The 57671-nt window shown below is 52.8% G+C and carries 53 protein-coding genes, 1 rRNA gene and 3 riboswitches (1 of these 57 running past the window's edge); of the genes, 46 read left to right on the forward strand and 8 right to left on the reverse strand.

Going from position 1 to position 57671, the window contains the following annotated elements:
- The 26 genes from rrf to clpB all read left to right on the forward strand — a co-directional run.
- A 5S ribosomal RNA gene (rrf, locus tag KNP92_RS12470) occupies positions 1 to 97 on the forward strand; the annotation flags it as partial.
- Positions 98 to 175: 78 nt separating this feature from the next.
- Positions 176 to 367 (forward strand): NETI motif-containing protein, encoded by a 192-nt coding sequence (locus KNP92_RS12475; RefSeq protein ID WP_034809046.1) that lies wholly within the window; start codon positions 176 to 178, stop codon positions 365 to 367.
- A 139-nt stretch (positions 368 to 506) separates the two neighbouring features.
- Positions 507 to 608, forward strand: a riboswitch (purine riboswitch).
- A gap of 91 nt (positions 609 to 699) precedes the next feature.
- The gene (gene purE, locus KNP92_RS12480; RefSeq protein WP_214841407.1) at positions 700 to 1164 is read left to right on the forward strand and encodes a 5-(carboxyamino)imidazole ribonucleotide mutase; all 465 of its coding nucleotides are present in this window, start codon (positions 700 to 702) and stop codon (positions 1162 to 1164) included.
- Entirely contained in the window at positions 1164 to 2258 is a 1095-nt protein-coding gene (purK, locus tag KNP92_RS12485; protein WP_214840968.1) for a 5-(carboxyamino)imidazole ribonucleotide synthase, read from the forward strand. Before purE ends, purK begins: the two co-directional genes overlap by 1 nt.
- Positions 2255 to 3547, forward strand: a complete 1293-nt coding sequence (gene purB / locus KNP92_RS12490) for an adenylosuccinate lyase (protein ID WP_214840970.1) — start codon at positions 2255 to 2257, stop codon at positions 3545 to 3547. The genes purK and purB overlap by 4 nt, the downstream gene beginning before the upstream one ends.
- Positions 3548 to 3596: 49 nt before the next feature.
- A complete protein-coding gene (gene purC / locus KNP92_RS12495) occupies positions 3597 to 4301 on the forward strand; it encodes a phosphoribosylaminoimidazolesuccinocarboxamide synthase (RefSeq protein WP_214840972.1) in 705 nt (234 codons plus the stop codon).
- A complete protein-coding gene (gene purS / locus KNP92_RS12500) occupies positions 4298 to 4540 on the forward strand; it encodes a phosphoribosylformylglycinamidine synthase subunit PurS (protein WP_214840974.1) in 243 nt (80 codons plus the stop codon). Before purC ends, purS begins: the two co-directional genes overlap by 4 nt.
- The gene (purQ, locus tag KNP92_RS12505) at positions 4537 to 5217 is read left to right on the forward strand and encodes a phosphoribosylformylglycinamidine synthase subunit PurQ (protein ID WP_214840983.1); all 681 of its coding nucleotides are present in this window, start codon (positions 4537 to 4539) and stop codon (positions 5215 to 5217) included. The genes purS and purQ overlap by 4 nt, the downstream gene beginning before the upstream one ends.
- Positions 5201 to 7420, forward strand: coding sequence for a phosphoribosylformylglycinamidine synthase subunit PurL (gene purL, locus KNP92_RS12510; protein WP_214840985.1), 2220 nt, complete (start codon positions 5201 to 5203; stop codon positions 7418 to 7420). The genes purQ and purL overlap by 17 nt, the downstream gene beginning before the upstream one ends.
- Positions 7396 to 8805 carry an amidophosphoribosyltransferase gene (purF, locus tag KNP92_RS12515; RefSeq protein WP_214840987.1) on the forward strand — a complete coding sequence of 470 codons (1410 nt, stop codon included), beginning with the start codon at positions 7396 to 7398 and terminating at the stop codon, positions 8803 to 8805. Before purL ends, purF begins: the two co-directional genes overlap by 25 nt.
- 12 nt (positions 8806 to 8817) lie before the next feature.
- Entirely contained in the window at positions 8818 to 9852 is a 1035-nt protein-coding gene (gene purM / locus KNP92_RS12520; protein ID WP_211779974.1) for a phosphoribosylformylglycinamidine cyclo-ligase, read from the forward strand.
- Entirely contained in the window at positions 9849 to 10427 is a 579-nt protein-coding gene (gene purN, locus KNP92_RS12525; RefSeq protein ID WP_214840989.1) for a phosphoribosylglycinamide formyltransferase, read from the forward strand. Before purM ends, purN begins: the two co-directional genes overlap by 4 nt.
- Positions 10424 to 11944, forward strand: coding sequence for a bifunctional phosphoribosylaminoimidazolecarboxamide formyltransferase/IMP cyclohydrolase (gene purH, locus KNP92_RS12530; protein ID WP_214840991.1), 1521 nt, complete (start codon positions 10424 to 10426; stop codon positions 11942 to 11944). Before purN ends, purH begins: the two co-directional genes overlap by 4 nt.
- A gap of 13 nt (positions 11945 to 11957) precedes the next feature.
- Entirely contained in the window at positions 11958 to 13211 is a 1254-nt protein-coding gene (gene purD, locus KNP92_RS12535) for a phosphoribosylamine--glycine ligase (RefSeq protein ID WP_214840993.1), read from the forward strand.
- A gap of 99 nt (positions 13212 to 13310) precedes the next feature.
- Entirely contained in the window at positions 13311 to 15584 is a 2274-nt protein-coding gene (locus KNP92_RS12540) for a bifunctional diguanylate cyclase/phosphodiesterase (RefSeq protein ID WP_251136580.1), read from the forward strand.
- Between the two features lie 184 nt (positions 15585 to 15768).
- A complete protein-coding gene (locus KNP92_RS12545) occupies positions 15769 to 17511 on the forward strand; it encodes an adenine deaminase C-terminal domain-containing protein (RefSeq protein WP_214840997.1) in 1743 nt (580 codons plus the stop codon).
- A gap of 68 nt (positions 17512 to 17579) precedes the next feature.
- A complete protein-coding gene (locus KNP92_RS12550) occupies positions 17580 to 17888 on the forward strand; it encodes a YerC/YecD family TrpR-related protein (RefSeq protein ID WP_024371764.1) in 309 nt (102 codons plus the stop codon).
- Between the two features lie 50 nt (positions 17889 to 17938).
- Positions 17939 to 19306: a TrkH family potassium uptake protein gene (locus KNP92_RS12555; protein ID WP_251136581.1), complete on the forward strand. Its 1368-nt coding sequence runs from the start codon at positions 17939 to 17941 to the stop codon at positions 19304 to 19306.
- 12 nt (positions 19307 to 19318) lie between these two features.
- Positions 19319 to 19549 (forward strand): hypothetical protein, encoded by a 231-nt coding sequence (locus tag KNP92_RS12560; protein WP_214841001.1) that lies wholly within the window; start codon positions 19319 to 19321, stop codon positions 19547 to 19549.
- Positions 19550 to 19649: 100 nt separating this feature from the next.
- A complete protein-coding gene (gene pcrB / locus KNP92_RS12565; protein WP_214841003.1) occupies positions 19650 to 20330 on the forward strand; it encodes a heptaprenylglyceryl phosphate synthase in 681 nt (226 codons plus the stop codon).
- Positions 20331 to 20369: 39 nt separating this feature from the next.
- Positions 20370 to 22586 (forward strand): DNA helicase PcrA, encoded by a 2217-nt coding sequence (gene pcrA / locus KNP92_RS12570; RefSeq protein WP_214841011.1) that lies wholly within the window; start codon positions 20370 to 20372, stop codon positions 22584 to 22586.
- Between the two features lie 9 nt (positions 22587 to 22595).
- Positions 22596 to 24590 (forward strand): NAD-dependent DNA ligase LigA, encoded by a 1995-nt coding sequence (gene ligA, locus KNP92_RS12575; RefSeq protein WP_214841014.1) that lies wholly within the window; start codon positions 22596 to 22598, stop codon positions 24588 to 24590.
- A gap of 266 nt (positions 24591 to 24856) precedes the next feature.
- Entirely contained in the window at positions 24857 to 26746 is a 1890-nt protein-coding gene (locus KNP92_RS12580) for a DUF7507 domain-containing protein (protein ID WP_214841016.1), read from the forward strand.
- 141 nt (positions 26747 to 26887) lie between these two features.
- Positions 26888 to 28066: a CamS family sex pheromone protein gene (locus KNP92_RS12585; RefSeq protein WP_214841017.1), complete on the forward strand. Its 1179-nt coding sequence runs from the start codon at positions 26888 to 26890 to the stop codon at positions 28064 to 28066.
- 136 nt (positions 28067 to 28202) lie between these two features.
- Positions 28203 to 29069, forward strand: coding sequence for a DnaJ C-terminal domain-containing protein (locus KNP92_RS12590; RefSeq protein WP_214841019.1), 867 nt, complete (start codon positions 28203 to 28205; stop codon positions 29067 to 29069).
- An 18-nt stretch (positions 29070 to 29087) separates the two neighbouring features.
- On the forward strand, positions 29088 to 31679 hold the full coding sequence (gene clpB / locus KNP92_RS12595; protein ID WP_214841021.1) for an ATP-dependent chaperone ClpB: 2592 nt from the start codon (positions 29088 to 29090) through the stop codon (positions 31677 to 31679).
- 38 nt (positions 31680 to 31717) lie between these two features.
- Here clpB and KNP92_RS12600 read toward each other — a convergent pair whose 3' ends face one another.
- The 3 genes from KNP92_RS12600 to hemG form a co-directional block, all read right to left on the reverse strand.
- Complete coding sequence (locus KNP92_RS12600; RefSeq protein ID WP_214841023.1) at positions 31718 to 32035, reverse strand: hypothetical protein; 318 nt, start codon at positions 32033 to 32035, stop codon at positions 31718 to 31720.
- 87 nt (positions 32036 to 32122) lie between these two features.
- Entirely contained in the window at positions 32123 to 33190 is a 1068-nt protein-coding gene (locus KNP92_RS12605) for a TIGR04053 family radical SAM/SPASM domain-containing protein (RefSeq protein WP_214841025.1), read from the reverse strand.
- On the reverse strand, positions 33187 to 34551 hold the full coding sequence (gene hemG / locus KNP92_RS12610; protein ID WP_214841034.1) for a protoporphyrinogen oxidase: 1365 nt from the start codon (positions 34549 to 34551) through the stop codon (positions 33187 to 33189). The genes KNP92_RS12605 and hemG overlap by 4 nt, the downstream gene beginning before the upstream one ends.
- 112 nt (positions 34552 to 34663) lie before the next feature.
- Between hemG and KNP92_RS12615 the strand changes: the two genes are divergently transcribed.
- Positions 34664 to 34828, forward strand: a complete 165-nt coding sequence (locus KNP92_RS12615) for a hypothetical protein (RefSeq protein WP_211779961.1) — start codon at positions 34664 to 34666, stop codon at positions 34826 to 34828.
- A gap of 56 nt (positions 34829 to 34884) precedes the next feature.
- Complete coding sequence (gene glsA / locus KNP92_RS12620) at positions 34885 to 35829, forward strand: glutaminase A (protein WP_376778130.1); 945 nt, start codon at positions 34885 to 34887, stop codon at positions 35827 to 35829.
- On the opposite strand, the gene KNP92_RS12625 is transcribed toward glsA, so the two are convergent.
- On the reverse strand, positions 35826 to 36599 hold the full coding sequence (locus KNP92_RS12625) for a CHAD domain-containing protein (RefSeq protein WP_214841045.1): 774 nt from the start codon (positions 36597 to 36599) through the stop codon (positions 35826 to 35828). The genes glsA and KNP92_RS12625 overlap by 4 nt on opposite strands.
- Positions 36600 to 36637: 38 nt before the next feature.
- Here KNP92_RS12625 and KNP92_RS12630 point away from each other — a divergent pair, with 38 nt between their 5' ends.
- From KNP92_RS12630 to KNP92_RS12645, 4 genes are all read left to right on the forward strand, one after another.
- Positions 36638 to 38005 carry an MATE family efflux transporter gene (locus tag KNP92_RS12630; RefSeq protein WP_214841048.1) on the forward strand — a complete coding sequence of 456 codons (1368 nt, stop codon included), beginning with the start codon at positions 36638 to 36640 and terminating at the stop codon, positions 38003 to 38005.
- 136 nt (positions 38006 to 38141) lie between these two features.
- Complete coding sequence (nagA, locus tag KNP92_RS12635) at positions 38142 to 39290, forward strand: N-acetylglucosamine-6-phosphate deacetylase (RefSeq protein ID WP_376778132.1); 1149 nt, start codon at positions 38142 to 38144, stop codon at positions 39288 to 39290.
- Positions 39287 to 40051 carry a glucosamine-6-phosphate deaminase gene (gene nagB, locus KNP92_RS12640; protein WP_214841050.1) on the forward strand — a complete coding sequence of 255 codons (765 nt, stop codon included), beginning with the start codon at positions 39287 to 39289 and terminating at the stop codon, positions 40049 to 40051. The genes nagA and nagB overlap by 4 nt, the downstream gene beginning before the upstream one ends.
- Before the next feature lie 143 nt (positions 40052 to 40194).
- Positions 40195 to 41298, forward strand: coding sequence for an LCP family protein (locus tag KNP92_RS12645; protein WP_214841052.1), 1104 nt, complete (start codon positions 40195 to 40197; stop codon positions 41296 to 41298).
- 39 nt (positions 41299 to 41337) lie between these two features.
- Here KNP92_RS12645 and KNP92_RS12650 read toward each other — a convergent pair whose 3' ends face one another.
- On the reverse strand, positions 41338 to 42066 hold the full coding sequence (locus tag KNP92_RS12650) for a GntR family transcriptional regulator (protein WP_214841054.1): 729 nt from the start codon (positions 42064 to 42066) through the stop codon (positions 41338 to 41340).
- A gap of 93 nt (positions 42067 to 42159) precedes the next feature.
- Between KNP92_RS12650 and KNP92_RS12655 the strand changes: the two genes are divergently transcribed.
- The 10 genes from KNP92_RS12655 (at position 42160) to lysA (ending at position 51983) form a co-directional block, all read left to right on the forward strand.
- A complete protein-coding gene (locus KNP92_RS12655; RefSeq protein ID WP_214841056.1) occupies positions 42160 to 43320 on the forward strand; it encodes an alanine--tRNA ligase-related protein in 1161 nt (386 codons plus the stop codon).
- The gene (locus tag KNP92_RS12660; protein ID WP_214841058.1) at positions 43314 to 43742 is read left to right on the forward strand and encodes a GNAT family N-acetyltransferase; all 429 of its coding nucleotides are present in this window, start codon (positions 43314 to 43316) and stop codon (positions 43740 to 43742) included. The genes KNP92_RS12655 and KNP92_RS12660 overlap by 7 nt, the downstream gene beginning before the upstream one ends.
- Positions 43743 to 43819: 77 nt before the next feature.
- Positions 43820 to 44000, forward strand: a riboswitch (Lysine riboswitch).
- Positions 44001 to 44114: 114 nt separating this feature from the next.
- A complete protein-coding gene (locus KNP92_RS12665) occupies positions 44115 to 45314 on the forward strand; it encodes an aspartate kinase (RefSeq protein WP_034814424.1) in 1200 nt (399 codons plus the stop codon).
- Between the two features lie 12 nt (positions 45315 to 45326).
- The gene (locus tag KNP92_RS12670; RefSeq protein ID WP_214841065.1) at positions 45327 to 46322 is read left to right on the forward strand and encodes an aspartate-semialdehyde dehydrogenase; all 996 of its coding nucleotides are present in this window, start codon (positions 45327 to 45329) and stop codon (positions 46320 to 46322) included.
- 12 nt (positions 46323 to 46334) lie between these two features.
- Entirely contained in the window at positions 46335 to 47216 is an 882-nt protein-coding gene (gene dapA, locus KNP92_RS12675; RefSeq protein ID WP_034809962.1) for a 4-hydroxy-tetrahydrodipicolinate synthase, read from the forward strand.
- Positions 47213 to 47962, forward strand: a complete 750-nt coding sequence (gene dapB / locus KNP92_RS12680) for a 4-hydroxy-tetrahydrodipicolinate reductase (protein WP_034809959.1) — start codon at positions 47213 to 47215, stop codon at positions 47960 to 47962. The genes dapA and dapB overlap by 4 nt, the downstream gene beginning before the upstream one ends.
- Complete coding sequence (dapD, locus tag KNP92_RS12685; RefSeq protein ID WP_214841067.1) at positions 47940 to 48647, forward strand: 2,3,4,5-tetrahydropyridine-2,6-dicarboxylate N-acetyltransferase; 708 nt, start codon at positions 47940 to 47942, stop codon at positions 48645 to 48647. Before dapB ends, dapD begins: the two co-directional genes overlap by 23 nt.
- Positions 48648 to 48693: 46 nt before the next feature.
- On the forward strand, positions 48694 to 49620 hold the full coding sequence (locus KNP92_RS12690) for a branched-chain amino acid transaminase (RefSeq protein ID WP_214841069.1): 927 nt from the start codon (positions 48694 to 48696) through the stop codon (positions 49618 to 49620).
- Between the two features lie 12 nt (positions 49621 to 49632).
- Complete coding sequence (alr, locus tag KNP92_RS12695; RefSeq protein ID WP_214841071.1) at positions 49633 to 50721, forward strand: alanine racemase; 1089 nt, start codon at positions 49633 to 49635, stop codon at positions 50719 to 50721.
- Positions 50691 to 51983: a diaminopimelate decarboxylase gene (gene lysA / locus KNP92_RS12700; RefSeq protein ID WP_251136582.1), complete on the forward strand. Its 1293-nt coding sequence runs from the start codon at positions 50691 to 50693 to the stop codon at positions 51981 to 51983. The genes alr and lysA overlap by 31 nt, the downstream gene beginning before the upstream one ends.
- 67 nt (positions 51984 to 52050) lie before the next feature.
- Here the strand turns inward: lysA and KNP92_RS12705 are convergent, their stop codons facing one another.
- Positions 52051 to 52665, reverse strand: coding sequence for a hypothetical protein (locus KNP92_RS12705; RefSeq protein WP_214841073.1), 615 nt, complete (start codon positions 52663 to 52665; stop codon positions 52051 to 52053).
- A 185-nt stretch (positions 52666 to 52850) separates the two neighbouring features.
- Here KNP92_RS12705 and KNP92_RS12710 point away from each other — a divergent pair, with 185 nt between their 5' ends.
- A complete protein-coding gene (locus KNP92_RS12710) occupies positions 52851 to 53402 on the forward strand; it encodes a nitroreductase family protein (protein WP_251136583.1) in 552 nt (183 codons plus the stop codon).
- 113 nt (positions 53403 to 53515) lie between these two features.
- On the opposite strand, the gene KNP92_RS12715 is transcribed toward KNP92_RS12710, so the two are convergent.
- Both KNP92_RS12715 and KNP92_RS12720 read right to left on the reverse strand, forming a co-directional pair.
- Positions 53516 to 53671 (reverse strand): hypothetical protein, encoded by a 156-nt coding sequence (locus KNP92_RS12715; protein WP_251136584.1) that lies wholly within the window; start codon positions 53669 to 53671, stop codon positions 53516 to 53518.
- A gap of 133 nt (positions 53672 to 53804) precedes the next feature.
- The gene (locus tag KNP92_RS12720; RefSeq protein WP_214841082.1) at positions 53805 to 54341 is read right to left on the reverse strand and encodes a gamma carbonic anhydrase family protein; all 537 of its coding nucleotides are present in this window, start codon (positions 54339 to 54341) and stop codon (positions 53805 to 53807) included.
- A 120-nt stretch (positions 54342 to 54461) separates the two neighbouring features.
- Here KNP92_RS12720 and ade point away from each other — a divergent pair, with 120 nt between their 5' ends.
- From ade to KNP92_RS12735, 3 genes are all read left to right on the forward strand, one after another.
- Positions 54462 to 56171: an adenine deaminase gene (ade, locus tag KNP92_RS12725; RefSeq protein ID WP_214841084.1), complete on the forward strand. Its 1710-nt coding sequence runs from the start codon at positions 54462 to 54464 to the stop codon at positions 56169 to 56171.
- A gap of 117 nt (positions 56172 to 56288) precedes the next feature.
- Positions 56289 to 56567: a hypothetical protein gene (locus KNP92_RS12730; protein WP_034809944.1), complete on the forward strand. Its 279-nt coding sequence runs from the start codon at positions 56289 to 56291 to the stop codon at positions 56565 to 56567.
- A gap of 65 nt (positions 56568 to 56632) precedes the next feature.
- Positions 56633 to 56809: riboswitch (Lysine riboswitch) on the forward strand.
- 113 nt (positions 56810 to 56922) lie between these two features.
- On the forward strand, positions 56923 to 57671 hold the beginning of the coding sequence (locus KNP92_RS12735) for a Na+/H+ antiporter NhaC family protein (protein WP_214841086.1). It continues 844 nt past the right edge of the window; 749 of the gene's 1593 nt are visible here — the first part of the coding sequence; the start codon lies at positions 56923 to 56925; its stop codon lies beyond the right edge, outside the window.

Raw genomic sequence — 57671 nt, forward strand, 5'->3', positions numbered from 1 at the left:
CGGCCACACCCGTTCCCATGCCGAACACGGAAGTTAAGCGCTTCAGCGCCGAAAGTAGTTGGGGGTCTCCCCCTGTGAGGATAGGACGTCGCCAGGCAAACGGTGGTTCTGGAGCATTCGCTCAAGGGCCGCCGCTTTTTTATATCGTCATTCAAATGAAAGAGAGGAAGAACAGATGGCCAAAAAAATCAAAGTATACGTCGAGCCAAACGAGACGGTCGGTGAGTGTTTAGATCGCATCGCTCAAATGGGGTATCGCCCGGTACGTAGGATTGAGAAGCCTGTCTTTGAAAAAACGGGAACCAAAGACGAACCTGTACATTCCCATCAATCGATTTTATTTGAGTGCGTTGCTCTCAAACCATAATGCCTAACCGTCCTCTATGAGGGCGGTTTTTTTGTCTTCGTACAGCGGGTTAAAAGCGAACGATAAATATTCAGACAATTAAAATGTTCGCACTTTGTTGACATGTTTTCAAAGAACAAGGTACGATAGGCGTGTGAGTTAAGAAAATTAAATATCGCTCCATATAATCGCAAGGAAATGGCTTGCAAGTTTCTACCTGATCACCGATTCTGGTCAGACTATGGGGTATAGTCGACATTTTTTTGTCGTGGTCTATACCCTAAACTGATGAATCGGTTTGGGGATTTCTTTATTTTAAGGGGGACGTTGAAGTGAAGACAGTTGGTGTAATCATGGGTAGCTCATCTGATTGGGAGACGATGCAACATGCATGTGCCGTACTTGATGCATTACACATCGCATACGAAAAACAAGTTGTCTCAGCACACCGTACACCTGACTTAATGTTTGAATATGCTGAGAAAGCGAGAGACCGTGGCATTCAAATCATTATTGCCGGTGCAGGCGGGGCTGCCCATCTTCCAGGAATGGTGGCGGCGAAGACGACGTTGCCGGTCATCGGTGTACCGGTTCAATCGAAAGCGTTGAATGGACTCGATTCGCTACTGTCTATCGTTCAAATGCCGGCCGGCGTGCCGGTCGCAACCGTCGCAATCGGACAAGCCGGTGCAACCAATGCGGGTCTCCTCGCAGCGCAAATTCTTAGTCTTCATTCTACAGAGATTGTCGATCGTCTCACACAGTATCGCCAAGAGAAAAAAGAGATGGCGATGCAGGGAACGGAGGAACTGGTCTAATGAGAATCGGGATTTTAGGCGGTGGCCAACTTGGACGGATGATGTCACTCAGTGCAAGTGCAATGGGGTATGAAACACTCAGTCTTGATCCAGCAGAACGCGCGCCTGCTGCGCAAGTTGCCCCGAGTATCGTCGCGAACTTTGACGACGTCGAGGCAGCAAAAGAACTCGCAGCGCGAACCGATGTCATCACGTATGAGTTCGAGAACATCGACACCACTATGATTGAAGCGATTCGTGAGAAGTGCCCCCAAGGCATGGACGTCTTGAAAGCGACACAGCATCGTTTGCTTGAAAAACAGATGATTGAGTCGGCAGGGCTACGTGTCGCGCCGTACGTACCGATTCGCTCAGTGCGAGACGTGCTAGAGGCTCAAGCGTCACTTGGATTACCGTTTGTGATTAAGACGTGTCGATTTGGATACGATGGCAAAGGACAAACGGTCATTCGGACGAAAGAAGACGTGCAATCGTTTAATGAGCAGTTCCGCGAAGAGGAATACGTCGCTGAAGCATGGCTTCCATTTGAAAAAGAAATCTCGGTCATCGTGACACGAGGGGTCCATGAGACGACGACGTTCCCGATTAGCGAGAATGTTCATCAGGACAACATCTTACATCTATCGATTGTCCCGGCCCGTGTCTCCGAAGACATCGCCGAAGACGCCCGTCATCTCGCGTTACAGTTGGCTGACCAGATCGGATTGATTGGAACACTCGCAGTCGAACTGTTCGTCATGAAAGACGGGTCCCTTTACGTAAATGAACTTGCACCACGACCTCACAACTCAGGACATTATACGATCGACGCATGTGAGACGTCACAATTCGAGCAACATATCCGCTCCGTGACGGGCATGTCCCTCGGTCGAACGACGCTACACACTCCGGTTGTCATGGTTAACCTGCTGGGGGAACACATGCCTAAACTGAACCCACAGAGCTTACCATCGAATGTTAAACTACATCTGTATGGAAAAGATGAAGCAAAACCAGGACGGAAAATGGGACATTTAAATGTGCTCGCCCCTTCTGTTGATGAGGCGCTTCAAACCATCGAACAACTGGCAATTTGGAAGGAGACTGTTTTATGATTGCACGTTATACCCGCCCTGAGATGGCGGCCATTTGGACCGATGAGAATAAGTTTGACGCATGGCTCAAAGTCGAGCTTTACGCGTGTGAGGCGTGGAGCGAGTTAGGTGTCATCCCGAAAGAAGACGTCAAAGTACTGTGGGACGAAGCTTCATTTAACGTCGATCGCATCCTTGAAATCGAACAAGAGACGCGGCATGACGTGATCGCCTTCACTCGTGCCGTCTCGGAGACGCTCGGTGAAGAAAAGAAATGGGTCCATTATGGATTGACGTCGACGGATGTCGTTGATACGGCGCTCTCTTATTTGATTAAACAAGCGAACGATATTTTAGAGGCCGATTTGGATCGCTTCATCGATATTCTCGCTGAAAAGGCGAAAGCACATAAATACGATATCATGATGGGTCGTACACACGGTGTCCACGCTGAACCGACGACGTTCGGATTGAAACTCGCGCTCTGGTACGAGGAGATGAAACGGAACAAGAAGCGCTTCAAGGCTGCTCGTGAGACGATTGAGTTCGGTAAAATGAGTGGAGCTGTCGGCACGTTCGCAAACATCGACCCGTTCATTGAATCGTATGTATGCGACAAATTAGGCATTCAGGCTGCACCGATCTCGACTCAGACGTTGCAACGTGACCGTCATGCTGAATATATGGGCACGCTCGCTTTAATCGCCACATCAATCGAGAAGATGGCGACCGAGATTCGTGGGCTTCAAAAGACGGAAACGCGTGAAGTCGAAGAATTCTTTGCGAAAGGACAGAAAGGTTCGTCGGCGATGCCGCATAAACGTAACCCGATCGGCTCTGAGAACATGACAGGCCTTGCCCGCGTCATCCGTGGCCACATGGTGACAGCGTACGAGAACGTCCCACTTTGGCATGAGCGCGATATCTCTCATTCGTCAGCAGAGCGCATCATCTTACCGGATGCGACGAGCCTTTTAAACTATATGCTCAACCGTTTTGGCAACATCGTGAAGAATTTGACGGTATTCCCGGACAACATGCGCCGCAATATGGACCGGACGTTTGGCATCATCTTCTCACAACGGATTCTACTCGCTTTAATCGAGAAAGGTTGGTCACGTGAGGCGGCTTATGACGCCGTGCAACCGAAGGCGATGCAGGCGTGGGAAGAAGAGACGATGTTCCGTACTTTGATTGAACAGGATACAGAAATGGGCCAACTCTTCACGAGTGAAGAGCTCGATGACTTATTCGACCCGAGCCATCATGTACGCCGTGTCGATGTGATTTTTGAACGCTGTGGTTTGTAATCGTTGAGGGGCATCATGCCCCTCTCACTTTAAGGGGGAACGGATACAGATGGAAGCAATCTACGAAGGTAAGGCGAAAGCGTTATACGAGACAGAAGAGCCGGGTGTGCTCCGCGTTTACTATAAAGACGACGCAACAGCATTCAATGGGGAAAAGAAACAATCGATTGATGGAAAAGGTGTGCTAAATAACGCCATCACGACTCGCTTGTTCGAGCTGATGCACGACAATAAAATTCCGACGCACTTTATTCAAAAAGTATCGGACCGCGAACAACTCGTCCGTCGCGTCGACATCATTCCACTCGAAGTCGTCGTCCGGAACGTCGCTGCTGGCAGTCTCGCAAAACGACTAGGTTGGGAAGAAGGGACACCACTCCTCGCACCAATCGTTGAATTCTATTATAAAGATGACGCACTCGGAGATCCGCTTCTGACAGAAGATCATATCCGTTTACTACAAGTCGCTACACATAAAGAAGTCGAAACATTGCGACAACTTGGGCTTTGGGTAAATGATGTCTTAGTTGAATTTTTTGCTGACCACGGCATCGACTTAATCGATTTCAAGCTCGAGTTCGGTAAAGTCGACGGGACGATTATTCTCGCAGATGAGATTTCGCCGGACACTTGCCGCCTGTGGGACCAAGAGACGAAGCAGAAACTTGACAAAGATGTATTTCGTAGAGACCTCGGCTCACTGACTGAGACGTACGGCCAGCTGTTAACACGCATAGGGGGAATGAACCAATGAAAAAAGTAAACGTGTACGTGACATTACGTGAAAGTGTACTCGACCCACAAGGCGTCGCCGTCAAAGGTGGCCTAGATCATCTCGGTTTCACAGGTATTGAATCGGTTCGCATCGGCAAGATGATCGAACTTCAAGTCACGGATGAGACGACTGAAGCGATGGTCCAAGAGATGTGTGAGAAGTTACTCGTCAATACGGTCATTGAGAATTACGAGATTGAGATGGGGGTACTCGCATGAAGTTCGCGGTCATCGTCTTCCCAGGATCGAACTGTGACCTCGATATGTACCATGCGGTCAAAGACGTGATGGGTGAAGAAGCAGAGTACGTGTTCCATACGGAGACGTCACTAGACGGATACGACGGTGTGCTTCTCCCGGGAGGATTTTCATATGGGGATTACTTACGGTGCGGGGCCATTGCACAGTTTTCACCGATCATGAGTGAAGTGAAACGTTTCGCTGAAGAAGGAAGTCCAGTATTCGGTGTCTGCAATGGATTCCAAGTGCTCGTCGAGACAGGGTTATTGCCAGGTGCGTTAATGCGAAACCGTGATTTAAAGTTCATGTGTAAGACGGTCGAGCTGAAAGTCGAAAACAACGAGACGATGTTCACGAGCGACTACGGCAGCGGTGAGACGATTCGGATTCCGATCGCACATGGGGAAGGCAATTACTATTGTGACGACGAGACACTCGAGATGCTTCGGGCGAACGGACAAATCGTATTCACGTATACGGACAACCCGAACGGATCGGCAGCGGACATCGCCGGCATCACAAACGCACAAGGCAACGTGCTCGGTATGATGCCGCACCCGGAACGGGCGGTCGAGCGATTACTTGGCAGTGAAGACGGAAAACGATTATTCACTTCAATGGTGAAATGGGGGACTCGACATGCTAGTTACAACTGAACCGACAGCACAAGATATCCGTGAAGCACGCTTATACGCGACGATGGGACTTTCCGACGAAGAGTACGCACTCGTCGTCTCGCTACTCGGACGTGACCCGAATTACACGGAAATCGGCTTGTTCTCGGTCATGTGGTCAGAACACTGTTCGTACAAAAACTCGAAGCCTGTACTCCGTAAATTCCCGACAACTGGGAAGCACGTCCTCCAAGGACCGGGAGAAGGAGCTGGAATCGTCGACATCGGTGACGGGCAAGCGGTCGCTTTCAAGATTGAAAGCCACAACCATCCGTCAGCGATCGAGCCGTACCAAGGCGCGGCGACCGGAGTCGGCGGTATCATCCGCGACATCTTCTCAATGGGTGCGCGTCCTGTGGCACTCCTCAACTCGCTCCGCTTCGGAGATTTGAACGAATCACGTGTGAAACATCTATTCGGCCACGTCGTCTCCGGGATTGCCGGATATGGCAACTGTGTCGGCATTCCAACAGTCGGTGGAGAAGTCGCGTTTGACCCGGCATACGCCGGTAATCCGCTCGTCAATGCGATGTGCGTCGGGCTCATCCGCCACGAAGACATTCAAAAAGGAATTGCGGAAGGCGTCGGCAACTCGGTCATGTACGTCGGGGCGACGACCGGCCGCGACGGGATTCACGGTGCGACATTCGCCTCGGAAGAACTCGGTGAGGATGCGGACGAGAAGCGTCCTGCCGTTCAAGTCGGAGATCCGTTTATGGAGAAACTGTTAATCGAAGCGTGCCTTGAAGTCATTAAGCATCCGGCTCTCGTCGGTATCCAAGATATGGGCGCAGCAGGCCTCACTTCGTCTTCTGCTGAGATGGCGTCAAAAGCCGGAATGGGCATCGAGATGAATCTCGACCTCGTCCCACAACGGGAGTCAGGGATGACCCCGTACGAAATGATGTTGTCGGAGTCACAAGAACGGATGCTCCTCGTCGTCAAGGCAGGACATGAAGACGAGATCGAAGCAATCGTCACGAAGTGGGGACTTCATGCGATCAAAATCGGAGAAGTCATCGAAGACAAAGTACTCCGCCTTGTGCATCACGGCGAGATTGCGGCAGAAGTGCCAGTCGATGCGCTCGCTGAAGACGCGCCAGTCTATCATAAGCCGTCAAAAGTGCCGGCCTATTACGAAACGTTCCAAGCGATGGCACCGGTCCAACCGGTCGTCGCGGACGTGCTCGCGACATGGAAAGATGTCCTCGCCATGCCGACGATCGCTTCGAAACGTTGGGTGTACGAGCAGTATGATCACATGGTCCAGACGTCAACTGTCGTCGCGCCAGGAAGTGACGCTGCCGTTATCCGGATTCGCGATACAGAAAAATCACTTGCGATGACAACGGATTGTAATGCGAAATACGTGTACCTTGACCCACGTGTCGGTGGTGCGATTGCGGTCGCTGAAGCAGCGCGCAACATTATCGCGAGCGGAGCTGAACCGCTCGCGCTCACGGATTGCTTGAACTTCGGTAGCCCAGACAAACCAGAAGGGTTCTGGCAACTCGATCAAGCGGTTGAAGGAATGGCTGAAGCGTGTCGAACGCTTGATACACCGGTCATCGGAGGAAACGTCTCGCTTTACAATGAGTCGAATGGAACAGCTATTTATCCGACACCCGTCGTTGGCATGGTCGGTTTGATTGAAAAGCGTGAACATATCACGACTTCGTTCGCCAAGACAGCAGGCGACGTCGTCTTCTTGCTCGGTGAGACGAAGCCAGAGTTTGGTGGAAGTGCGCTTCAAATGCTTCAAGACGGCAAAGTAAGCGGGCATGCACCGTCACTTGACTTAGCGACGGAACGCACGAATCAACAAGCGCTTCTTTCCACGATTCGTCAAGGACTCGTCACAGCAGCCCATGACGTGTCAGAAGGCGGGCTCGCCGCTGCCCTGCCTGAACTCGTATTCGGGACTGGGTTTGGTTTAGACGTGAGCGTCGAGACGGATCTCGTGACGACACTCTTTAGTGAGTCACAGTCACGCTTCCTCGTCACAGTCGCGGCCGATCAAGCGGACGTATTCGAGTCGTTGACGAACGCCGCGCGTCTCGGACATGTGACCGAGACACCACAATTGATCATACGGGCAAGCGATCGTCTCATTGAGCTGGAGGTCACCGAGCTGGAACGTGTATGGGAAGGAGCTATTCCATGTTATATGACATCCGAGGCATGAACGAGGAGTGCGGTGTGTTTGGGGTATATGGACACATCGACGCATCTCATCTCGCCTACTATGGCCTGCATAGCCTGCAACACCGGGGCCAAGAAGGGACCGGTATCGTCACGTCGGACGGGAAGCAGTTGAATGCGAAGCGGGGGCTCGGCCTTGTCGCCGAAGTATTCGATGAACCGACACTCGACGCTCTCACCGGCCATCATGCCATCGGTCACGTCCGTTATTCGACGGCAGGTGGGAACACGCTTGAAAACGTTCAACCGCTTCACTTTAAATCACTCAGTGGCGACTTGGCGATGGCGCATAACGGGAACCTCGTCAACGCCATCGAGCTAAAACATATGCTCGAAGCAGAAGGGGCGATCTTTCAAACGACGTCGGACACCGAAGTCGTTGCCCACTTGATTAAACGGAGTCGCGGCAATTCCTTGAAAGAACGGATTTCTGATAGCTTGGCTCGTCTCGTCGGGGCGTTCGCGTTTCTTTTCTTAACGGAAGACACGTTATACGTCGCCGTCGATGTCCATGGGCTCCGTCCACTCTCGCTCGGTCAAACCGAGGATGGGGCGTATGTGTTCGCATCTGAGACGTGTGCGTTTGACGTCGTCGGCGCGACATACGTCCGGGACGTCGAACCTGGCGAATTGCTTATGATCACCGCCGACGGCATTACGTCTGAACGTTACAGCGAAGCTGCGGTCCGGGCGATGTGTTCGATGGAGTACATTTATTTCTCGCGCCCGGATTCGATTATCGACGGAGTAAACGTGCATACGGCGCGTAAAGCAATGGGGAAAAAGATGTTCGACGAGGCGCCGGTCGAGGCGGACGTCGTGACCGGGGTGCCTGATTCAAGTATTTCGGCAGCGATCGGGTATGCCGAGGCGAGCGGAATTCCGTATGAGATGGGACTCATCAAAAACCGCTACGTCGGACGGACGTTCATTCAACCGTCGCAAGAACTTCGAGAACGAGGCGTCAAAATGAAACTGTCCGCACTTCGAGGTGTTGTAAGCGGCAAGCGTGTCATTATGGTCGACGACTCGATCGTCCGGGGCACGACGAGCCGACGTATCGTGAAGATGCTCCGCGAAGCGGGGGCGACCGAAGTGCATGTTCGGATCACGTCACCACCGATTAAACACCCGTGTTATTACGGCATCGACACATCATCAAAGGAAGAGTTAATTGCGGCCACTAAATCCATCGCAGAGATTAAAGAAGAGATTGGGGCCGACTCACTAGCGTTTCTTTCATTAGAAGGAACGGTCGACGCGATTGACCGACCGTTTGAAGGGAACTTGCGCGGGCAGTGTGCCGCTTGCTTCACCGGACTTTATCCAACAGAACTGGCGGAACTTGTGACAGAGACAAAAGCTTGAGGGGGACTGACGATGAGTTTAAGATATGAACAAGCGGGTGTGAATTTAGAAGCGGGTTATGAGGCGGTATCGCGCATGAAGCGTCACGTCGCACGGACGATGCGTCCGGAGGTCATGACCGGCCTTGGTAGCTTCGGTGCGATGATCGACCTCGGCTCGATGCAGATGAAGCATCCGATTCTCGTAAGTGGCACAGACGGGGTCGGGACGAAGTTAAAACTCGCGTTCGCTCTCGACCAACATGATACGATTGGGATTGACTGTGTGGCGATGTGTGTGAACGACTGCCTCGTCCACGGTGCCGAACCCCTCTATTTCTTAGACTACATCGCCACCGGGAAAGCCGAACCGGCGAAACTCGAGCGGATCGTCGCCGGAGTAGCCGAAGGCTGCGTCCAAGCTGGCTGTGCCCTCGTCGGCGGGGAGACGGCTGAGATGCCAGGGATGTATCCGGACGGCGAATATGACATCGCCGGGTTCGCCGTCGGAGTCGTCGAGAAGGAAGCGCTCATCGACGGACAGACGATTGAAGCAGGGGATATCATTCTTGGACTCGCTTCGTCAGGCGTTCATTCGAACGGATTCTCGCTCGTCCGTCATATCGTAGAGTCGCAAGGACTCGCCTACACGGACGAAATCGCGATGCTTGATACGACGCTCGGCAACGCCCTGTTATTGCCGACGCGAATTTATGCAGAGGCGGCAAAAGCGGCCATCGCGACAGGGCGCGTTCAAGGCATGGCCCATATTACGGGTGGTGGCTTCTATGAGAACGTACCTCGGATGCTTCCGGAAGGACTCGGCGTCACATTTAACGCCTCAAGCTGGCCGAGCCTGCCGGTGTTTGACTGGCTCGAACAAGTCGGACACGTCTCTAAGCAAGAGATGTTTAACGTCTTCAATATGGGCATCGGCTTCATGATCACGGTCCGCCCCGAAGATGTGGATGTCGTTGAAGCCGCTCTCGAACGGGCTGGCGAGACGGCGCACCGCATCGGAAAAGTGGATGCAAAACCGGGCGTCCGCATTACGGGTGTCGATCAGTGAAGCGGTTCGCCATCTTCGCTTCTGGTTCCGGAAGCAATGCGGAGACGATTTGGCAGTCAATTGAGCAGGGTGATTTGTCAGGCGAGTGTGTTTTACTCGTAACAGATAAGCCGGGAGCGAAAGTGCTCGAGCGGGCGGATGCGCATCACATCCCGAGCTTTTCGTTCACACCGAAAGCGTATGCGTCGAAGCGAGACTTTGAAGAAGAGATTCTCGTGTTGCTTCAAGCGCTTCGTGTCGAGTACATCGTCTTGGCCGGTTATATGCGTTTGATTGGGGACGTCTTGCTCGATGCATATCCGAGTCGGATTCTCAACATTCATCCGTCGCTCCTCCCGGCATTTCCAGGAAAAGATGCAATCGGTCAAGCGCTTGATGCGAACGCTACCGTCAGTGGCGTCACGATTCATTATGTCGATGCAGGGATGGACACAGGGCCCATTATCGCGCAGCGTGAGGTGGACATCGCAGGTTGTGATCGTGAAGAAGCGACACGTCGGATTCAGGCGGCAGAGCATGCGCTCTATCCGTATGTATTACATGAAGTGTTCAATCAACAGGAGGTTTTCAAGTGAGAGCATTATTAAGTGTGTCAGACAAAACAGGCATCATCGAGCTTGCACGTGCATTCCATCAGGCGGGCATCGAACTCATTTCGACAGGTGGAACGGAAGCGGCGCTCGTCGCAGAAGGGTTACCGGTTAAAAACATTTCAGACGTGACTTCGTTCCCAGAGATGCTTGACGGCCGCGTGAAGACGCTCCATCCGCTCGTCCATGGCGGGTTGCTCGGGCGTCGCGATTTGCCTTCACACGTTGAACAGATGAAAGACCATCATATCGAGCCAATCGACTATGTCGTCGTCAACTTGTATCCGTTCAAAGAGACAATTGCAAAAGAAAATGCGACGTATGACGAGGCGATTGAGAATATCGATATCGGCGGACCGAGCATGCTTCGTTCTGCAGCGAAAAACCATGCGAGCGTGACGGTCGTCGTCGACCCGGCTGATTATCCGGTTGTGGCCGAGGAAGTCACGAACGGCGGGACCTCATTTGAGACACGTCAACGTCTCGCGACCAAAGCGTTCCGCCATACAGCGGCATACGATGCCCTCATCGCCGACTATTTAGGTCGACAGATCGGGGAAGCATTCCCGGAACAACTCACGGTCACGTATGAGAAAGTGCAAGACCTCCGCTACGGGGAGAACCCGCATCAACAGGCGGCCTTCTACAAAACACCGCTCTATGACGGGATGACGCTCGCGAACGCGGTGCAGCTCCATGGGAAAGAACTTTCGTATAACAACATCCAAGACACGAATGCGGCACTCGAGGCGCTCACTGAGTTGACAGAGCCAGCAGCGGTTGTCGTCAAGCATATGAACCCATGCGGTGTCGCGGTCGGCGAGACGATTCACCAAGCGTTCACACGCGCCCATGCAGCCGATCCGGTCTCGATTTTTGGGGGCATCGTCGCGTTGAATCGGGAAGTTGACCTTGAGACGGCGGAGGCCCTTCGAGACATCTTCCTTGAAATCGTCATCGCTCCGTCCTTTAGTGATGCAGCACTTGACCGATTGAAAGAGAAAAAGAATCTTCGTCTGTTGACACTCGACATGGGGCAGATGACGGGGACCCGGTTGACGGCGGTCGCCGGTGGCTTGCTCGTCCAAGACGGGGATGACATGACGCTCGACGACGCCTCGTGTCAAATCGTGACAGATCGACGCCCGACGGCTTCCGAATGGGAAGATTTGAAGCTCGCTTGGCGCGTCGTTAAACACGTGAAATCGAACGCAATCGTTGTCGCCAAAGATGAGACGACCATCGGGATCGGTGCTGGACAGATGAACCGAGTCGGGGCAGCGAAAATCGCTTTCGAACAAGCCGGTGAACGCGCAACGGGTGCGGCACTCGGTAGCGATGCGTTCTTCCCAATGGGGGATACCGTCGAGGCAGCAGCAGCGGCAGGCATCACGGCCATCATCCAGCCAGGCGGCTCGATTCGAGATGAAGAGTCGATCGAGGCGGCGAATCGTCACGGCATCACGATGGTATTCACGTCAGTCCGTCACTTCAAACACTGAGAGGAGCGATACGATGAACGTACTCGTCATTGGACGCGGCGGGCGGGAACACGCCCTCGCCTGGAAATTGAAACAGGACGGGCACGACGTCTTCGTCGCCCCGGGTAATCCCAACATGGACGGCATGACGTGTGTCCCGATTGAAGAGACCGACCTCACGGCGCTCGTCACGTTCGCTAAGACAGAACAAATCGGTTGGACGATTGTCGGACCGGAGTCGGCGCTCATGGCTGGTGTCGTCGACGTGTTCGAACAAGAGGGCTTGCGTATTTTCGGGCCGACGAAAGCGGCTGCCTTACTAGAAGGCAGCAAAGCGTTCGCGAAGGAAGTGATGCGTCAGGCGGATATTCCGACCGCGGCGTACGAGACGTTCACAGACGCGCCCTCGGCACTGGCTTACATCGAAACGATCGGCGCTCCGCTCGTCGTCAAAGCGGACGGGCTCGCCGCCGGCAAAGGCGTGACGGTCGCTTTCTCACTTGAAGAAGCGCGAGAAGCGATTCATGACATCTTTACGACCGATAAGTTCGGTGCCCAGTCACGTGTCGTCATCGAAGAATTTTTAGACGGTGAAGAGTTCTCGCTCATGGCGTTCGTCTCGGGCGACCACGTCATCCCGATGATCACGTCGCAAGATCATAAACGAGCCTACGACAACGATGAAGGACCGAACACGGGCGGGATGGGTGCGTATAGCCCGATGCCGCATTTAGCTGACAACGTATATGCCGAAGCGATTGAACGCGTACTTCATCCGCTCGCGAAGACGATGGTCAAGCGCGGAACCCCGTTCGAAGGGTTCTTATACGCGGGTCTCATCTTGACGGCTGATGGGCCGAAGGTGATTGAGTTTAACGCACGCTTTGGTGACCCGGAAACCGAAGTCATCATTCCGAACCTGGCGTCACCGCTCCTTGACGTGATCGAGGCCGTTGTCGCGAAAGCGTCGTACACCATCGAGTGGCTAAACGCATTTACATTAGGGATTGTCGTAGCGGCGGAAGGGTATCCGTCGGCAGCAGTGTCAGGTCAAGTCTTATCCGGGTTTGCTGCACTGCCTCAAGATATTCGTGTCTTCCATGCCGGTACAACGAAGCGAAATGGTGAGATCGTCGGGAACGGAGGTCGTCTTTTCGTTCTCACCTCGACGAAACCGACGTTACAAGAGGCAAAACAAGCGGCATATGCGGCGCTTGAGACGCTCACGTTGCCAAATACGTTTTATCGCTCGGACATCGGTCACCGAGCACTTATACAGATTTTTTAAAGGATGGGTCAACCTATCCTTTTTTTCATGCGAAAAGAAGGAAATGCCAGCTTCGTGTTCTACAATAATGATGTAGATTGAAGGAAGAAGGTGGTCGGCATGCGTATTCGGACGAGATTGATGGTGGCGATAGCTGCAAATATTATCGTGTTTGTCGGCGTAATCTTTTTTGTCGTCCGTCCCTATTTTATTGAACGAAGTGAGGAGCAAGACCGCCTCGTCGTTGATAATCATATAGAAAGTGTCATAGAGACATTGAACCAACGAAAGAGTTCGTTAGAACGGACACTCGCGGATTGGAGTGTGTGGGATGATGCGTATGATTTTGTGAAGAATCACAACGCATCGTTCATTCAAAGCAACTTGGGCGGAACGACGTTAGAGAATCTCAACCTGAACGCGATGATTTTTTTGAATCGTGAAGGTGACGTGCATTATGCGGAAGTACGAAACCCGCCTACGACGACAGCTGCAGACGAGCGTGCCTTCATCGATGATTTAGCGAATCGTGTGAGTCGTTCGTTGACAGAGCGAAACGGGATCTATGAGAGTGTGTATGGGCCGGTGTTGTTCGTTCAGCAACCGATTGTGAAGAGCGATCGGAGCGGCCCCGTCGAAGGTAACTTAATCATGGTTGAATTCGTTGAAACCGCCTTTTTAGACGAAGTCGAGGCGCAGACGAAAATTCCGATCGACTTATTACAAGACGCGAACGATACGGTACAGGTGAGCGTGTTAAAAGAGACAACGGAAGTGCTCCTTCCGTTACAAACGGTATTTGAACAGTCTGATTATAATGTGAAATTTTCTGTGGCACAGTCGCATTATCAAAACACGATCACCATGCTTCGATCGGGGATGTTCGCGCTTCTCTTTTTAGGCATCATTTTATTCGCTTCCATCATGGGGACGGTTTACCACGTGGTGATTCGACGTCTCATGGAAATTGGCATCGAGTTGAAACACATTACACGTGAACGAGATAGTCGTTTACGCTTGACCCATAAAGAGAACAGCCATGACGAAATTGAACAGATGGCGACGAGCATGAACGAAGTGCTTGCAGCGCTCGAAGACACCCGTGCGGAAGTGATTGATCGAGCGTATCGCGATGCGCTCACGCAACTGCCGAACCGTCTAGCGGTCGAAGACTATTTTGCCAACGTTCGCCAGTCTTATCGTCACATCGGGGTGATTGGAATCGACTTGGACGACTTCCGACGAATCAACGACCAATTTGGCCATCGAACAGGTGATGCCGTCTTGATTTACATTGCGTCGCGGTTGAATTTTTATAAAGAAGACGGTTTCGTTGCTCGAATTGGGGCGGATGAGTTCATCTTCCTCCACCCGAACTGGACACTCGAGGAATTACGTCCCGTCGCACGCCGATTGACAAAAGATTTATCGGATTGGGCGGATACGAACGGGGTGAAAGGACTGACGTCAACGATTGGACTCGACGTCTTCGCCTCGCATCATCCACACCATACGTATGAGATTCTAATGGGACGTCTCGATGTCGTCTTGCATGAAGCGAAGCTATCCGGCAAAAATCGGATTCTCTCGTTCCAAGAGATTGAAGATGGGAGTCACTATTTGCAGACGCTTGAGATGGAACGGGACTTACGACGGGCGCTTGAAGAAGATGAGTTCGAACTGTACTATCAACCAATTGTCTCGCCACACCCGTTCGCCGTGCGCGGGGTCGAGGCGCTCATTCGCTGGAATCATCCGGTGAAAGGACAAGTCTCACCCGGGCTCTTTATCCCCATCGCCGAACAGCTCGGTCTCATCTCGGACATCGGGCGTTGGGTGCTCCGCCAAGCGGTTCGGGAGATGGCCGATCATGTAACGCATCACGAATTGTTTTTATCAATCAACGTGTCGAAGCGCCAAATTGCAGACGGCTCGTTCTTAGCAGAACTCGAATCGATATTAAACGACACGACGTTTAGTCCGGCTAACCTACACGTTGAAATCACAGAAAGTGAAGTCGGAGGCAACTTGTACGAGTTGCAACAGTTCATCGCATCGTTGAAGGCGATTGGCGTGAAAATCTCACTTGATGACTTTGGCGTCGGCACGTCGTCCTTGTCATTCTTACAGTCCCTTCAACTCGATTTAATTAAAATCGATCAAAACTTCGTGAAAGGGATTCCGGAGAATACGTTCGACCGGGCGCTATTAGAAGGCTTGTATCAAACGTTCCATACCCTCGGCCTCGACATCGTCACAGAAGGCGTCGAACGGCCAGAGCAGCTCGCATTCGTGCTCGAACATAGCAACTCGCTCATCCAAGGGTATCATTACAGTAAGCCGGTACCGCTCGTCCAACTCGAGCATTACTTGAAAAAAGTGGTCATGATGTAGGACTCGAGAAGGCGTCTCTTCGGAGGCGTCTTTATTTGTGTAAAGTTTGTGTGAATTTCGTTACAATGGGGAACAGAACTTGCGACTGATTATGAGAAAAGGTAAACTGGAATCAGGCTAAAGAAAACGCTTACAAAATTATCTTCTGATAATAAAACAAGCGATTAAGGGAGGACTGGGTTCGATGCCAACCAAACGATCGGCGCGGGCACCGTGGTCAAAAACGATGATCCGCACACAGCTTGAAGTCGTGGACCAAGTGCGACCGCCTTCGCTCGTCTTGACGAATGCGACTTATTTGAACGTTTATGTGAAACAATGGAAAGAAGCCAACATTTGGATTGAGAACGACCGCATCGTCTATGTGGGGCCGGATTTACCGAAAGCAGCGGTCGAGACAGTCGATTTGTCCGGAAAATTCATCGTGCCAGGGTACATGGAACCGCACGCGCATCCCTTTCAACTGTATAACCCGGCGACACTGTCGAAGTATGCAGGCGAGCGGGGAACGACGACGCTCGTGAATGACAACATGCTTCTTTTTTTACAAAATAAGGAGCAAGCGTTTGCACAACTTGACGCAATCCAGCAGTTGCCGACGAGTACGTATTGGTGGGCCCGTCTTGACACACAAACCGAGCTCGACCGGGATAGCGTCCTCGTCGACTCCGAACGAATCCATGATTGGTTCAACCACCCTGACGTCATCATGGCCGGAGAACTGACGGCATGGCCCCGTACGTTAAAAGGGGACGACGAGATGCTACAGTGGATGCTCGACGCAGAGGCTTGCGGTCTGCCGGTCGAAGGCCACTTCCCGGGTGCTTCGGCGAAGACGCTCACGAAAATGGCGCTGATGGGTGTCCACAGCGACCATGAGGCGATGACGGCTGAAGAGGCACTTTGCCGACTCGAACACGGCTATACGACGACGTTACGGCACTCGTCGATTCGTCCGGATTTGCCTGAAATGATGGACGGTTTACTCAAGGCTGGATTGACGGCGTTCGATCACTTGATGGTGACGACGGACGGTTCGACACCAGGGTTTTACGAGGCAGGGATGCAAGATCAGCTCGTGAAGATCATGATGGATGCGGGACTCGACCCGATTGAGGCGTATCGCATCGTCTCGTTGAACGTGGCACGTCACTTTGACCTCGATCACGTCCTCGGTTCCATCGCGCCGGGCCGAATCGCGCATTTAAATATTCTTGATGCTGTGGATGAGCCGCGTCCGACGAGTGTCATCGCAAAAGGACAATGGATTGTGCGTGACGGCGTTTCACAGTTCCCGGACGAGCTCGTCGAGGCAGTTCTTGCACTCATGCCAGCGACCGATGTCGACATCGAACTCACGCCACAAGACTTATCGTTCAGCATGCCGGTCGGCCTCGATATGGTCAATTCGGTCATCATGAAGCTATTTAAAATCACACACGATACGGGACAAGACGAGTTGCCGCGCGACGGGGACGAATCGTTTCTCATGTTACTTGATAAAGAAGGGAAATGGCGACTGAATACGGTCCTAAAAGGGTTTGCCAATGATTTTGGTGGGCTCGTCAGTTCCTACTCGATTAGCGGCGATTATTTGATTCTCGGGAAATGCAAAAAAGACATGTTGACGGCGTTTGCGCGTATGAAAGAACTTGGCGGTGGCATCGTTCTTGTCGACCGTGGAGAAATCATCGCGGAAATCCCGCTCCCGCTGTGCGGTATGACCTCGATCGAACCGATGGAGCGGTTAATTAAGCAAGAAGATCGACTGCGAGAGGAGCTCGTGGCGCGCGGGTATCATTTCGAAGACCCGATTTACACGCTCTTGTTCCTAGCCTCGACACATTTGCCGTATGTCCGGGCGACGCCGCTCGGAATTTACGAAGTCATGAAAAAACAAATACTATTTCCAGCGATTTTACGATGAACAGTTGAGTCCGAGGCAGTCGTGCTTTAAAATGATAAAGAAGTACGATGGAGAGAGGATGCTTGCGGATGCAACTCGATAAATTAAGAGGGCGTGAACTTGATCAGCTATTTGAGGCGATCTTGAAGCTCGATACGCTCGAAGATTGTTATCAATTGTTCGAAGATTTAGCGACCGTCAACGAAGTCCAGGCGCTGGCTCAACGGTTAGAAGTGGCCCGCCAAATTCGTGAAGGTAGCACATATCATAAAATTGAAGAAGCGACAGGTGCTTCGACGGCTACGATTTCTCGGGTCAAGCGTTGCTTGAACTACGGGTCTGGTGGCTATGACCTTGCCCTTGAACGCCTAAACCAATCAGACAAAGGTGACTCGTAAGAGTCATCTTGTTTTTGATGGAAAGGAGGGGCAAGATGCAAGACAAATTTATGAAACGTAATTTACAACTATTCTTTCGAAAACTAACACCCGTTCAAACGCTCGTCTTGATTTACAGCGCGGCTGCGATTTTGTCGATCATCCTGCTCGCTCTACCGATTGCGCATAACCCGGGTGTGACCATCACGTTCACCGACCTCGTCTTTTTTGCGGTCAGCTGTGTCAGCGTCACCGGACTGACACCGATTGATGTGGCAGAGACGTTTTCCACGTTTGGTTTATTCATCATTTTATTTATCGTCCAAGTGAGTGGGGTCGGTTTGATTAGTCTTCACGTCATCATGTGGATTTTACTCGGGAAACGGATCGGTTTTCGTGAGCGCCAACTCATCTTGCGTGACCAAAACCAAACCTCAATGGCTGGAATCATCAAGTACATCACGGAGATCGTCATTACCGTGCTAACCATTGAAGCGGTTGGAGCCGTGCTCCTCGGTGTGCATTATTTAAACTATTTCGATACCGCGGGCGAGGCATTTTTGCAAGGCTTATTCGGGGCAGTCAGTGCGACGACGAATGCCGGGTTCGATATTACCGGGAGCTCGCTCGCCCCGTTCCGGGAAGACCCGTTCGTCATCTTCACGCAGATCGCCCTTATGACCGGCGGCGCCATCGGATTCCCAGTGCTCATTGAGATTCGGACATATTTGATGAGTCGTATCATACGCAACCGGGAGAACTTCCCGCGTCGCTTCTCGCTCTTCACGAAGTTGACGGTTTCGACTTTTTTCATCTTGATCGCGGTTGGAACGGTCGGATTGTTCTTGTTCGAGTACAACAACGCATTTAAAGATTTGCCGCTATGGCTCGCACTCTCGGACTCGTTATTCCAGTCTGTAACGACGCGGAATGGGGGGCTGTCCACGGTCGATGTGAACTTGTTCTCGGAAGGGAGTATGCTCCTTCTATCCATTCTCATGTTCATCGGCGCCTCGCCATCTTCTGTCGGTGGGGGGATTCGAACGACGACGTTCGCTGTCGCTGTCCTTGGGGTCATCGCATTCATTCGCGGAGACTCATCGATTAAAATTTTCGGCCGTGAAATCGTGCTTGAAGATATTTGGAAAGCGTTCGTCATCATCACTGTCTCACTCGCTGTGTTACTAACTGGTGTCATGGTGCTCTCGTTCTTTGAGGACGCATCCCTCACCCGCATCTTGTTCGAGGCGTGCTCGGCGTTCGGGACGACCGGTTTGTCGGTCGGCCTCTCATCTGAGTTTTCGAATGTCGGCAAATGGGTGCTCACGATTCTCATGTTCATCGGCCGGATTGGGGTCATCGCTTTCATCTTGATCTTGCAACGTCGCCAGCCGAAACGGATGTACAACTATCCGAAAGAATCGATTATCTTAGGTTAAGGAGATCAGGTTATGAAGGCATTTTGGATCAATTTCGGTTACGTGTTCGTCGTTCCGGTTTTGCCTTTTATCGCTATCGTGAACGGAACGGCGCTATGCTCCCCGGATTCACCGTTGCTTGACATTCCAGTCCTCGGATTCTTCTTAGGGAAGCCACTCTGGTTCGTCCCGGTGTACGGTGTGTTCGCGCTCATCGTCGCGAAATGGATGACGTCGCGCGAACATCGCGCCGCCCGATCATGACACGTTTAAAGACTTGCTGCGGCAAGTCTTTTTTCGTCAACAGATGCAAGTGAACCTAAAAATCGCTACACTAGAGAAGGTATCGAATGGAGGGAGCCCTATGAAATTCACGCAGTGGCGTCATGTCTTTAAACTAGATCCGAATAAATCACTTGACGACGCGTCGCTCGATGCGCTCATTCACTCGGGTACCGATGCGTTCCTCATCGGGGGGACGGACGGGGTGGACGCAGAGAACACGTACCGGCTCTATGAACGGTTAGCCGGATGTGGCGTGCCACTCGCGCTCGAACTGAGTCATCCCGATCAGACTGTTCGTGGATTTCAGCATTACTTTATCCCGACCGTGTTGAACGCGGGGACTGTTGAGTGGATCATCGGACACCAGGCAAAGGCGTTTGAAACGTATGGGCATTGGTTCGATGCGACGTGCGTGACCGGTCAAGGGTATATCGTCTTAAACCCCGAGGCGAAAGTCGCCGTCGTGACAGAAGCAAAGACGAACCTGTCACTCGAACAAGTCGTCGCCTACGCGGAAACGGGTCGGTACGTGTTCCGCTTACCTTCCCTCTATCTCGAATATAGCGGTACGTTCGGCTCGCCGGACGTCGTTAAAGAAGTACGCCTCGCACTACCGGACACCCACTTGTTTTATGGGGGCGGCATTGATGGGGCAGAGACGGCACGCCTCATGGCTCCTTACGCCGATACGCTCGTTGTCGGAAATGTCATTTATGAGAATCTCGAAGGAGCGCTTGCGACCGTAGCAGCACTCCGATAAAATAAGAACAAACGTTTGGAATGAAGAAAGGAAACGATTATGTATAACTTGAGTGAAGAATTGGTCAAAGGCATGAACCCTCCACAAGCAGAAGCAGTCAAATACACGGACGGCCCGCTCCTCATCATGGCCGGGGCCGGATCTGGGAAAACACGCGTCTTGACGCACCGCGTCGCTTATTTGATGGCTTCGAAACAGATTGCACCGTGGAACATTCTCGCCATCACGTTTACGAACAAAGCGGCCCGGGAGATGAAAGATCGGATTGCCCGCCTCGTCGGTGGTGTCGCGGATGATATTTGGATTTCAACGTTTCACTCGATGTGCGTCCGAATTTTACGCCGTGATATCGACCGTATCCGTTATGACCGGAACTTCTCGATTCTCGACTCGTCCGATCAGTTGACGGCGATCAAACAAGTGCTCAAAGAGCAAAATCTCGACCCGAAGAAGTATGAGCCGCGAACGCTGCTCGGTATGATCTCGAATCATAAAAACGAACTGCGGACCGCAAAAGACGCCGCAGGTCTTGTCGGCAACAACCCGTACGAGAAAGTCATCTCGGAAGTGTACACGGGCTACGAGAAGAAGTTGAAGCAAAACAACGTCCTCGACTTCGACGACTTGATTATGAAAACGATTCAGTTGTTCCAAGAAGCGCCCGACGTGCTCGCGTTCTATCAAAAGAAGTTCCAATACATCCACGTCGACGAGTATCAAGATACGAACCGGGCGCAATATACGCTCGTCAAGTTGCTTGCTGAGGCGCATGAGAACTTATGTGTCGTCGGGGACTCGGACCAGTCGATTTACCGCTGGCGCGGCGCGGATATCGCCAATATCTTGACGTTCGAGAAAGATTATCCGAGTGCCCACGTCATCTTGCTCGAGCAAAACTATCGCTCGACGAAACGGATTTTAGAGGCGGCGAACGGAGTCATTCAAAACAACTCGAGCCGTAAAGATAAAAAGTTGTGGACGGAAAACGTCGAAGGCGAGAAACTCCTCTTACACGTCGCCTCAGACGACCGCGACGAAGCGTTCTTCATCATCAACCAGATGAAAGAACTCCGTCAAGAAGGCATCGATTACGGCGAAATGGCGGTCTTATACCGGACGAACGCCCAGTCACGTGGTCTCGAGGAGATGCTCCTAAAGTCGAATATCCCATACAAGATGGTTGGCGGGACGAAGTTCTATGAGCGAAAAGAAATCAAAGACATTTTGGCGTACTTGCGCTTGATTGCCAATCCGGACGAGGACATCTCGTTCGTTCGGGTCGTCAACGAACCGAAGCGGGGCATCGGTGCCGCGACGGTCGACAAGCTAGGGGACTTCGCTGCGATGCAAGGTGTATCCCTCATGGAGGCGATTCGGGATATTAAACTGTCTGGCATCGCTCCACGGACGGCGACGAAACTTGCCGAATTCCGAAAACTTATGGTCGATCTTCGTCAAATGGCAGACTACTTATCCATCTCCGAATTGATTGAGGAAGTATTGAAGAAGTCGGGTTATGAAGAGATGCTTAAAATCGAGAAGACGCTCGAAGCCGAGAGCCGGCTTGAGAACTTGCAAGAATTTCTCTCGGTCGCACAAAACTTCGAGAAGGAAAGTGATGAACAGACGCTTGTCGCGTTCCTTACTGATTTGACGCTCGTCTCCGACCTCGACTCGCTCGAAGAAGTCGACGAGTTGCATCAAGTGACGCTCATGACGCTTCATTCAGCGAAAGGACTCGAGTTCCCGGTCGTCTTCTTAATTGGGATGGAAGAAGGATTGTTCCCTCACAGCCGTGCCCTGAACGATCCCGAGGAGATGGAAGAAGAGCGCCGACTCGCTTACGTGGGCATCACGCGGGCCGAGAAGCGTCTCTATTTGACGCGAGCCCAGTCCCGCATGTTGTACGGCCGCTTCCAAAACAACCCAGAGTCGCGCTTCTTACACGAACTACCGGAGACGCTATTAGAACGTTCAGGGAAAGCGAAGAAGCCGATGCCGTGGAATCCAGTCGAGTCGCCAGGGAAACTCCCGGTGAACGGCTTCAGCTCGAAACCGAAACCGAAGCTCGCCCAGTCTTCGGGCGCCGAATCGATGGGCTGGAACGTCGGTGATAAAGCGAACCATAAGAAGTGGGGTCAAGGTACGGTCGTGCAGACGCGCGGCGAAGGGGATCAGCTCGAGCTCGATATCGCCTTCCCGGCCGTCGGTATTAAACGACTACTCGCCAAGTTTGCCCCAATCGAAAAAGCGTGAGGTGATCATATGGAGATGGCAGAACGGGTTGAAGCGTTACGAAAAAAATTAAATCAGTATGGTTATGAGTACTATGTCCTCGACCAGCCGAGCGTACCTGATTCGGAGTATGACCGGCTCATGAACGAGTTGATTGACATCGAGACGGACTATCCAGAACTGCGGAGTCCGGACTCTCCGACGCAACGTGTCGGCGGGGCCCCGCTCGATGCGTTCGTGAAAGTGACGCATGACACGCCGATGCTCTCGCTCGGGAACGTCTTCTCGAAAGGAGAGCTCGTCGAATGGGTCGAGCGCATCGAGAAGGACCTCGGGTATAGTCCGCTGTTTGTCGCCGAACTGAAGTTTGATGGGCTTGCCGTGTCACTTAAATATGAGGACGGACGGCTCGTCCGCGGCGCGACGCGCGGCGACGGCACGACCGGGGAGGACATCACGCAAAACTTGAAGACGATTCATTCGATCCCGCTTCGGCTGAACGAAGACGTCACGTTCGAGGTGCGCGGTGAGGCGTATATGCCGAAGCGCTCGTTCGAACATTTGAACGATGAACGGGAACGTCTCGGAGAACCGTTATTCGCCAACCCACGCAACGCGGCGGCCGGTTCGCTTCGACAGCTCGATTCGAAAATCGCGGCGTCACGGAACTTGGCGTTCTTCGCCTATGGGCTCGTCTCGCCGGACGATCTCGTCGCCTCTCACGACGAAGCACTCGCGTATTTAGAACGTCTCGGAATCGCCGTCAGCCAAGCGTATACGACGTGCCATACGGCTGATGAGTTATGGGATTATATTGAGACGTATGTCACGAAGCGGTCCGAATTGCCGTACGAGATTGACGGCATCGTCATCAAAGTCGCGGCGTATGAAGAACAAGAGCAGCTCGGCTTCACGGCGAAGAGCCCTCGCTGGGCGGTTGCCTACAAGTTTCCCGCTGAAGAAGTCGTCACGACGATCGAAGACGTCGACTTCAGTGTCGGACGAACAGGGAAGGTGACGCCGCGCGCGCGTTTCGCACCGGTCTCGGTCGCGGGCTCGACCGTGACGTATGCCACGCTTCACAATGAAGACTTCATAAAAGAAAAGGATTTACACGTGTTTGACCGCGTCATCATTAAGAAGGCAGGCGATGTCATTCCGGCCGTCGTGTCGGCCATCGTCAGTGAACGGACCGGGAACGAACAGGAAATCGTCTTCCCGACACATTGTCCGGCGTGTGACTCGGAGCTCGTCCGATTAGAAGGCGAGGCCGATCATCGTTGTGTCAATCCGGAGTGTCCGGCTCAGCTATTAGAAGGGTTGATTCATTTCGTCTCACGTCCGGCGATGAATATCGACGGTCTCGGAGAGAAAGTCATCACCCAACTGCATGAGACCGGTCTCGTCCATAATGTCGCCGACTTGTATCGTCTTGACCGCGAGGCGCTCCTTGCGCTTGAACGGATGGGTGAGACGTCGGTCACAAACTTGCTCGCGGCCATCGACGCGTCAAGGCAGAATTCGCTCGAACGGGTATTGTTCGCTCTCGGCATTCGGCTCGTCGGGCAAAAAGCGGCGACGCTCATTGCCGAACAGTTTGAGTCGATGGAGCGGATTATGACGGCCTCTGTCGAAGACTTGACCGCCATCGATGGCATCGGCACAAAAATGGCCGAATCGATCACGCTCTATTTCGAGAAACCAGAAGCCCGCGACCTCGTGGCAGAACTTGCCGAAGCAGGTGTCAATTTGACATTCAAAGGGACGAAGCGTCCGATTGATACGGACGCCCCACTCGCCGGTAAGACCGTCGTCTTGACCGGAAAACTGCACGAGATGACGCGCGGTGAAGCCGGGAAGAAACTTGAACTGCTCGGTGCGAGCGTCACCGGCAGCGTCAGCAAAAATACAGACCTTCTCGTCGCAGGTGAGAAGGCCGGCTCGAAATTGACGAAAGCAGAATCGCTCGGAATCGAAGTGTGGGACGAGGCCGCCTTGCTTTCTTTTTTAGCGGAACAAGAGTGAAAGAAGGTCTTCATCTGAAACGAGTTCGTTTCGGTTGAAGGCTTTTTTTCATTGACCTAACGTTTAAAAAATACAACGTTTCGACGGATTTGTGGAAACGCCGGAAGGGTAATAAATACTATCTTTACAATTTGTAAAATCTTCCTGATTTAGAGGACCCTTTGACCCCACGACTCACGCACACACATCCTCTTTCCTCCCTCCGTGCCGAGGCGGTCATCGGACAGACTTGTCGACTGGCATTCAACTTAGAGGAGGGACACATCATGACACACGCCACCCGTCGATGGACTGCTTGGATTGCGTTAGTTGCCTTATTGATTGGCTTACTTACACCGAACGTTTTATACGCCGAGACTTCGAGCACGATATATGTGCAGGTCGACTTAACGACCGAGGAAGCAGACCGTTTATTCGAATCGAGTCTCGTCTATGAGGACGTGACGTATTACGGGGTTCGAGAAACTGCCGACACGTGGCGATTCATGATTGACGCGGCTCGTGTCGACGGATCGTTGATTGATACGGTCACGCTTTACGATGAAGCCCGCGTCCCGTATTCGTTCACTGCGTTCACGATAACAGAAGAAACGGTGACAGCCCCGGCCACAACACTAGAAACGGAAGTTCCCGTAGTCGAAGACGTGCAAGAGGAACCACTCGTGGAAGAACCTGTGGCGGAAGAAACGCCTTTAGCAGAAGTTCCTGTAGCGGAACCACCTGCTGAAGAACCGGTTGCGGAAGCACCGGTTGCAGAAGTCGAAGTGATGACAGAAGAAGCGGCAGCCACGTCTCTCACCCCGTCCGTCGCCATCGATAAGCTCGCGCTCGGCGCGGACGGTGAAATCACAGAAGTGCTCGCAGGCGACTTGTTGACGTATCGTCTCGTGATTCACGTAGCAGGTGCCCCGCTTGAAAACGTCTCGGTAACGGATGCGGTACCGGAAGCGTTGACCGTCGTCGCGGATTCGATTGAAGTCATCGGACCGGAAGGCGTGGAAACACCGATTCCGACCGTCGTAAGTGGTCCGCCCGCTTTCAATTGGACGTTCCCGGTCATACCGGTCGGGACAACGGTGATTCAGTTTGACACGTTCGCCCCAGACTTGGAAATGGAGATGGACGTGACGAACACGTTTTGTATCGGGGTCGAAAACGAAGCGATTCCAAACGATTGTGCGGACGTGACGGTGACCGTCGTACCGAACGAAATGATCGGGCTTGAGGTCGGAAAAGAAGCGAATATCGATCAAGCGGTCGTCGGCGGTATGATTCCGTACACGTTCATCATCGAGAACACCGGCGAAACATCGCTTACGGTCACGTCGATTGAAGATGAATTCTTTGACGGTGGCATGAGCGCCGAAGCCATCCGTGTATTCAATGAGACGTTGCAAACAAGATTTGATGCGCTAATTGGAGAGGATGGGCTTGCCCCGGGCGAACGGGTGGAAACGACCATCAACCTCGAAGTGCCGGACGATTACGATGCGGCGACCGAACCTGAAATCGGGAATATCTTCCGAGTGGCCGCCACTGACGAGTATGGTCGTGTGATCGATGCAGAGAGCCAACAAATCGTCTTGTTGGACCGGATTGACTTCACCGTGACAAAAGAAGCGAACTCGAAAACAGTGCATCCGGGCGATGCGATTGTGTACACGTATACGATTACGAACACGTCGAACGTCACGCTTCATTTCGTCGACGTGATGGAAGAATGGACGAGCGGGGCCTTGACCGTGACAGAACAGCGTGACGCGACCGAAGCGCTACGTAACGGCATGCGAGCCCTAGCGGAAGTCGAGAACGGCCTTGTGCCCGGTGAAGAAGTCGTCCTGGAGATGGAGCAAGTCTTGTTGCCTTCTTACGACGTCCGAGCTGGCGAGACGTTGACGAATCGGGTGACCTTCACGTTCGAAGTGAGCGGGAACCGCGTCTCCCGTTCGGCCGAGGCGACGGTTCACGTCAAACAAGCCATCCCAGAACGGGAAGATGACAGTGCGTATGTCAAAGATCCGACGACACCCCCGACACAAGGGACGCTCCCGATGACTGGTTCGACGAGTACGTGGGTAACAGCGCTCGGTCTCCTGTTTCTCCTCGTCGGACTGATGACGTTCATGTATCGCCGACGTCCATCGAACAAAGCATAACGCGTCTTCCTCCGGTTCCATTGCCGGAGGATTTGTTTGTCTAACGGACTGATTCCGCTTCGACACTTTTTTCAGCGGGCGATTTTGCTATAATAGAAAAAGTGTATGAGGAATCGACTTGTTAAAAGGAGTTAACGATAGATGAAATGGAAACAACTCATCATTCCCGCAGTGGCCGCCAGTTTGCTACTCAGTGGATGTTCAATGAAGATCCCAATGGGGGAAGAAGAAGCGACGCCGACAGGAAATGAGACGGTGTCAGAAGGGGTCACGCCTGCCATCGAGGCGCGTGATTCGTATTATCAGATGGTGATTCCGTTCAAACCGGCAGCGGCCCGTGGACTCGCGCAACGTCAAGTGAGTTCGTCGCTCGAACTAGAAGAAGTCGAACTTGGCTTGATGCGTCATTCGACCGGAGCGTTCAATCCGGAGCAGTTCGCGTATCAAGAAGGTCAGCTTTTGACGAACACCGACGTCTTACAACTGCTCGGTCGTAAGAGCAAGGAGCAGGAAGAAGGCGCCTTCGTTCCACTCAACCCGGCTTATCAAAACGGGACGGCGGAAGTTTCAGACGCGGACTTTGTCGACGCCAATAAAGAGTCACCGCTCTATCTCGCCTCGCTCGTCGAACAGAACTACATGCAACGAGCCGATAACGGCTATACGCTCGGCGGTGTCTCGTTCGCGCTCATCTTGAACCGGGAGTACGTCTTCCAAGCTCCAAACTTCGGGCCGACATATACCGAGCGATTGGATGAGAGTAAAGTCATCGCAGAAGGGGAGCGGATGGCGAATGAACTCGTGACACAGCTACGTGAACGGGAAGACTTTAAAGATCTCGATATTAATGTGGCGTTGTACATGAAGGCATCGCAAGGTTCGCCGACACCTGGTAACTACATCAAATCGGCGTTCGTCGGCAAGTCGGACAGTGTCGCTTCAGGAGACTGGAAAGCGATCGATGAGCGGTACTATTACTTCCCATCAAGCGCAGCTACGAACGAAGTGCGAGATGATGCCCAAAAGTTCACGTTGTTCAGTGACCGCATCGCCGACGTCTTCCCTGACTTTAGCGGGATGATCGGCAAAGGATTCTATCAAAACGGTGACTTGTCACGGCTAGAGATTGATATCCCGATTCAGTTCTATAGTCGCGCCGAACTCGTCGGCTTCACGCAACATATCGTCGGTTTGCTCGAGAACCGCTGGGAATACAATCGCAGCGTCCCGATTCGGATTAACGTTACTTCGCTCGGAGGCAACCCAGAAGTCACGATTGTGTTTGAAGAAGGTATGTCGAATCCAAAGGTATATTTCTAAGAGAAAGGGCTTCGTTTTGAAACGAAGTCCTTCTTTTTTTCGTATAAAACAGTGAGGGTAATCTTTGACCTTATTTGACCAATTGGGTAGAATAGACTTAACAGAATCGGGAAAGGGATAGGTGAGGTGAAACGAGATGGCAAAAAATTATTATGACGTCCTGGGCGTGTCCAAACAGGCATCGGACCAAGACATAAAGCGAGCATATCGAAAGTTGGCCAAACAATACCATCCGGACGTGAATAAAGACCCGGGCGCACAAGACAAGTTCAAGGCGATTCAAGAAGCGTTTGACGTATTGAGCGACCCAGAGAAAAAAGCAAATTATGACCGCTACGGAAGTGCGGAAGGACCGACATTCGGTGGCGGGACGTATAGCGGAGACGGATATGGGGAGGGCTCGGCCCAGTTTGAGGATTTGTTCCGTCAATTCGGGGGCGGCTCACGGACGACGTCGCGGACGTTCGGATTTGAGGACATGTTCGGCAGTTTCTTCAACCAGACGGTCGAGGAAGACTTGGATGAGACGGTACGCGTCAACGTACCGCTTAGCCAATTGACGAAAGAGGCGAAAGTGAGTTTGCGTCTCCAGTCTGGGACTGTGAACGTGAAAATTCCCCAAGGCGCCTATGAAGGACAAAAGCTGCGCCTAAAAGGGAAGGGCAGTAAAGTCGGACAATCCGGGGACCGTGGCGACGTCTATGTCGAACTTCATTTTACAGACGACGAGACGTATCACCGGGAAGGGGCGAACGTGATCACCGTCAAACGACTGCGCCCGCTCGCGTTTCTGGATGGGACGGAAGTCATCGTCGCGACGCTCGACGGGGGCCGCGTGAAATTGAAAGTGAAACCGGGTTCGCGTCCAGGGCAACGGATGCGGATTCCAGGACGTGGCTTTATGACGACCTCGAAAGTCCGGTCTGACTTGTTCGTCCAGCTCGAGGTCGACTTGCCACTCGACGCCGCCCACCGATCTGTTTATGAACAACTTGAACGCTGAACATAAGGAGGAAACGGGATGGATTTCAATCGATTTACCGATAAAGCGCATGAAAGCATCGTCAGTTCGCAAGCACTCGCGAAACAGTATCATCATAGTGAGATGAACGAATGGCACGTCCTCGCATCGATGATTTCGCAGGCGGACGGCATCATTCCACTTTTGCTACAAAAGATGGAGTTGAACGTCGCGGACATCGAAGCGGAAGTGGCGATGGCGCTCAAAAATGCACCGAAGTTGCAAACGCCGACGACACCGATGATTTCAGCTTCTCTCTTGAACGTCTTGACGACGGCCGAGCGTGAGGCGACCAGTATGAATGACGAATACGTCTCCGTCGAACACGTGTTGCTCGGTATCCTGTTGAATAAAAGCCAAGCGCAAAGCATGCTCGAACGTAAAGGCGTGACCGAGGAGAAGTTACGCGAGGCGCTCACCGCGATTCGTGGCAATCGACGTATCACCTCGAAGTCTCCGGAAGCGACGTATGACGTGTTGACGAAATACGGACGCGATTTGATTCAAGAAGTGAAGACTGGGAAAATCGACCCCGTCATCGGGCGCGACAGTGAGATTCGCCGCGTCATCCGTATCTTGAGCCGGAAGACGAAGAACAATCCCGTCTTAATTGGAGAACCGGGAGTCGGGAAGACGGCGATCGTCGAAGGGCTCGCCCAACGGATCGTCCGTGGCGACGTCCCGGAAAGCTTGAAAGACAAGACGATTTTCAGTCTCGACATGAGTTCGCTCGTCGCTGGCGCCAAATATCGCGGGGAGTTCGAAGAACGTTTGCAAGCCGTCTTGAACGAAGTGAAAGAAGCGGAAGGGAAAATCATCCTCTTCATCGACGAATTGCACACGATCGTCGGAGCCGGTAAATCCGAAGGAGCGATGGACGCCGGGAATATGCTCAAGCCGATGCTCGCTCGTGGTGAACTCCATTGTATCGGCGCAACAACGCTCGATGAGTATCGTCAATACATCGAGAAAGATCCAGCACTCGAGCGACGCTTCCAACAAGTGCTCGTCGACGAACCGGATGTCGAAGACACGGTCTCCATCTTGCGCGGCTTGAAAGAACGGTTTGAGATTCACCACGGTGTCCGCATTCATGACAACGCGCTCGTCGCGGCGGCCGTCTTATCGAACCGCTACATTACCGATCGCTTCATGCCGGACAAGGCGATTGACCTCGTCGATGAGTCGTGTGCGATGATTCGGACCGAGATGGAATCGATGCCGGCCGAACTCGATGAACTCGTCCGTCGCGTCATGCAGCTTGAGATTGAAGAAGCGGCGCTTAAAAAAGAGAGCGATGACGCGTCGAAGAAACGACTCGAAGCGCTTCAACAAGAACTCGCCTCGTCACGCGAACAAGCGGACGCGCTCCGTCTACGTTGGGAGAACGAGAAAGAATCGACCCACCGCGTGCAACACATCCGTGGCGACCTCGAGAAAGTGAAGCTCGAACTGCAAGAGGCCGAAAGTCGCTACGACTTGAACCGAGCGTCGGAACTCAAATACGGACGCATCCCGGAACTCGAGCGTGAACTCGAAGAAGCCGAACGTCTTGCAGGATCGGTGACGCGTGAACTCGTCCGGGAAGAAGTGACGGAAGAAGAGATTGCGGAAGTCGTCTCGAAATGGACGGGCATCCCAGTGACGAAACTGACCGAGGGAGAACGCGACAAGTTGCTCAACCTCGAGACGGTGCTTCACCAGCGCGTGTTCGGCCAAGACGACGCGATTCGGCTCGTCAGCGACGCCGTCATCCGGGCCCGGGCCGGCATCAAAGACCCGAACCGCCCGATTGGGTCGTTCCTCTTCCTCGGTCCGACCGGGGTCGGGAAGACCGAACTCGGGAAAGCGCTCGCCGAGGCGATGTTCGATTCCGAAGATCATATCGTCCGACTCGACATGAGCGAATATATGGAGAAGCACGCCGTATCCCGTCTCGTCGGCGCGCCTCCGGGCTATATCGGCTACGAGGAAGGCGGTCAGTTGACAGAAGCAGTACGCCGCAATCCGTACTCGGTGTTACTACTTGACGAAGTCGAGAAAGCGCACGCCGATGTGTTCAACATCTTGCTTCAGTTGCTTGATGACGGTCGGTTGACCGACTCGCACGGCCGTGTCGTCGACTTTAAAAATACCATCGTCATCATGACGTCGAACATCGGGGCCGACATCTTGCTCGAGGCGGCGAGAGATGGCGTCATCGATGAGGCGGAAGAACGCCAAGTCATCGAGCGGCTTCGTCGCCACTTCCGACCGGAGTTCTTGAACCGTGTCGACGAGACGATCCTGTTCCACCCGCTCACGCGCGACCAAATCGGTCAAATCGTCGAAAAAGCGGTCGCTCGAATGGGAAGCCGTTTGACGGCCCGGTCGATTCAAATCGAAATCACCGATGCGGCGAAAGCGTTCATCGCGGATGAGGCGTATGAACCGCAGTTTGGGGCCCGTCCAATCAACCGCTACGTACAGCGGACGATTGAGACGAAACTTGCCCGCAGCATCCTTGCGGGTGACGTCGAGGATGGCCAGACCGTGATGATTGACGTCGAGAACGGAGAGTTGACGCTCCGTCCAACGACCGTGACGTACTAATAGGAAGGAGCGCCAGCAGATGCCGGCGCTCCTTTTGGTTAGCGATTTACGTGGATGCGTCGATGGACGGTACGTAGGACGAAATAGCTGAGTGCGAGAAACGAGGCGTACAATAGGACGGCGAACGCAAAATTGAAGACGACGGGAATCGTTCCCATATCACGCTGGCGAGCGGCTTCGTCAAACCAAATCACAAGCCAAAAGAACATACCGAGACTGACCGCGACGAGCGAGTAAAATCCGCCGTTCGCCGTTTTTCCGAATCGCATGATTAAATGGCCGAGTGGATAACTGATCAAGGCGATGAGTGCGAGGCCGATATAAAACAAGCCGTCAATCGGGATATACACGAACATGTGATCTCCACCTTTATCGAGATAAATGCAAATTCAATATATTTACAGTTATCATACGATAAAACAAAAAAATGTAAAATGATTCTTTTACGTAGAGGGTTGATAGACGCAATACGGTTCTTCGGCTTTATAGTCTCCCGTCACCGCGAACGCACGGGCCCGCGAACCGCCGCAGACGTAACGGTATTCACAATACCCGCACTTGCCGCCATGCGTATCGGGGTCTCGAAGTGAGGTGAACACCGGATGATGCCGATAAAGATCAGCGAGTGAGGATTGCTTGACGTTGCCGCAAGTGATCGGGAGAAATCCAGACGGTTGGACCTCACCGGTATGCGAGATGAAGACAAACCCGTTCCCGTCGTTCGTCCCGCGAGGCGCTTTCGCCAAATCGTCGTGCGGATGACCAATCGGCGGGAGCCCGAGTTGTTTCCGTCGCGCGTTCTCCTGACGGGCGATGCGACGATAAAATTGGGCCTCGGTCGTTGAGATGATGAATGGGACTTCGGCTTGGAGAGCGAACGCCCAACGAAGAACCTGTTCATGTTGCTCTGGTGTGATCGGTTGTAAGAGCGAGCCCCGTCCGGTCGGGACGAGAAAGAAGAGGGTCCAGACAGAGACGCCAAGCTCTTCGACGAGTTTGGCGATCGCGGGGAGTTGGTCCACGTTATATTCGGTGACGGTCGTATTGATTTGGAACGACATGCCTTCCTGATGGAAGTACGAAATGCCGCGAAGCGTCCGCTCGAAACTGCCGCGAGTGCCCCGGAAGTAATCGTGCGATTTGGCGTCTGACCCATCAAGGGAGAACGCCCAACGAGATAGCCCAGCCGCTTTCGCCCGTTTGACCGCATCATGGGTCACTCGCGGGGTAGCCGACGGTGTCATCGAAACGCGCATGCCAAGCGACACCGCATAACGGGTCAATTCGAATAAATCGTCACGCATGAGCGGGTCGCCACCGGTAAAAACAAGAATCGGGTTGCCCATGGCGTGAATGTCACGGATGAGTGCTTTCGCCTGATCGGTATCGAGTTCATCGGGATACCGATGATATTGGGCTTCGGCCCGGCAATGAAGGCATGACAACGCGCAGGCGCGCGTCACTTCCCAAATGACGATAAAGGGGTTGACGTTATAATCGATTCCTCTCATGCGAGCACCTCATTCATTTGATTCAGACGTTCGACGGCCCGTTTGGCAGAATCGACACAGTCCGGTAATCCGACTCCGTCAAGGATTGCGCCGCACGCCTCGACCCCGTCAAGTTCGGCGATGACACGATTGAACGCACGAACGTACGCTTGATGACCGACCTCATACTGGGGCATCGTATTGAGATGCCGTTCCACTTTCGTGAAGAGGGGTTTTCCGACCGGTTGGATCTTCCGTAGTTCGTTTAAGGCGAACGCCGCAATTCTCTCGTCGGCTTCATGCAACAGGCTAGGCACATGATCGGTACCGATATAAACGCGTACCAACGCTTTGTTTTTCGGTGCCATATGTGGCCATTTCTTATGCATCCAACTGCACGCGGTCAGCGCATTGCCTTCGCCTTTCGCGATGACGTAGCCGGTTCCGTCGAGCGCGGCGACATCGGTCTCCTTGAAAGCAGCGAGTACGGTCAAAGAAGACGTCCGTTTCAGGGCAGATAACTGTTCTGCTTCCGTTAATCCGAGCACCGGTCCGAGTGCTTCGGGAGATGTCGCGAGAATGATGCCGTCAAACGTCTCGACCGTCCCGTCCGATCGCACGACTTCATGCGGGCGAATCGCGGCGACGCGTATATTTAAATAGAGATGATCAATTGCGGGACGGAGCGCTTCAATTAACGTACCGAGCCCGTTCTGGAGCGATAAAAACTTCCCTGCCTCACGCGGTTTGGCACCGGCTTGAACGGGCGGCGTCAATGCTTTCATGCCGAGGATCAAGCTGCGTTTTTTCTGTTCAATCGTGATAAACTGAGGAAAAGTAGACTCGATGCTCATATCCTGAAGCGTCCCGTTATAAATACCTGACAAAAGCGGCTCGATCATCGACTCGACCACTTCAGAACCGAGCCGAGTCCGGAAGAACGTGTCGAGCGAAATGTCGGTCCCGTGATAGACGCGCGGGAGCACGAGGTCAAATCCGGCTCGAAACTTGCCACGCCATGTGAATAAATCGGTCTTGACCATCGGCCAAAATTTTGTCGGGATTCCCATGACGGAACCGTCCGGCATTTGACGTAGTTTTTGTCGGACGTAGATGTAAGACGTCCCGGTCTTCGAACGAACGAGTTGCTCCTCTAAGCCGAGCTCGGTGATCAAGTCGGTCAATGTCGGTTTTCGGGCCATATACCCGTCCGGCCCGCATTCAAGCACAAATCCGTCCCGATAAATCGTTTTGATTTTCCCTCCAAGTCGATCGTTCGCTTCATACAGTGTGACGCGAGCGCCTTGCTGTTTAGCATAATAGGCGGCAGCAAGCCCGGTAATACCGCCGCCAATGATTGCGATGTGTTTCAATTCGTTCACCCATTTCCGTATAGTCTCATCTTTAACGGTACCGAGAATTGTCACCGAGACATAGGATAAGTATCACACCGTTGTTAGACAAAACTGTCACGATTGAAAAGGAGGAACTGCCATGCTCTCATTTTGGCTGATGGCGTCAATCGTCATCGTAGGCGTCATCACGTTCATCCTCGTGATGAATCGGCACGGTGACAAGCTCGACGGGGATGAAGAGAGTCCGCCAATTCTATGGGCCGATGACAAATGGTATCAAGATGACGGGCCGCCGGATGGATAACCGCGAGAAGATGTGGTAAGATGTCTCGGTTGTAAACTATCGGATATGAGGTGATGATGATGAACGTATTAGAACAGCAGTTGGCGCATTTGGTCGACGAGTGTCGTCCGTACACGGCTCAAGGGAAAGTGGCGGATTATATTCCCGAGCTGGCTCATGTGAAAGACGACTTACTCGGCGTGGCAATATGTCTGCCTGACGGTTCTTACATCCATGCGGGTGACGTCCATCATAAGTTCACGATTCAAAGTGTCTCGAAGGCGCTCACGCTTTGCTATGTGTTGATGGAGTTCGGGGAAGATTATGTGTTCTCAAAAGTCGGAATGGAACCGACCGGGGACGCGTTCAACTCGATCGCAAAGCTTGAAGAGACGGTGCCATCGAAACCGCTCAACCCGATGATCAATGCCGGTGCGCTCGCTGTCACGAGCATGATTTTAGGCGATACAGCCGAATTGAAGATTTATCAGTTCCGCCAATTTTTGGCGACGTTATTGGACGTTCCGGTCGAAGAGGTGCGCTACAACGAAAAAGTCGCCCGCTCGGAATACGAGACGACCGACTTGAACCGGGCCTTGCTCTATTTCATGCGTCATCACGGCATTGTCGAGGGTGACGTCGATGAGATTATCGATGTGTATACGAAACAGTGTGCCATCGAAATCGATTGTTTTGACTTGGCGCGGATCGGTCGCATCCTGTCCGGAAATGGGGAAGACCCGGTGACAGGCGAAGAACTGATTCCACGTCGCGTCGTCCGTATCGTCAAAGCGATCATGACGACGTGCGGCATGTACGATGCGTCGGGCGAGTTCGCCGTTCGTGTCGGGCTGCCTGGGAAAAGTGGCGTCTCTGGCGCGATTCTCGCGACCGGCAAGCATGAGCTCGGGTTGAGCGATGTCGGATTCGGCATCTTCGGCCCCGCGCTCGACTCGAAAGGCAACTCAATCGCCGGTATGAAGCTACTTGAACTTCTCGTCGAGCGGTACACGTCTCGTTAAAGGTCGGTGTCCTTGACCGCCGCGTTGAGTTCGTCCTCAAGCGATTGAATGCGTTCGTCATACGCATCGCGGAGCTCGGGAGGCGGTGTGAAATCAGTCCACCGTAACAACAACTGGTGTTGATCGTTCACATGACCGAGCTCGGTCTGGAGCTTCTTCAATTTGTGGATTTGGTCTTTAGAGGCCGTCGCCTCATAGTTCAACAAATAGTCATGTAAATAGCGCTCGCGTTTGACGGCGAGCCGGACTTTATGGAGCGTCTCGAGCCGGTCGGTCATCTGTGACGCTTCTTCGTGAGTCTCGATTCGCTGCTTTCGTTCGCTTTTCGCTTTTTCGAGTAAGGCGGCCGTATCTTGTTTTTTGAACGCACGAAACAATTGCCCGCCAAGGAAGCGGCGCACTTGTTGGTCAAGCGATGGGGTCATTTTTTCACTGACCCGAGTCGCGAGAACGGTGCGATTGATTGCCCGTTGTCGCTCCATCTCTTCAAGAAATGCGCGGTCGAGCGCCGTGTCGGCCTCGAACGCCTCGATGAGCACGTCGCCGTCACGAACGGCCCCAAGTGCCTCCATGAGCTGTTTCAGCTGCCGATACGTGGACGGTTTCGTCTCGTATAGTTGCATGAAGGTCAATAGCTTCCGGAGGTGCACGCGTGCCTGATGGACATCTTCGTTATTTTGAAACGTGAGCGCTTCGGTCATGTAATGATTAAACGTATTCCACGTCTCGAGCAACTCATATTTTAGTTTTTCTGCATTCCGTTGATTCATTCTACTGTTTCCTTTCTGAAATGAGATGAGGGTTGTCCATGTATCAAACACATACGCTTCAAGAAAAAATGAAATTGTTCTTCACCATCTTCTATCCGATTTTGGTGACGCAAGTGTCCTTTTACTTAATCAGCTTCTTTGACACGGTCATGTCCGGTCGCGCCGGAGCAGTCGACTTGGCCGGTGTCGGTGTCGGTTCAAGTTTGTGGATGCCGGTCTATACAGGACTGAGCGGGATTTTACTCGCCGTCGCACCGATTGTGGCGCAAGCGCTCGGGGCGAGAAATATCCAACAGATTCAACGGACGTTGTTCCAAGGTGTCTATTTAGCAGTCGGCTTGAGCATCGCGACACTCATCCTCGGAGCGATTCTCGTACCGACCGCGGTCGACGGGATGGGACTGAGTGAAGAAGGAAAACGCATCGCCAAAGGCTACTTGTTCGCCCTAGGTTTCGGGGTATTGCCGATGTTTTTGTTCAACGTGTTACGCACGCTAATGGACTCACTCGGCAAAACGCGCGTCTCGATGCTCCTTATACTATTAGGGTTACCCATTAACGTCGGTTTAAACTACATCTTCATTTTTGGAAAATTTGGTGTGCCGGCTTACGGAGGGATCGGGGCCGGGATTGCTTCGGCAATCACGTATTGGCTTCTCTTTTTCATGGCGTTCGCCTTCGTTCGAAACGGGAAGCCGTTCCTCGAATATCGTTTCTTGCGCTCGTTCGAGCGTCTGCTGTGGCCGCGTCAAAAAGAGTTGTTACAACTCGGGACACCGATCGGACTTGCGATTTTCGCAGAAGTGAGCATCTTCGCGGCGGTGACGCTTCTCTTGAGTTCGTACGGTGACAATATCGTCGCCGCGCACCAAGCGGCGATCAACTTCGCGTCGTTCGTCTACATGTTGCCGCTCTCGGCATCAAGCGCGCTCACGATTGTCGTCGGGTATGAACTCGGGGCACGTCGTTTAAAGGACGCCGTTCGCTACGCGAAAATTGGCCTCTCGCTCTGTCTGGCCGTATCCATCTTTTCAGGGGCGTTTTTGTTTTGGCAAAACGAACGCGTCGCGGCGATTTATACGAATGATGCGGCGGTCGTCGAACTTGCCGCGCACTTCATGATTTTTGCGGTATTCTTCCAATTGTCGGACGCGGTCGCCGCTCCGATTCAAGGAATTTTGCGAGGGTTTAAAGACGTCAACGTGACGCTCATCTTGTCGCTCATTGCGTACTGGGTGATCGGGTTACCTCTTGGTTACACGCTCGCTGAACCGTTCGGTGTCGGTCCGGACGGATACTGGATCGGGTTGATTGCTGGTCTAGCCGCTGGGGCCGTACTCTTATTTGTTCGTCTCGTGTATATCGTCCGGCGTTATAAACCGGAACCGGTTGAAATAAAATCATAATCGAATGTGGGGCCCAGTCAACGGACTGGGTCTTCTTTCGTGAAACGAGACACACTTCTTATAAATTGGTATATACAACTATACTAGTTATTTGTTATGATAATGGGGAAGAACAGTGGTAGAAAGGTGGAGATCGATGATGGAGATGATCAATGCGCATATCGTCTCGGGCGACGAGACGTTCGAACGAGGCTATATTCGAGTCAACGGGACAAAGATTGAAGCAGTGGGGGCAATGGCGGACTATGTGGCTCAAGACGAAGAAGTGCATGACTTGAATGGGGCACTCGTCACACCGGGAATGATTGATGTCCATATCCATGGCGGATATGACGTGGACACGATGGACGCAGACGAGATGACGCTACGCCAATTGGCGAAATCAATGTATTCGGAAGGTGTGACCTCGTTTTTTGCGACGACGATCACGCAATCGCCGTCAAGCATCTCACGCGCACTTGAGGCGGCACGCCGTGTCATCGAGACGAATGATACATCGCTTATCGGTATCCATCTAGAAGGTCCGTTCGTGAATGTCGAGAACGCGGGGGCTCAGCCGGCCGAATACATTATCGACCCGGACGGAGAACAGTTCCGATCGTGGCAACAGGCGGCCGGAGGACACATCCGGCTCGTGACGTACGCACCGGAACGACCGGGTGCACGGACGCTTGAGGAAGCGATGCGGGAGACAGGGGCCATCGGGTCGACCGGTCATACGAACGCGACATACGCTGAAAATAAAGAGGCAGGCGTCAAACACGGGACACACCTGTACAACCAGATGCGCGGTGTGCATCACCGGGAACCGGGCACGGTCGGATATTGCCTGCTCGAACGTGACGTGATGGCAGAGATTATTCCAGACGGGATTCACAGCCGTCCAGAGATGGTCGATTTCGCCTATCGAATGAAAGGGGCAGACGGGCTCGTCGTCATCACTGATGCGATGCGGGCTAAAGGGTTACCGGACGGACGGTACGAGCTTGGCGGCCAGCCGGTCATCGTCGCGGCGGGGGCGGCGCGGTTAGAAGCAGGGAACTTGGCGGGAAGCGTGTTGACGATGGACGCGGCGTTCCGTAACATCCTTGCGTTCACCGGCTGTACGACTCAAGAAGCCGTGAAGATGACGGCGCAAAACCAAGCACGTGAATTCGGGCTGGCGGAGAAAGGGAACATCGCGAAAGGGTTTGACGCCGATTTCGTCATCTGGGATGAATCGTTGTCTGTCAGACAAACGATTCACCGCGGGGAAGTCGTCTTTCAAAAGGAGGAACACGCATGAATATATTAGTCGCCAATACACCACAAGAGGCCGAACAGATTGCTTATACGCTCATTAAAGAACGTTTGACCGGAAAACGTGAGTTCGTTCTCGGACTCGCGACCGGGAGCACGCCAGTCGGCATGTATAAAATGTTTAAGCAGGATCAATTGGACTGTCGTCACGTGACGAGTGTCAATTTAGATGAATACATCGGGCTTGCCCCGAACCATCCCCAAAGCTACCATCACTTCATGGAAGAAAAACTGTTCAATGACGTGCCGTTCAAAGAAAGTCACGTGCCGCGCGGAGATGCCGCGGACCCAGAACAGGAGACGGCACGCTATGAGGCGCTCATCCGTTCGATTGGCGTCGACCTGCAATTGCTCGGCATCGGAGAGAATGGACATATCGCATTCAACGAACCGGGGACGGCGCTCGATGCGAAGACGCACGTGACGGAATTGACGGAATCGACACGCGAGGCGAATCGGCGTTTCTTCGACTCGATTGACGATGTGCCGACCCAGGCGATCACGATGGGACTCGACACGATTATGAACGCGCGTGAAATCGTGCTCGTCGCGACCGGGACACGGAAAGCGGAAGCGGTCCATCACATGATTGAAAGCGTCCCGACCATCGATTGGCCAGCGACCATCTTACAGGCCCATCCAAGTGTAACGGTCGTCCTCGACAAGGAAGCGGCATCACAATGCGCAGAGGCGCTTCAAGCACGAGGCAATGAGGCCGCGGCTCGGTTCTTTTCGATTCGCGCTTGATCACCTGCAGACTGACGTCTGCAGGTTTTTGTTTGTGGGAAATTGTATGGAAATGAATTTGTCATCAAAACGTTTTCGACAAACAGAATAGTTTCCTCTATAATAAGTGAAGCTCGTATCATTCGACCGTGAAGGAGAATAAGATGAATTCTAGAACCCAGGCTCGTAGACGTCGTAAAGGACCGTCTGCGTTTTATAAACTGTTCAGCGCTGTCGTCCTCATCGTGGTCATTGCCGGCTCGAGCATGTATGGGACTGCCTTTTATAAAGCACACAACATGTTGTCGGGCACACAAGTGACACTAGATGACGACCCGATGGTAGAACCGACCCGGTTTGATAAGGAAGATACAGAAAGCTTCCTCGTGCTCGGGACGGATTTGTCGCCTCAAAAGAAAGCACGTGGCGAATACGGACGTTCAGATGTCATGATTGTTGTCATCTTGAACAAGAAAGAAAAACAAACGACGATGCTTAGCATTCCGCGTGACTCGTACGTTAACATCGACTATACCGGCTATAATATTCCTTATGGGAAGACAGGCCTTGACCAAGATAAAATCACGCACGCTTATTACTTCGGTTCGATGGATGAGTCGAGTCCGAACAACGGCATGCGGATGGCGACGAAGACGGTCGAAGACCTCGTCGGGATTGAGATTGACCACGTCGTCTCGCTCAACTTCCAAGGATTCGTCGACTTTATCGATGCTGTCGGCGGTGTCGAGATCGACGTCCCATTCTCGTCGAAACAAAATAGTTTTGACGCGTCTCGTGAGGCCGTCGAAGTCGAGGCCGGTCTTCAACAGTTGACGGGTGAAGAAGCGCTCGCTTACGTTCGAAACCGCTATGATGACCCACGTGGTGATATCGGTCGCGGTCAGCGTCAGATGGAAGTCATCAACGCCGTGCTCGAACAATCGCTCGGGACGTCGCTTCTCAACAACTACGATAAAGTGTTAAAGGCCGTCGGCGACAATATGCAGACGACGCTCGGACCGAACGACTATATGCGATTGATTGAAGATGTCGGGGCGCTCAACAACACGGTGCAATACCAGTTGACGGGTGAAGGTGCCCGTGCCAGTGATGGGCACTTCTACTACTTCTTGAACGAGCCGTTGCTCGATGAGGTGCGTTACCGTGTCCAACAAGCGGATGCCGGAAACGAAGTGCAAGCGATGACGGAGTCAGAGCTCGAATCCTATATGTACGACCCGTCCGGAATCACGTATGAAGCACAATAAATAATAAAAACGATTTGCCACTTCGGCAAATCGTTTTTATTATAGCCGTTCCATCGCGACCGTGAACGAGTAGGCGTCGCCACGGAACAACGAGCGGCTGTATTCGAACATGTCCCCGTTGTCGAGGTACGTCCGTTGATCAATCAAGAGCACCGGTGCCCCGGGCTCAATCGTTAGGAGTTCAGCTTCCTCCTCGCCGGCGCTCCGGGCTTCAAGCGTTTGTGTCGCATTTTTCAAATGGAGCCCTGCTTGCTCTGCGTACTCGTAGATGGAGCCGATAGCATCCTCTTGCGTCAATTCAGGTAGTAAAGTGACCGGGATATAGGCCGTCTCAAGGGCGAGCACTTGCTCGTCAGCTAGACGAAGTCGTTTCATCTCGTACACCGGTGTGTCGAGTGCGACGCTCAAGCGACGTGATACTTTATACGGAGCCGGAATCGTTTGGAACGACAGCAGGCGTGTGTATGGCCGCATACCACGATGTTTGATTTCTTCCGTGAAACTCGTCAAGCCGGAGAGCGCCATCGAAATTTTATTCGTCGCGACGAACGTACCGCGCCCTTTTTGACGATGAAGATAGCCATCGTTGACCAAGTTTTTAATAGCTTGGCGGACGGTCATCCGACTGACATCGTACGTCTCGGAAAATTCGCGTTCGGAAGGGATGAGATCACCCGGTTGAAGAAATCCCTCATCTATTTGTTGCTTTAAATAAGATTCGATTTGATAATAAATAGGAAGCGGGGATTTTTTATCGATCTGTAACATCTCAATCGCTCCTGACTCATAAGGATTATGCCTTATTATAGACTAAATCAAACTAGTTGTCTGAACACATTATAGAGAAAAGAGGTTCCAGTTATGACCGGATGGCAAGGACAAACGACCGTAACAGCACATAAAGAAGATAAGCGTGGCCATTGGATCGCGCTTGAAGAGACGCACTTTTATGCGGAAGGCGGCGGACAACTGGCTGACACCGGGACGATCGCGGACGAGACCGTACGAGATGTTCAACAAGTCGACGACGTCGTCTGGCACTTGCTTGAGCGTCCGCTTGAAGTCGGTACAACAGTGACTGCACATGTCGACGAAGCGACACGGCGCGACCATTCCGTTCAACATACCGCGCAACACGTATTGACTGCGATTCTTGAAGACCGATACGGCATCGAGACGCTCAGTTTCGGAATCGGCCAAGACGACGCCTCGATCGAGATCGGGACCGATGCGTTCGATTGGGTACAAATCGAGAAACTCGAGCAAGACGTGGCGACGGTCATTTACGAAAACCGTCCGATCCACGTCCGTCAGCTTGATGAAAGGGAAGTCGATCAGGCGAAGTTGCGAAAACCGACGGACCGGACTGGGGTGATTCGGATTGTGGAAATTGAAGGACTCGACTATAACGCATGTGGCGGAACACACGTCGTCTCGACGGGACAACTCGGCTTCGTCCACGTGACGTCTTTGAAAAAAGTGCGAGGGAACGTTCGTCTGACCTATGTCGCGGGTGAACGGGCGATTCGGGAATCCCAGTCGGCTCGAGCGGCGCTCCGCACGATTCACCAGACGTTATCGACGACGAACGAGACGGTCGCCACTCGTGTCCTTGAAGAGCGGAACGCCCGAATCGAACGTGAGAAAGAAGTGAAGGCGCTTGAGGCCCGGGTCGCCAAGGCAAAAGTAGCTGCCTTCTTACAAGAAGACAACTATGTAATCACACATATCGGGAAGACCGAAGGCGAAACGCTCACGACGATGATTATCGAGCGTATCGCAGCGACCGGACGAATTGCCGTCGGGGCCAACCATACGGCCCAGAAATTGATTCTCATGCACGACGGGACGCAGGACATCGCTATCGGGACGTTTTTGAAACGGACGCTCGACGACCTCGGAATCGGTCGGGGGGGCGGTAGCCATAAACAAGCGCAGGCGCGATTCGAGTCGGTGCTCGATTTAGAAAAGGCGACAGCCGAAGTCGTCAAACGCTTGCAGGAAGGGGTCGTCTCATGTTGATCATCAAGCACGGTCAAACCGATTCATTGATCGAACAAGCGCGACACGTCCGAGAAGTCGTCTTCATCGGGGAACAAGGCATCGATCCTGAACTCGAATATGATGCCCTCGACCCGGTCTGTGTTCACGTCGTCGGAACCGTTGATGCGGAGCCTGTGACGACGGCCCGGCTGCGACCGGTCGAAGCGGGGATTGGCAAAGTCGAACGGGTCGCGACATTGAAGGCGGCGCGCGGGAACGGCTATGCTCAAGAAGTGATGTTTGAGATTGAGCGCGTCGCGAAAAGCCAAGGCATGCATACGTTAAAGCTCGGCGCTCAACTGACGGCGCTCCCGTTCTACGAACGGCTCGGGTATGAGGCGTATGGCGATGAATTTTTAGACGCCAATATCCCGCACCGGATGATGAAAAAGACGTGGTAATGCTTTTTAGAAATTTTCCTTTTTTCTAAAAAAAGGTTGGCAAGCCGGATTCGTTTTGTTATAACTAAAACTAACAACTGACAGATAGAGGTTGCGAATGACATGAGTAAGCTTGATCGAGACGGACGCATTCCGGATCGGGCCGAAAGGGGAAATTCGCCGAAGTCGACGTTCGCATGCGTACGAACGAAGGCTGGGGTAGTCGTGAACAACGCCTACACTGCCATGGATGAAATGCCATGGAGCGCTATCTACGGAACGATTCTTTAATCGTTTTTCAACTGCGCGTACAAGCGGCAGGCCGTAGGGAGAGTGCTTCCTACCGGTCTGCCGCTTTTTCTGTTGGTGGACATCATGAAAGTGGGGAACTTGATGACAACCGTATTAAAATTTGGAGGCAGCTCCGTTGCCACAATCGAACAGATTCAGGCAATTTCTGAATACTTGCAAACCCGAGCTGAGGCCGGTGAGAAGCTCGTCGTCGTCGTATCCGCGATGGGCAAAACGACGGATTCACTCTTGTCACTCGCAAAACAGATTACGGAACGGCCGACGATTCGAGAACTCGATCGCTTGCTCGCCGTCGGAGAAGAACAGACGATCAGCCTGCTGAGCATCGCCTTGAACTCACGCGGCGTCGCCGCCATCTCGCTGACGGGACAACAGGCCGGCATCGACACGATGGGCATCCATACGAAAAGTAAGATTAAGGCAATCCGTAAAGAAGTGCTCGAAGAGAAACTACGGACGTACGACGTCGTCATCGTCGCCGGTTTCCAAGGCGTCAACGAGTTCGGTGACGTCACGACGCTTGGCCGTGGCGGCTCGGACACGACGGCCGTCGCTTTAGCGGCCGTCCTTAGCAAACGCTGTGAGATTTATACAGACGTTGCCGGCGTCTATACGGCCGACCCGCGCATCCATAAAGAAGCGCGCCGGTTGGACACCGTCTCTTACGACGAGATGATGGAGATGAGTGCGCTCGGCTCGAAAGTAATGGAAATGCGCAGCGTCGAGCTTGCGAAAAAATACGATGTAAACATTTTTGTAGGAAAGACGCTTGCGAGCGAAGGAGGAACGTGGATTATGGATATGACCCAAGCAATGGAACAAAAAGCGGTGACGAGCGTGAGTGTCGTGAAAAACGTACTCAGCGTCTCAATTAAACATATCCCGCATTCGGTGGCAGGAGTTGCCGATATTTTCGAAAAATTGTCACAGCGCCATGTCAATATCGATATGATCAGTCAGACAGCGTTCGACGGGGAAGTTTTCCTCTCGTTCACATGTCCACTCGATGAAGAGGCGTTCCTCGAAGAGGCGCTCGCCGAGTTGACGGAATCGTTCCCGCAAATCAAGATTGACCGCCATACCGAGCATGCGAAAATCTCGGTCGTCGGCATCGGGATGCGCGACGCAACAGGTGTCGCGTCCGAGTTGTTCGCGACGTTCCGTGAGAGCGGCATCCCGTTCTATCAAGTCACGACTTCTGAGATCAGCATCTCATACACGATTAACGAACAAGACGTTGAAGCAGCCGTCGCCGCCATCGCGACACGCTTCAAATTATAAGGAGGACGCGACATGTATAACGTAGCCGTCGTCGGTGCGACCGGTGCCGTCGGCCAAAAGATGATTGACGTATTGACAGAATATGAATTCCCGATTAACGAACTGTTGCTTTACGCGTCGGCCCGCTCGGCCGGGAAAACAGTGACCGTGAACGGCCAGGACGTCGTCATCCGAGAACTCTCGGACGCGATTTACGCGGACCCGATCGACATCGCGCTCTTCTCGGCCGGTGGGAGCTTGAGTGAACAGTATGCGCCTCGCTTGAGCAAACAAGGGGTCATCGTCATCGACAACTCGAGCGCGTTCCGGATGCAGGCGGACATTCCGCTTATCGTCCCGGAAGTGAACCGTGTCGAGCTGAGCCCGGAGAAAACGCTCATCGCCAACCCGAACTGTTCGACGATTCAATCGGTCGTCGCGCTTGCCCCGCTCGCTGAAGTATACGGCTTGACGCGCGTCGCCTATACATCGTATCAAGCGGTCTCAGGGTCGGGCCAAAAAGGGATTGAAGATTTAGAGCGCGGAAGCCGCGGGGAAGAACCACAAAACTACCCGTATCCGATTTACGATAACGTGTTGCCGCATATCGACGTCTTTTTAGACAACGGTTATACGAAAGAAGAACAGAAGATGATTGACGAGACGCGCAAAATCTTGAACGCACCGAACCTCGGTGTCACGGCTACGTGTGTCCGTGTCCCGGTCCGTAATAGCCACGCCGTCTCGATCACGGTGACGCTCGACCGTGCGGCGACGCTCGCTGAAGTGAAAGCGGTGCTCAGTGACGCACCGGGCATCGTCCTTATGGACAACCCGAGTGAGCTTGTCTATCCGACACCGCTCGATGCGAACGGGACGGACGATGTCTACGTCGGACGCGTCCGCGTCGACGAGTCGCAACCGAACACGTTCCATCTCTGGTGCGTCGCCGATAACGTTCGAAAAGGTGCCGCGGCGAACGCTGTACAAATCGCCCAATGCATGATTGGCCAGACCGCCACAAAATAAGGAGGAGATCATATGTTCACAGGAGTCGCAACTGCACTCGCCACACCGTTTCAACAAGACGGGTCGCTAAACCTTCCCGCATGGGAAGCGTTGATTGAAGAACAAATCCAAGAAGGGGTGAGCGGGCTTGTCATCGGAGGCACGACAGGTGAAGGAATGACGATCACGGACGCAGAGTTCGAGACGCTCCTTACGAAAGCGATCGCCGTCGCACAAGGACGTGCCGTCATCATCGCCGGCACCGGGTCGAACAACACGGCGCTCAGCATCGAAAAGACGAAGCGTGCCGCTGAACTCGGCGCTGAGATGGCGATGGTCGTCACACCGTACTACAACAAGTCGACGCAAGCCGGACTCATCGCGCACTTCACAGCGATTGCGGATGCGTCACCGATTCCGCTCATGCTTTACAACGTGCCGTCACGCACCGGTGTCGCCCTCGAACCGGCGACGGTCGGGGAACTCGCTGACCATCCGCGCATCGCTGCGCTCAAAGAAGCGAGCGGGGATATCTCGGTCATGGCCCAAATGATGGCCCACTTACCGGAAGGCTTCCCGGTCTATTGCGGCAATGACGATCAAATCTTGCCGTACATGGCATGGGGCGCACAAGGCGTCGTCTCGGTCCTCTCAAACGTCTATCCAGGTGCGACCGTCGCACTCGCCGAGGCGCTCCTTGCCGGAGACTTGGAAACGGCACGCAAGTGGCAAATTCGTTTGCTTCCAGTCATCGATGAACTGTTCGCGGAAGTGAACCCGATTCCGGTCAAAGCCGCACTCAATGCGCGCGGCTTCGGCTTCGGTGAACCACGTCTCCCGCTCGTCCCGATGAGCGCGACGGCCGAGGCACGGTTGTTATCGGCAATGGAGCAGTTCAACGAGGTGAGACAGTGAACTTACTCATTCATGGATACGGGGCAATGGGACAGATTGTCGAAGAAGTCGCCCATACACAAAACTTGAACGTCGCCGCCATCGTCTCACCGGCGGGTGGTGAACATCCGACGTCACTCCGAGACGTCGAGGCGGACATCGATGTCGTCATCGACTTCTCGAACCCGGCGCTGTTAGATGACGTGCTCGCTTACGGAAAAGCGAATAAAGTCCCGCTCGTTATCGCGACGACCGGCTTCTCGGAAGCCGAGCTCGCGAAAATCGAGGAAGCGTCACGCGAGATTCCAATCTTCCAGTCGTATAACACGTCTTATGGAATCGCGCTGTTAAAACAGTTATTAGACCAGCTCGTCCCGCTCACGCTCGGTTATGACATCGAAGTGATTGAGGCGCACCACCGGAAGAAAGTCGACGCACCAAGCGGGACGGCGGAGTTGCTCGCCCGTGCCATCGAAGCGAAACGTGACGTCACACCGGTATATGACCGGACGCCACGCCGCGAAGCGCGGGAAGCGAACGAACTCGGCATGCACTCGGTGCGTGGCGGTACGATTTTCGGTGAACACACCGTCCTCTTTGCCGGGGACGATGAAATGCTCGAATTGAAACACACGGCCCTGTCGAAACGCGTCTTCGCGAACGGGGCACTCGCTGCGGCGGCGACGATTCTCGACCGCCCGGCCGGACTTTACAATTTAACGAACCTATACGAGGAGGCTACTCATGTTACTCACAAACGCTTATGAAATCGCGCAATACATTAAAGATGCCAAGAAAGAAACGCCAGTCAAATTATACGTCAACGGCCAATTGGCCGGTCTCACAATCGAGGACGCGAAAGCGTTCGGATCAGATGAGTCGAAGCTGTTCTTGACGACAGCAGAACGTGCGGCTGCGTTCCTTGAAACGAACGCGTCGGTCATCACGGATTCCCACCTCGAGTTTGATCGCCGCAATAGTGCCGTTCCAATGCTTGACACAACTCAACTCAATGCGCGCATCGAGCCAGGCTCATTCATCCGCGATCACGTTCAAATCGGGAACAATGCCGTCGTGATGATGGGTGCGGTCGTCAATATCGGAGCGGTCATCGGAGACGGTTCGATGGTCGACATGAACGCGGTCATCGGCGCCCGCGGCACACTCGGGAAAAACGTCCACCTTGGAGCCGGCGCAGTTGTCGCAGGTGTCCTTGAGCCACCTTCAAAAGATCCGGTCATCATCGAAGACGGCGTCATGATTGGTGCGAACGCGGTCATCTTGGAAGGTGTCCGAGTCGGAGAGAACGCGGTCGTCGCAGCCGGTAGTGTCGTCACGCAAGACGTGCCGCCTGGTGTGGTCGTCGCTGGAACACCTGCCCGCGTTATTAAGCAAAAAGATGAAAAAACCGCAGAAAAAACACAACTTGTTGATGACTTACGCTCCCTGTAACGTATAATAGACAGAAAATATCAAAAATGAATGGGAGAGTTGAACGATGGAACAGTATGGACAATGGATGTGGAAAGACGGAGCTTGGATTGAGCCGACGGATGCGAACACGAGCATCATGACGCACGCGATTCATTACGGCAGCGGCTTTTTTGAAGGGATTCGGGCCTATCACACAGAGGAAGGCCCGGCCATCTTCCGACTCCGCGAACATTTAGAGCGACTCGTGCGTTCATGTGCGTACTATCATGTCGACTTGCCTTACACGGTCGATGAGCTCGAGCAAGCGACAATCGAATTGATTGAGCGCAATGGATTCGAAGCTTGTTACATTCGTCCATTCGTTTTCCTCGGCACACCTTGGCAGGCACTCATGCCGACACAGGAAACGAAAGTACATGTCGCCATCTCATGCTGGCCGCTCGGCGAGTATTTCAGCAAGACGGTTGGCATCCGGGCGAAAGTCGCTTCATATCGTCGCGTGTCTTCGACGATGATGCCGATGCAGGCAAAAGCGGCTGCAAACTATATGAACTCGCAACTTCTTAAAGGGGAAGCGGTACGAGACGGGTACGATGAAGCAATCGCCCTCGATATGAACGGTAACGTCAGCGAGGCGAGCGTCGCCAACATCTTCCTCGTCAAAGGGAAAAAGATTTTCACACCATCACTCGATTGTTCGGTGCTCGACGGCATCACGCGTCAAACGGTGATCGACCTTGCCCGTGAAGAAGGATTTGAAGTCATCGAACGTCATATCGGGCGTGACGAGCTCTATGTCGCAGATGAGATTTTCTTAACAGGAACAGCGGCTGAAGTGACGAGCGTCATCGAAATCGACAACATTTCAATCGGAGGCGGCGTCCAGACCGTCGCAACCGACATGCTCGCACGTTATCGTGAAGCGGTGACAGGTAAAATCGAGCATCGTCGTGACTGGATCACGTTCGTCAAAACAGCAGTAAAAGAGTAAAGGAGTTTTTGTATGGGAGTCACAATTGACTTGAATGCGATTCGCGAAAACAAACGTCGGATTGAGGCGCTCGGCCGACCGGTGTTCGCCGTCGTGAAAAACAACGCCTATAATTTAGGGATGGAGCCAGTTGTGACCACGCTGTATGAAGAAGGGGTACGTCACTTCATGGTGACGACTCTCGACGAGGCGACGGAAGTCCGGTCCAGTGCACCGGATGCCCGTGTGCTCGTCATGAATCCTGTATATGAATGGACAGCTGTTCACGAGCAACAGTTCGACGTCGCCATCGGATCCTACGACTGGCTCGTCGCGCAACGCGATCAATTGGACGGCGTCCGGCTTCACTTGAAACTAGATGTCGGCATGAATCGCTTCGGTGCGAAGACGTATGACGAAGCGCTCGCCATTCTTGCGTTTTGCCAAGACGAAGGGCTCAACCTCGTCGGATTATGCACACACTTCCCGCTCGCTGATGCGGACAACGCGGAGATGGAGCATAGCGTCCACGTGGAGCGGTTCGCCGACTGGTCGACGCGGCTGATGGAACGGCAGACGTTCGAAGTGGTGCATGCGGCCAATAGCGCGGCCACGCTTCAAGCAGACCCACGCCTCGGTCACTGTACACACGTCCGCGTCGGCATCTTTTTATACGGTTACTCTTCCGTCGAACCGGTCGACTGGCTCATTCCGGCCTTTCGTTGGGAAACGGAAGTCATCGCAATCCATGACATTGAAGCGGGGGCGCACGTCGGATATGGGACGGGTTACACGGCTGAATCGAGAGAGCGTATCGCCGTGCTCCCAATCGGCTATGGGGACGGGCTCATGCGGGCCCGGCGCCATTTACCGGTCCATATTCAGGAGAAGGCGTTTCCGTTCGTCAGCAACATCTTTATGAGTCACAGCTTTCTGCGCGTTGATGCATCGGTTCAAATCGGGGACCGTGTCGAATTGTACGGGAACACGACGAAAATCGATGACATCACGCGGACGGGTTATGCGAATAACTCAGAACAATTATGCGCACGCTCATGGCGTGTCCCGCATCGCTACGAAGGAGGAAATGTATGTACACCACCAACCAATCAGTTTGCATGATCGAGGGCGTGTCCGTTCGTGAACTTCAAGCGACATATGGGACACCGCTCTATATCATGAGCGAACCGGAACTCGAGAGCCGCCTCGGCCTCGTCCGAAGCGCTTTTCTAGATAAGTATCCGAACACGTATGCGCTTTATGCGTCAAAAGCGATGTCGATTGCAGCCGTGTACGAGAAAGTGATGGCCGCAGGTTTGAGCATCGACGTCGTCTCGCGCGGCGAAATGTACGTCGCCCTTCATGCTGGCGTCCCAGCCGACCGGATTCACGTCCACGGGTCGAATAAGACAGTGCATGATATTACGTTCGCGCTTGAGCATGGCATCACCCATTTCACGATCGACAACATGCGTGAGATCGGGTTGCTCTCGGGCCTCGCCGCACAGCATGGCGTTGACGTCGACGTCTTGCTCCGTATTGTCCCCCAAGTCGTTGGAGGCGCCCATGAGGCGATTCAGACGGGTGGGGTCGATACGAAGTTTGGCTTCCCGACACATGACGACACGTACTTGGAAGCAGTCCAAGCGACACTTCAAGCGGACCGCCTTCGCTTACAAGGGATTCATTGTCATGTCGGGTCACAGATTCAAGAGCCGACGCTGTTCATCAACACGGTCAAGACGATGGTCAACTTCATTGAGACGATTCGTCAACAGACGGGCTTCACGGCCGACGTGTTGAATATCGGGGGTGGCTTTGGTGTCGCCTATCTCGAGTCGGACGACCCGCTCGACTTTGCCGACACGATGACGCAAGTGATGGATACGCTCATCGCGGAAGTGAACCGTTTCGGGTTGCCGCTTCCGAAAATCGGGATTGAGCCGGGACGTTGGCTCGTCGCGAACGCCGGTGCGACGCTTTATGAGGTCGGCACGGTGAAAGAAGTCAGCGGTGTCCGTACGTATGTGTCGGTCGATGGCGGGATGACGGATAACATCCGTCCCGCTCTCTATGACGCCGAATATGACGTCATTGCGGCGACACGGATGGATGAGGAAAAGACGCTCGAAGCGAAAATCGTCGGGGCATGTTGCGAGTCGGGGGATATCATCTCGAACAAATCGCTCATCCCACCGGTCGAGGCAGGGGATTTGCTCCTCGTTAAAGCAACGGGCGCCTATAACTTCTCGATGGCAAGCAACTATAACCAGATGCTTCGTCCGGCCGTCGTGTTCGTGAAAGATGGGGCACATTGTCTCGTCGTCCGCAGACAGACGCTCGAAGATTTGGTCGTGTGTGAAGTCGTTGGACAATCATCTTAATCTTAGGCACAAAAGGGATTCAGTCATCTGACTGAATCCCTTTTCGTATCCACGACGATCTGCCTGATTAATCGAGTTGTGCGTTCACTTCCGCTTCATATCGTTCCACAAGTTTGTTGTTGTCCGTCGTCTCGTATTTCTTTTCTAACACCGGGATTAGACGTAACCAAATCGTGTTCTTTTCATAAAGGTCTCTGTCAAACTGATGATTCAACTCTTGAAGGGATAAACCGAGAGCGCTCGCGTAGGCGAGATGAATCGGCAAATCACTTTGGTCCGGTCCTTGTTCAATGAAACGATCAATCTCGTCGTCGGTGACGTGAATGTTGTACGTTTCTCTTGCGACCGTCTTCCATAATACGTCTTGTTCCATCGCTTCAGTCGAAAGTGCGATGACTTGTGCGTCTGTTAAGTCGGTTTCATAGTACAGTTGCTCTTCTGCCAACGTTCGAATGACCCACTTCCGTAACGGGTCCTCGACGTCGAACTGATTCGCTTCATGGATTACGTCATCAAACAGGTTCTTATAATCGTCGAACGTGAAGTCGTCTACGATTTGGCGCTGTTCTTCTTCACTTTTCATTTCAATCGTTTCAGGTTGAGATGCCTCAGGTCGACACGCAGCTGTGAAGACGACGAGTACGAGCGTACAAAGTAGAAATGAGTGAAATCGTAACGGCATGATGATCCTCCCCTTATCTGTTTCCACTTCGAACATGACAGGTGCTTTAACCAATAGAACGGAAACGCGATTTACTACTATATACTTAATAAGTAGGCATCGGGTTTCATTCGAACTCAGTCAAATCGCTACACGTGAGAACGATTTTCAATTATGATGAAACAGATAGTAGAGGGGGGATTGACATGATGGAAAAGACAGCAGGACAACAGTTGATTGAATCGCGGCGTACGATTCGCATGTTCACGGAAGGTGAACTCGATACGGCCGAGTTGTATGAACTATTCACCTCGGCCCATCAAGCGCCGTTTCATAATAAAGTTGAGCCGTGGAACGTCTATTTGTTCAACGGGGAAGGGAAAGACGTATTGCTGTCCGCGCTCGAGCCGGCGTTTCAGGACGGACCGGAGTCGAAACGAGAAAAGGTTGCCGGACGGATCCGTAATGCGGCTGCCTGCGTGTACGTGACGACAAAAGCGTTTGAGACAGAGAAGGACAAGAAGGACGCGTTGCTCGCGACGGCGACGTTCATTCAGAATTTCCACCTGCTCTGTAGCGAGCGAGACATCGGACTCGTCTGGCGGACGGGTGGCATCTTCGAAGACACGCGGTTACAAGAAATGATTGGGGCAGAAGGAGAGACATTCGTCGGACTCCTCCAACTCGGGCGATTCGAGGACGTGCCACCGAAAAAACGACGCCAGTCGGTTGACAGCTGTCTCACGATTTTTGAATAAAGAAAAGCTCGAGCGAAGACCAGTGTCTACGCTCGAGCTTTTGATTTATGCGATTCATTTCTTCAATTTATTTGCGAGCCAGTCTTGAATGACGTTTGATGGAATCATTATAATCACGTTCCCCCGGTTTTGATTTCTTCCTCTATACTATTATCCGATTGGATCCGTTCCCAAACCTCTCGATGTGTGCCTTGTAACGTATCATTGAGTGAATCTTCGACATGAAGGCAATAGCTTGGGTTAATGGACGAGGCGTACAAGTCTAACATGAGTTGAGCGTGGTTGAGATGCATACAATTGGCTCCTTTCGACACGTCGGCTTGACTACATCCTCAGTATACAAAGGAATCATGAAGAAAATTCAGGAGAATCGTTAACAATTTATGAATCTTGTAAACGCTTTCACAAACTTTCTTTACGTTCGATTGGTTCGCACGTCGTCAAGTACTGTTCTGCCCGTTTGGCGTACTTCTTGACAGTCCGCTCCATGATGAAGCGATCTTCATCGTTCAGCGGTCGGACGACTTTTGCAGGCACACCCATGACCATGACGCCTTCTGGAATTTGCATGTTCGGCGTGACGAGCGCGCCGGCAGCAACAAATGATCCTTTTCCGACCTTTGCCCCATCGAGAACGGTCGCGTGCATCCCGATTAAGCAACCCTCTTCAATCTCACACCCGTGAATCATCGCCATATGTCCAATCGAGACCCGATCGTGAATGATTGTCGGCGAGCCTTCGTATTGGTGAACCATCGATCCATCTTGAATGTTCACGTACGAACCAATCCGAATCGGACCTTCGTCTCCGCGGATGACCGTGTTGAACCAGACTCCGGAATGTGCGCCAATCGTCACATCGCCGATCACGTGAGCGCCTGGAGCGATGAAGACTGTCTTGTCGACATTTGGAAATAATTCACCTAATTTATATTGCATATGTGTAACCCCTTTCAAACAGATATGTTCTTATTGTCGCACAACTGGAAAAAGAAATTGCACCGAAAAGATTTTTCTTGTTAAGATAGATAAAATACGTTGAAAAAAGGAGACACATAGATGGAAAAACAACATTTGATTGACATCGCCGCAAAGAAAAAGAAAGCAGCGGTCGTCTTTAAAGATGTAGCGGTCATCGACGTGTATAGTCGCGAGACGATTCGCACAGACGTGGCGATTGATGCGGGATACATCGTGGCCATCGGGGACGGCTATGAAGGAGAGACGGAATACCATGATCCGGCATGGACACTTGCGCCGACATTTATCGATTCACACGTTCATATCGAATCGTCAATGGTGCCGCCGCATGAGTTTGCGAAAGCAGTACTCCCGCTCGGTGTGGCGACGGTCATCGCGGATCCACACGAGATTGCGAACGTCAATGGAGCGCTCGGGATCGAATATATGTTGGCTGACGCGAAAGGGCTCCCGCTCGACGTTCGGATGATGCTTCCGAGCTGTGTGCCGGCGACACCGTTCGAACATGCGGGTGCCAAACTATACGCGGAAGACTTGGCCCCATTTTTAGGGGACCCGGGCGTACACGGACTCGGAGAAGTGATGGATTACCCATCGGTCGAGGCTGCGAGTGCGGATATGCTTCAAAAAATCGCGCAGACAGAGGCGGCCGGAAAAGTCGTCGACGGGCACGCATCCGGTCTCGGTCCTGATCAACTGAACGTCTACCGGACGGCCGGGATTATGACAGACCATGAATGTACGACGGAAGAAGAAGCGCTCGAACGGGTACGACGTGGATTTTACGTGCAAATCCGCGAAGGATCGGTCGCACGGAACGTAGAGAAGGTAAGCCGAGCCATCACGGAAAGTAACGCCCATCGTTTCCTGTTCTGTACCGACGACAAGCATTTGGACGACCTCGTCGCCGAGGGCGGAATCGATTACAACATTCGGATGGCGATCAAGCAAGGCGTCAAACCGGAGACGGCATACGCCGTGGCGAGTCTTCATGCGGCCGAAGCATACGGGTTGAATGACATCGGGGCCATCGCGCCAGGGAAGAAAGCGAACTTTGTCATCTTGTCAGACGTCGAATCGGTAAAAATCGAATCTGTCTATGTGAATGGGGAAGTCGTCGCGCGAGAAGGGAAAGCGACGTTTGAAGTGGACGGCATCGAGGTGCCGAAGCCGATGAAAGGGGAACTCAAACTCCCTGAATTAAGTCCTGATTCTTTCCGTTTACCCGTGAAAGAGGAGGCGGTCGATGTCATTCAAGTGTTGCCGAACAGTCTATTGACGAAACGAGAGCGGCTCGTCTTTAAGCCGGACGAATCAGGGGCGGACCTTGACCAAGATATTGCCACGCTCGCGGTGATCGAGCGTCACCACGGGATAGGTCATATGGCGCTCGCACCAGTCACGGGTTTTGGTTTGAAACGAGGCGCACTCGCAGCGACGGTGGCTCATGATAGTCATAACCTTGTGATTGCCGGCGTCAGTCCAGACGATATGTTACTCGCAGCCGAGACGCTCGAGAAGGTCGGCGGTGGCGTCGTCGCGGTGTCCGATGGCGAAGTACTTGCGGTCTTACCGCTTGAGATTGGTGGACTCATGACGAAGCGTCCTTATCAGGAAGTGGCAGATGTGCTCGAACGATTGAACGACGCGCTCGACGTCGTCGGAGCGCATCGTCATTTCAATCCGTATTTGACGATGTCGTTCCTTGCCCTGCCGGTCATTCCAGACTTGAAATTGACGGACATGGGACTATTCGATGTGACGACGTTCTCATTTATCGAGTCATGAGTCGGTCTAACGTATGATTTTTGTTAAGAACGGCTCGGAAAGATTGAACGGTCTCCGGTAAGTTGGTATAGTTACAACAAGTTTCATCGGTTCAAATTGAAAGGGGGGATATCACAGATGGAACAAGTTGCTTATAACCGGTCGTATGATGAACATGAGGATTTGATCAATTCTGTATATCGTGCCTTCAAAGACCGATATGAAGAATTGCCGGATGAGACGCGGACGAAACGTCGATTACGCCGCCTCATTCTCTTGACGATTAAAGAGCAAACATCGTCACATGCCGAGCGGTTCGTGTTGTATCATTTCTTTAGCGATTTCTTTAAAGCGGTCGAGGCAAATGACCAAGAAGCACTCGCTGTATTGAAACAAATCATCCGTGACGAAAAATAATGGTTGAAATGTGTCATGGACCTATGATAATTTAGACGTAACTTTTAAATGAATATTCGTGCTATCGATGAGGTAGAGGTGCGATGCTGATGAGTATGTAGTCGGAGGATGACAACGATGAAGGCTACAAAAAGGCAGAATCGCCGAAGTGCAACACCCATGGTCTATGGGATTGTGCTGGGCTGACGGGGAATACGCGTCAGACTGCCATACATATTTACGTATGGAGCGCTCCAAGTCGGCTAAGAAAGACGGAACATCCAGCGAGGGTGTCGGCTTTGTTGCCGATGCCCTCGCTTTGCGTTTTTTTAAGCATAGGGGGGCCTCATCTCATACAAAAGAGGAGGAAATCAGCATGGTAGATTATTCAACTTCGGTACTATCACTTGTACCGGCATTACTTGCCATTATTATGGCGATCACAACAAGGAAAGTTATTCCGTCGCTTGGCGTCGGGATTATCGCAGGCGTATTGCTCTTGCATAACTTCAATCCGCTCGACTCGATCTCATACTTATGGTCAAACGTTCTTGCCTTATTCTGGTCGGAGGGCGAATTGAACGAGTGGAACGTGCTCTTGATCGCGTTCTTGCTCTTGCTCGGTATTTTGTCTTCCATCATTCAAACGTCGGGCGGAGCCCGGGCGTTCGGTGAATGGGCAGCAGCCAACGTCAAAACGGCACGTGGCGCACGCCTCGTCTCGTTCGGACTCGGGATTTTGATTTTCATTGATGACTACTTTAACAGTTTGGCTGTCGGTAATATCAGCCGTCCGCTCACGGACCGTAAAAAAGTCTCGCGTGCAAAACTCGCTTATACGATCGACTCAACGGCCGCGCCAGTATGTGTCATTAGCCCGCTCTCGAGCTGGGGCGCTTACATCATCGCGCTCATCGCCGGCATCTTGGCAAAATACTCAATCGACAGTTACTCGTCACTTTCGGCATTCATTCAAATGATTCCAATGAACTTTTATGCCATCTTCGCACTTCTTTTGACGGGTTACGTCGCCTTCACAGGCCTCGCGATTGGGCCGATGCGCACGCATGAGCTCCGCGCTTTAAAAGGTGAGCTATATGACGTGTCAAAAGGAGCGCCAATGGG

Origin of the sequence: Exiguobacterium sp. s122 (assembly GCF_018618475.1) — a bacterium.
Taxonomy (GTDB): domain Bacteria; phylum Bacillota; class Bacilli; order Exiguobacteriales; family Exiguobacteriaceae; genus Exiguobacterium; species Exiguobacterium himgiriensis.

Coding starts and splice junctions, on each gene's coding strand:
- KNP92_RS12475 (WP_034809046.1), top strand. CDS start 176: ATGGCCAAAAAAATCAAAGTATACGTCGAGCCAAACGAGACGGTCGGT.
- purE (WP_214841407.1), top strand. CDS start 700: ATGGGTAGCTCATCTGATTGGGAGACGATGCAACATGCATGTGCCGTA.
- purK (WP_214840968.1), top strand. CDS start 1,164: ATGAGAATCGGGATTTTAGGCGGTGGCCAACTTGGACGGATGATGTCA.
- purB (WP_214840970.1), top strand. CDS start 2,255: ATGATTGCACGTTATACCCGCCCTGAGATGGCGGCCATTTGGACCGAT.
- purC (WP_214840972.1), top strand. CDS start 3,597: ATGGAAGCAATCTACGAAGGTAAGGCGAAAGCGTTATACGAGACAGAA.
- purS (WP_214840974.1), top strand. CDS start 4,298: ATGAAAAAAGTAAACGTGTACGTGACATTACGTGAAAGTGTACTCGAC.
- purQ (WP_214840983.1), top strand. CDS start 4,537: ATGAAGTTCGCGGTCATCGTCTTCCCAGGATCGAACTGTGACCTCGAT.
- purL (WP_214840985.1), top strand. CDS start 5,201: ATGCTAGTTACAACTGAACCGACAGCACAAGATATCCGTGAAGCACGC.
- purF (WP_214840987.1), top strand. CDS start 7,396: ATGTTATATGACATCCGAGGCATGAACGAGGAGTGCGGTGTGTTTGGG.
- purM (WP_211779974.1), top strand. CDS start 8,818: ATGAGTTTAAGATATGAACAAGCGGGTGTGAATTTAGAAGCGGGTTAT.
- purD (WP_214840993.1), top strand. CDS start 11,958: ATGAACGTACTCGTCATTGGACGCGGCGGGCGGGAACACGCCCTCGCC.
- KNP92_RS12540 (WP_251136580.1), top strand. CDS start 13,311: ATGCGTATTCGGACGAGATTGATGGTGGCGATAGCTGCAAATATTATC.
- KNP92_RS12545 (WP_214840997.1), top strand. CDS start 15,769: ATGCCAACCAAACGATCGGCGCGGGCACCGTGGTCAAAAACGATGATC.
- KNP92_RS12550 (WP_024371764.1), top strand. CDS start 17,580: ATGCAACTCGATAAATTAAGAGGGCGTGAACTTGATCAGCTATTTGAG.
- KNP92_RS12555 (WP_251136581.1), top strand. CDS start 17,939: ATGAAACGTAATTTACAACTATTCTTTCGAAAACTAACACCCGTTCAA.
- KNP92_RS12560 (WP_214841001.1), top strand. CDS start 19,319: ATGAAGGCATTTTGGATCAATTTCGGTTACGTGTTCGTCGTTCCGGTT.
- pcrB (WP_214841003.1), top strand. CDS start 19,650: ATGAAATTCACGCAGTGGCGTCATGTCTTTAAACTAGATCCGAATAAA.
- pcrA (WP_214841011.1), top strand. CDS start 20,370: ATGTATAACTTGAGTGAAGAATTGGTCAAAGGCATGAACCCTCCACAA.
- ligA (WP_214841014.1), top strand. CDS start 22,596: ATGGAGATGGCAGAACGGGTTGAAGCGTTACGAAAAAAATTAAATCAG.
- KNP92_RS12580 (WP_214841016.1), top strand. CDS start 24,857: ATGACACACGCCACCCGTCGATGGACTGCTTGGATTGCGTTAGTTGCC.
- KNP92_RS12585 (WP_214841017.1), top strand. CDS start 26,888: ATGAAATGGAAACAACTCATCATTCCCGCAGTGGCCGCCAGTTTGCTA.
- KNP92_RS12590 (WP_214841019.1), top strand. CDS start 28,203: ATGGCAAAAAATTATTATGACGTCCTGGGCGTGTCCAAACAGGCATCG.
- clpB (WP_214841021.1), top strand. CDS start 29,088: ATGGATTTCAATCGATTTACCGATAAAGCGCATGAAAGCATCGTCAGT.
- KNP92_RS12600 (WP_214841023.1), bottom strand. CDS start 32,035: ATGTTCGTGTATATCCCGATTGACGGCTTGTTTTATATCGGCCTCGCA.
- KNP92_RS12605 (WP_214841025.1), bottom strand. CDS start 33,190: ATGAGAGGAATCGATTATAACGTCAACCCCTTTATCGTCATTTGGGAA.
- KNP92_RS12615 (WP_211779961.1), top strand. CDS start 34,664: ATGCTCTCATTTTGGCTGATGGCGTCAATCGTCATCGTAGGCGTCATC.
- glsA (WP_376778130.1), top strand. CDS start 34,885: ATGATGAACGTATTAGAACAGCAGTTGGCGCATTTGGTCGACGAGTGT.
- KNP92_RS12625 (WP_214841045.1), bottom strand. CDS start 36,599: ATGAATCAACGGAATGCAGAAAAACTAAAATATGAGTTGCTCGAGACG.
- KNP92_RS12630 (WP_214841048.1), top strand. CDS start 36,638: ATGTATCAAACACATACGCTTCAAGAAAAAATGAAATTGTTCTTCACC.
- nagA (WP_376778132.1), top strand. CDS start 38,142: ATGATGGAGATGATCAATGCGCATATCGTCTCGGGCGACGAGACGTTC.
- nagB (WP_214841050.1), top strand. CDS start 39,287: ATGAATATATTAGTCGCCAATACACCACAAGAGGCCGAACAGATTGCT.
- KNP92_RS12645 (WP_214841052.1), top strand. CDS start 40,195: ATGAATTCTAGAACCCAGGCTCGTAGACGTCGTAAAGGACCGTCTGCG.
- KNP92_RS12650 (WP_214841054.1), bottom strand. CDS start 42,066: ATGTTACAGATCGATAAAAAATCCCCGCTTCCTATTTATTATCAAATC.
- KNP92_RS12655 (WP_214841056.1), top strand. CDS start 42,160: ATGACCGGATGGCAAGGACAAACGACCGTAACAGCACATAAAGAAGAT.
- KNP92_RS12660 (WP_214841058.1), top strand. CDS start 43,314: ATGTTGATCATCAAGCACGGTCAAACCGATTCATTGATCGAACAAGCG.
- KNP92_RS12665 (WP_034814424.1), top strand. CDS start 44,115: ATGACAACCGTATTAAAATTTGGAGGCAGCTCCGTTGCCACAATCGAA.
- KNP92_RS12670 (WP_214841065.1), top strand. CDS start 45,327: ATGTATAACGTAGCCGTCGTCGGTGCGACCGGTGCCGTCGGCCAAAAG.
- dapA (WP_034809962.1), top strand. CDS start 46,335: ATGTTCACAGGAGTCGCAACTGCACTCGCCACACCGTTTCAACAAGAC.
- dapD (WP_214841067.1), top strand. CDS start 47,940: ATGTTACTCACAAACGCTTATGAAATCGCGCAATACATTAAAGATGCC.
- KNP92_RS12690 (WP_214841069.1), top strand. CDS start 48,694: ATGGAACAGTATGGACAATGGATGTGGAAAGACGGAGCTTGGATTGAG.
- alr (WP_214841071.1), top strand. CDS start 49,633: ATGGGAGTCACAATTGACTTGAATGCGATTCGCGAAAACAAACGTCGG.
- lysA (WP_251136582.1), top strand. CDS start 50,691: ATGTACACCACCAACCAATCAGTTTGCATGATCGAGGGCGTGTCCGTT.
- KNP92_RS12705 (WP_214841073.1), bottom strand. CDS start 52,665: ATGCCGTTACGATTTCACTCATTTCTACTTTGTACGCTCGTACTCGTC.
- KNP92_RS12710 (WP_251136583.1), top strand. CDS start 52,851: ATGATGGAAAAGACAGCAGGACAACAGTTGATTGAATCGCGGCGTACG.
- KNP92_RS12715 (WP_251136584.1), bottom strand. CDS start 53,671: ATGTTAGACTTGTACGCCTCGTCCATTAACCCAAGCTATTGCCTTCAT.
- KNP92_RS12720 (WP_214841082.1), bottom strand. CDS start 54,341: ATGCAATATAAATTAGGTGAATTATTTCCAAATGTCGACAAGACAGTC.
- ade (WP_214841084.1), top strand. CDS start 54,462: ATGGAAAAACAACATTTGATTGACATCGCCGCAAAGAAAAAGAAAGCA.
- KNP92_RS12730 (WP_034809944.1), top strand. CDS start 56,289: ATGGAACAAGTTGCTTATAACCGGTCGTATGATGAACATGAGGATTTG.